Annotated in this window: 56 protein-coding genes and 1 tRNA gene; 55 read left to right on the plus strand and 2 right to left on the minus strand. The window is 38.0% G+C overall.

Features of this window, described 5'->3' with window-relative positions; genetic code table 11:
* The 46 genes from AB1444_10045 to rplQ all read left to right on the plus strand — a co-directional run.
* Positions 1-540 (plus strand): DUF488 domain-containing protein (locus tag AB1444_10045; GenBank protein ID MEW6526996.1); only part of this gene is annotated, 540 nt, incomplete at its 5' end.
* Positions 537-1,376 carry a hypothetical protein gene (locus AB1444_10050; GenBank protein MEW6526997.1) on the plus strand — a complete coding sequence of 280 codons (840 nt, stop codon included), beginning with the start codon at positions 537-539 and terminating at the stop codon, positions 1,374-1,376. The genes AB1444_10045 and AB1444_10050, both read left to right, overlap by 4 nt.
* Before the next feature lie 42 nt (positions 1,377-1,418).
* A tRNA-Thr gene (locus AB1444_10055) sits at positions 1,419-1,491 on the plus strand.
* Between the two features lie 174 nt (positions 1,492-1,665).
* Entirely contained in the window at positions 1,666-1,818 is a 153-nt protein-coding gene (rpmG, locus tag AB1444_10060) for a 50S ribosomal protein L33 (GenBank protein ID MEW6526998.1), read from the plus strand.
* Between the two features lie 10 nt (positions 1,819-1,828).
* Positions 1,829-2,014 carry a preprotein translocase subunit SecE gene (gene secE, locus AB1444_10065; GenBank protein ID MEW6526999.1) on the plus strand — a complete coding sequence of 62 codons (186 nt, stop codon included), beginning with the start codon at positions 1,829-1,831 and terminating at the stop codon, positions 2,012-2,014.
* Between the two features lie 2 nt (positions 2,015-2,016).
* Positions 2,017-2,559 carry a transcription termination/antitermination protein NusG gene (gene nusG / locus AB1444_10070; protein ID MEW6527000.1) on the plus strand — a complete coding sequence of 181 codons (543 nt, stop codon included), beginning with the start codon at positions 2,017-2,019 and terminating at the stop codon, positions 2,557-2,559.
* 32 nt (positions 2,560-2,591) lie between these two features.
* Entirely contained in the window at positions 2,592-3,026 is a 435-nt protein-coding gene (gene rplK, locus AB1444_10075; GenBank protein MEW6527001.1) for a 50S ribosomal protein L11, read from the plus strand.
* 38 nt (positions 3,027-3,064) lie between these two features.
* Complete coding sequence (rplA, locus tag AB1444_10080) at positions 3,065-3,748, plus strand: 50S ribosomal protein L1 (GenBank protein MEW6527002.1); 684 nt, start codon at positions 3,065-3,067, stop codon at positions 3,746-3,748.
* Positions 3,748-4,263 carry a 50S ribosomal protein L10 gene (gene rplJ / locus AB1444_10085; GenBank protein MEW6527003.1) on the plus strand — a complete coding sequence of 172 codons (516 nt, stop codon included), beginning with the start codon at positions 3,748-3,750 and terminating at the stop codon, positions 4,261-4,263. The genes rplA and rplJ overlap by 1 nt, the downstream gene beginning before the upstream one ends.
* Positions 4,264-4,408: 145 nt before the next feature.
* Complete coding sequence (rplL, locus tag AB1444_10090) at positions 4,409-4,792, plus strand: 50S ribosomal protein L7/L12 (GenBank protein MEW6527004.1); 384 nt, start codon at positions 4,409-4,411, stop codon at positions 4,790-4,792.
* Between the two features lie 271 nt (positions 4,793-5,063).
* Positions 5,064-8,513, plus strand: a complete 3,450-nt coding sequence (gene rpoB / locus AB1444_10095; protein ID MEW6527005.1) for a DNA-directed RNA polymerase subunit beta — start codon at positions 5,064-5,066, stop codon at positions 8,511-8,513.
* 45 nt (positions 8,514-8,558) lie between these two features.
* Positions 8,559-12,764, plus strand: coding sequence for a DNA-directed RNA polymerase subunit beta' (rpoC, locus tag AB1444_10100; protein ID MEW6527006.1), 4,206 nt, complete (start codon positions 8,559-8,561; stop codon positions 12,762-12,764).
* A 117-nt stretch (positions 12,765-12,881) separates the two neighbouring features.
* A complete protein-coding gene (gene rpsL, locus AB1444_10105) occupies positions 12,882-13,256 on the plus strand; it encodes a 30S ribosomal protein S12 (GenBank protein ID MEW6527007.1) in 375 nt (124 codons plus the stop codon).
* A gap of 33 nt (positions 13,257-13,289) precedes the next feature.
* Positions 13,290-13,760: a 30S ribosomal protein S7 gene (gene rpsG / locus AB1444_10110; GenBank protein MEW6527008.1), complete on the plus strand. Its 471-nt coding sequence runs from the start codon at positions 13,290-13,292 to the stop codon at positions 13,758-13,760.
* 101 nt (positions 13,761-13,861) lie between these two features.
* Positions 13,862-15,940, plus strand: a complete 2,079-nt coding sequence (gene fusA, locus AB1444_10115; protein ID MEW6527009.1) for an elongation factor G — start codon at positions 13,862-13,864, stop codon at positions 15,938-15,940.
* 286 nt (positions 15,941-16,226) lie between these two features.
* Entirely contained in the window at positions 16,227-17,441 is a 1,215-nt protein-coding gene (gene tuf / locus AB1444_10120; protein ID MEW6527010.1) for an elongation factor Tu, read from the plus strand.
* Between the two features lie 184 nt (positions 17,442-17,625).
* Positions 17,626-17,943: a 30S ribosomal protein S10 gene (gene rpsJ, locus AB1444_10125; protein ID MEW6527011.1), complete on the plus strand. Its 318-nt coding sequence runs from the start codon at positions 17,626-17,628 to the stop codon at positions 17,941-17,943.
* 84 nt (positions 17,944-18,027) lie between these two features.
* A complete protein-coding gene (gene rplC, locus AB1444_10130) occupies positions 18,028-18,645 on the plus strand; it encodes a 50S ribosomal protein L3 (protein MEW6527012.1) in 618 nt (205 codons plus the stop codon).
* A gap of 11 nt (positions 18,646-18,656) precedes the next feature.
* Positions 18,657-19,283: a 50S ribosomal protein L4 gene (gene rplD / locus AB1444_10135; GenBank protein ID MEW6527013.1), complete on the plus strand. Its 627-nt coding sequence runs from the start codon at positions 18,657-18,659 to the stop codon at positions 19,281-19,283.
* 2 nt (positions 19,284-19,285) lie between these two features.
* Positions 19,286-19,570: a 50S ribosomal protein L23 gene (rplW, locus tag AB1444_10140; protein MEW6527014.1), complete on the plus strand. Its 285-nt coding sequence runs from the start codon at positions 19,286-19,288 to the stop codon at positions 19,568-19,570.
* Positions 19,571-19,604: 34 nt separating this feature from the next.
* Positions 19,605-20,429, plus strand: a complete 825-nt coding sequence (gene rplB, locus AB1444_10145) for a 50S ribosomal protein L2 (protein ID MEW6527015.1) — start codon at positions 19,605-19,607, stop codon at positions 20,427-20,429.
* A gap of 5 nt (positions 20,430-20,434) precedes the next feature.
* Complete coding sequence (rpsS, locus tag AB1444_10150; GenBank protein ID MEW6527016.1) at positions 20,435-20,722, plus strand: 30S ribosomal protein S19; 288 nt, start codon at positions 20,435-20,437, stop codon at positions 20,720-20,722.
* Complete coding sequence (rplV, locus tag AB1444_10155; GenBank protein ID MEW6527017.1) at positions 20,723-21,061, plus strand: 50S ribosomal protein L22; 339 nt, start codon at positions 20,723-20,725, stop codon at positions 21,059-21,061.
* An 18-nt stretch (positions 21,062-21,079) separates the two neighbouring features.
* Positions 21,080-21,760 carry a 30S ribosomal protein S3 gene (gene rpsC, locus AB1444_10160; protein ID MEW6527018.1) on the plus strand — a complete coding sequence of 227 codons (681 nt, stop codon included), beginning with the start codon at positions 21,080-21,082 and terminating at the stop codon, positions 21,758-21,760.
* Positions 21,761-21,780: 20 nt separating this feature from the next.
* Positions 21,781-22,197, plus strand: a complete 417-nt coding sequence (gene rplP / locus AB1444_10165) for a 50S ribosomal protein L16 (protein ID MEW6527019.1) — start codon at positions 21,781-21,783, stop codon at positions 22,195-22,197.
* Between the two features lie 15 nt (positions 22,198-22,212).
* A complete protein-coding gene (gene rpmC / locus AB1444_10170) occupies positions 22,213-22,422 on the plus strand; it encodes a 50S ribosomal protein L29 (protein ID MEW6527020.1) in 210 nt (69 codons plus the stop codon).
* A gap of 18 nt (positions 22,423-22,440) precedes the next feature.
* Positions 22,441-22,695 (plus strand): 30S ribosomal protein S17, encoded by a 255-nt coding sequence (rpsQ, locus tag AB1444_10175; GenBank protein ID MEW6527021.1) that lies wholly within the window; start codon positions 22,441-22,443, stop codon positions 22,693-22,695.
* A gap of 10 nt (positions 22,696-22,705) precedes the next feature.
* Positions 22,706-23,098 carry a 50S ribosomal protein L14 gene (gene rplN / locus AB1444_10180; protein MEW6527022.1) on the plus strand — a complete coding sequence of 131 codons (393 nt, stop codon included), beginning with the start codon at positions 22,706-22,708 and terminating at the stop codon, positions 23,096-23,098.
* A gap of 12 nt (positions 23,099-23,110) precedes the next feature.
* Positions 23,111-23,428, plus strand: a complete 318-nt coding sequence (gene rplX / locus AB1444_10185; GenBank protein MEW6527023.1) for a 50S ribosomal protein L24 — start codon at positions 23,111-23,113, stop codon at positions 23,426-23,428.
* A gap of 11 nt (positions 23,429-23,439) precedes the next feature.
* Positions 23,440-23,988 (plus strand): 50S ribosomal protein L5, encoded by a 549-nt coding sequence (rplE, locus tag AB1444_10190; protein ID MEW6527024.1) that lies wholly within the window; start codon positions 23,440-23,442, stop codon positions 23,986-23,988.
* 5 nt (positions 23,989-23,993) lie between these two features.
* Positions 23,994-24,179 carry a type Z 30S ribosomal protein S14 gene (locus AB1444_10195; protein ID MEW6527025.1) on the plus strand — a complete coding sequence of 62 codons (186 nt, stop codon included), beginning with the start codon at positions 23,994-23,996 and terminating at the stop codon, positions 24,177-24,179.
* A gap of 24 nt (positions 24,180-24,203) precedes the next feature.
* Positions 24,204-24,605 (plus strand): 30S ribosomal protein S8, encoded by a 402-nt coding sequence (rpsH, locus tag AB1444_10200; GenBank protein MEW6527026.1) that lies wholly within the window; start codon positions 24,204-24,206, stop codon positions 24,603-24,605.
* A 13-nt stretch (positions 24,606-24,618) separates the two neighbouring features.
* Positions 24,619-25,164 carry a 50S ribosomal protein L6 gene (gene rplF, locus AB1444_10205; protein MEW6527027.1) on the plus strand — a complete coding sequence of 182 codons (546 nt, stop codon included), beginning with the start codon at positions 24,619-24,621 and terminating at the stop codon, positions 25,162-25,164.
* Positions 25,165-25,192: 28 nt separating this feature from the next.
* Positions 25,193-25,558, plus strand: coding sequence for a 50S ribosomal protein L18 (gene rplR, locus AB1444_10210; protein ID MEW6527028.1), 366 nt, complete (start codon positions 25,193-25,195; stop codon positions 25,556-25,558).
* A gap of 11 nt (positions 25,559-25,569) precedes the next feature.
* The gene (gene rpsE / locus AB1444_10215) at positions 25,570-26,085 is read left to right on the plus strand and encodes a 30S ribosomal protein S5 (protein MEW6527029.1); all 516 of its coding nucleotides are present in this window, start codon (positions 25,570-25,572) and stop codon (positions 26,083-26,085) included.
* 9 nt (positions 26,086-26,094) lie between these two features.
* Positions 26,095-26,283, plus strand: coding sequence for a 50S ribosomal protein L30 (gene rpmD, locus AB1444_10220; protein MEW6527030.1), 189 nt, complete (start codon positions 26,095-26,097; stop codon positions 26,281-26,283).
* A gap of 20 nt (positions 26,284-26,303) precedes the next feature.
* Positions 26,304-26,741: a 50S ribosomal protein L15 gene (rplO, locus tag AB1444_10225; protein MEW6527031.1), complete on the plus strand. Its 438-nt coding sequence runs from the start codon at positions 26,304-26,306 to the stop codon at positions 26,739-26,741.
* A gap of 26 nt (positions 26,742-26,767) precedes the next feature.
* The gene (secY, locus tag AB1444_10230; protein ID MEW6527032.1) at positions 26,768-28,114 is read left to right on the plus strand and encodes a preprotein translocase subunit SecY; all 1,347 of its coding nucleotides are present in this window, start codon (positions 26,768-26,770) and stop codon (positions 28,112-28,114) included.
* Positions 28,115-28,161: 47 nt separating this feature from the next.
* Positions 28,162-28,914 carry a type I methionyl aminopeptidase gene (map, locus tag AB1444_10235; protein MEW6527033.1) on the plus strand — a complete coding sequence of 251 codons (753 nt, stop codon included), beginning with the start codon at positions 28,162-28,164 and terminating at the stop codon, positions 28,912-28,914.
* 28 nt (positions 28,915-28,942) lie between these two features.
* Positions 28,943-29,161, plus strand: a complete 219-nt coding sequence (gene infA / locus AB1444_10240; protein ID MEW6527034.1) for a translation initiation factor IF-1 — start codon at positions 28,943-28,945, stop codon at positions 29,159-29,161.
* Between the two features lie 23 nt (positions 29,162-29,184).
* A complete protein-coding gene (rpmJ, locus tag AB1444_10245; GenBank protein ID MEW6527035.1) occupies positions 29,185-29,313 on the plus strand; it encodes a 50S ribosomal protein L36 in 129 nt (42 codons plus the stop codon).
* An 18-nt stretch (positions 29,314-29,331) separates the two neighbouring features.
* Positions 29,332-29,706 (plus strand): 30S ribosomal protein S13, encoded by a 375-nt coding sequence (rpsM, locus tag AB1444_10250; protein ID MEW6527036.1) that lies wholly within the window; start codon positions 29,332-29,334, stop codon positions 29,704-29,706.
* Positions 29,707-29,729: 23 nt separating this feature from the next.
* Complete coding sequence (gene rpsK / locus AB1444_10255; protein MEW6527037.1) at positions 29,730-30,116, plus strand: 30S ribosomal protein S11; 387 nt, start codon at positions 29,730-29,732, stop codon at positions 30,114-30,116.
* A 16-nt stretch (positions 30,117-30,132) separates the two neighbouring features.
* Positions 30,133-30,762 (plus strand): 30S ribosomal protein S4, encoded by a 630-nt coding sequence (rpsD, locus tag AB1444_10260; protein ID MEW6527038.1) that lies wholly within the window; start codon positions 30,133-30,135, stop codon positions 30,760-30,762.
* A gap of 40 nt (positions 30,763-30,802) precedes the next feature.
* Positions 30,803-31,768 (plus strand): DNA-directed RNA polymerase subunit alpha, encoded by a 966-nt coding sequence (locus tag AB1444_10265; protein ID MEW6527039.1) that lies wholly within the window; start codon positions 30,803-30,805, stop codon positions 31,766-31,768.
* Positions 31,769-31,782: 14 nt separating this feature from the next.
* Positions 31,783-32,235 carry a 50S ribosomal protein L17 gene (gene rplQ / locus AB1444_10270; protein MEW6527040.1) on the plus strand — a complete coding sequence of 151 codons (453 nt, stop codon included), beginning with the start codon at positions 31,783-31,785 and terminating at the stop codon, positions 32,233-32,235.
* Between the two features lie 22 nt (positions 32,236-32,257).
* Here the strand turns inward: rplQ and AB1444_10275 are convergent, their stop codons facing one another.
* Positions 32,258-33,109 (minus strand): hypothetical protein, encoded by an 852-nt coding sequence (locus AB1444_10275; protein MEW6527041.1) that lies wholly within the window; start codon positions 33,107-33,109, stop codon positions 32,258-32,260.
* A 217-nt stretch (positions 33,110-33,326) separates the two neighbouring features.
* Between AB1444_10275 and AB1444_10280 the strand changes: the two genes are divergently transcribed.
* The 9 genes from AB1444_10280 (at position 33,327) to AB1444_10320 (ending at position 42,509) form a co-directional block, all read left to right on the plus strand.
* Positions 33,327-34,202: a DUF2225 domain-containing protein gene (locus tag AB1444_10280; protein ID MEW6527042.1), complete on the plus strand. Its 876-nt coding sequence runs from the start codon at positions 33,327-33,329 to the stop codon at positions 34,200-34,202.
* On the plus strand, positions 34,178-34,960 hold the full coding sequence (gene truA, locus AB1444_10285) for a tRNA pseudouridine(38-40) synthase TruA (GenBank protein ID MEW6527043.1): 783 nt from the start codon (positions 34,178-34,180) through the stop codon (positions 34,958-34,960). The genes AB1444_10280 and truA overlap by 25 nt, the downstream gene beginning before the upstream one ends.
* Before the next feature lie 132 nt (positions 34,961-35,092).
* The gene (locus tag AB1444_10290) at positions 35,093-35,662 is read left to right on the plus strand and encodes a hypothetical protein (protein MEW6527044.1); all 570 of its coding nucleotides are present in this window, start codon (positions 35,093-35,095) and stop codon (positions 35,660-35,662) included.
* A 6-nt stretch (positions 35,663-35,668) separates the two neighbouring features.
* Entirely contained in the window at positions 35,669-37,042 is a 1,374-nt protein-coding gene (locus tag AB1444_10295; GenBank protein ID MEW6527045.1) for a hypothetical protein, read from the plus strand.
* Between the two features lie 1,116 nt (positions 37,043-38,158).
* Complete coding sequence (locus AB1444_10300) at positions 38,159-38,851, plus strand: hypothetical protein (GenBank protein MEW6527046.1); 693 nt, start codon at positions 38,159-38,161, stop codon at positions 38,849-38,851.
* A gap of 141 nt (positions 38,852-38,992) precedes the next feature.
* Positions 38,993-39,799, plus strand: a complete 807-nt coding sequence (locus tag AB1444_10305) for an SDR family oxidoreductase (protein ID MEW6527047.1) — start codon at positions 38,993-38,995, stop codon at positions 39,797-39,799.
* On the plus strand, positions 39,796-40,620 hold the full coding sequence (locus tag AB1444_10310; protein ID MEW6527048.1) for a polysaccharide deacetylase family protein: 825 nt from the start codon (positions 39,796-39,798) through the stop codon (positions 40,618-40,620). Before AB1444_10305 ends, AB1444_10310 begins: the two co-directional genes overlap by 4 nt.
* 264 nt (positions 40,621-40,884) lie before the next feature.
* Positions 40,885-41,607 (plus strand): M23 family metallopeptidase, encoded by a 723-nt coding sequence (locus AB1444_10315; GenBank protein ID MEW6527049.1) that lies wholly within the window; start codon positions 40,885-40,887, stop codon positions 41,605-41,607.
* Positions 41,608-41,624: 17 nt separating this feature from the next.
* The gene (locus AB1444_10320; protein ID MEW6527050.1) at positions 41,625-42,509 is read left to right on the plus strand and encodes a PHP domain-containing protein; all 885 of its coding nucleotides are present in this window, start codon (positions 41,625-41,627) and stop codon (positions 42,507-42,509) included.
* A 246-nt stretch (positions 42,510-42,755) separates the two neighbouring features.
* Here the strand turns inward: AB1444_10320 and AB1444_10325 are convergent, their stop codons facing one another.
* Positions 42,756-43,634, minus strand: coding sequence for a hypothetical protein (locus AB1444_10325; GenBank protein MEW6527051.1), 879 nt, complete (start codon positions 43,632-43,634; stop codon positions 42,756-42,758).
* Positions 43,635-43,811 lie beyond the last annotated feature (177 nt).

Raw genomic sequence — 43,811 nt, forward strand, 5'->3', positions numbered from 1 at the left:
AAATTAAATGGGAAGAAATTAATTGAAAATATATATAAAAGATATCCTTATTTTACTTTAAAGAGTGAAATAGCCTGTGGAAAAGATAATATTAAATTAGAAAAATCCCCATGTTTTTTTACAATTGGTTATGAAGGGAAAACAATCGATGAATATTTAAATCAAATAATAAAAGAAAACATATATCTGATAATTGATGTAAGGAAAAATCCTGTGAGTATGAAATATGGGTTCAGTAAAAAATTTTTATTTAAAACTTTGCCGGAAAGCAACATTCAATATATTCACATGCCTGAACTTGGTATAGAAACAGAGAAACGCAAGAATTTAAATTCCGTTGAGGATTACAAAAAATTATTTGTTGAATATGAGAAAGAAATATCAAATAAACCAGTACTGATTGAAAAAATAATAAAATTATATCAAAACAAAAAAAGAATTGGGCTTACTTGTTTTGAGAAAGAATATATACAATGTCATAGATCAATAATATCAAAAAAAATTGAATATAATTATGGGATTAAAGTATCTCATATATGATTGTAAAAGATGTCAAAATACTCATACTTGTAAAAACATATCCTTCTCTTTCAAAAAAATATGGTGAATTAGTATGTACTGCTGGGATTGATGAAGATGGTAAATGGATTAGGCTTTACCCTATACCGTTTCGTCTACTTGAGTATGAAAAACGCTATAAAAAATATCAATGGATTAAAGCAAAAATAGGAAAAAATAAATCAGATCCGCGTCCCGAAAGTCATATAATCATTGATAATAATTCTATTAAACTTCTTGATGTTGTGGATACAGAAGATAAATGGGCAAAGCGGAAAGCATTATTAAAAAAAACGCCTATCTATAATGATATTTCACAATTAATTGAGAAAGCAAATAAAAATATTCTTTCTTTGGCTATCTTTAAACCTGAAGAAATTATAGATTTAAAAATAGAAGAGACTGATAGAGAATGGGACAAAGAAAAAATTAAACAGATTGAACAAAATAATAAACAACTTGAACTTTTTTCTTCTGAAGAAGAAATTTATTTTAAGGAAACATTCGAATTAGTTAAAAAAATTCCGTATATCTTTTCTTATACTTTTACTGATATAAAAGGGAAAAAATCGACTTTAATGATTGAGGATTGGGAAATAGGTCAATTATACTGGAATTGTTTAAAAAGATCGAATAATAACGAAAAAAAAGCTCTGGAATTGGTAAAAAATAAATATTTAAAAGAATTTCAGAAAAAAGATATATTATTTTTTCTCGGCACAACCCGGCAACATCATGGACGGGCAAAAAATCCTTTTGTTATTATTGGGGTATTCTATCCTCCGAAAAAAATCTTGACAAATAACACCTTTTTTTAGGAATATTTTATTTAAAATGTATATATTGTATATTTCAGACATGCCCACGTAGCTCAGTCGGCAGAGCATTTGCATGGTAAGCAAAAGGTCACCAGTTCGATTCTGGTCGTGGGCTCATTATTAATTTTATAAAAATTTTTATTTTTTTTTGATTCAGGTAATTAATTACTTGACGTGGTGTGCTATATTTATAGCGTGCTTTCGTATCTATAAAATTGCATACAAACGCTAAAAAACTGTAAAAATTCAATACACTTATACAAACTATTATTAATAATAGGATATCATTATGCGTGAAGTAGTTCTATTATCATGTAAAGATTGTAAAAATCGCAATTATGCAACCAAAAAGGACAAGAAAAAGCAAACTGGAAAGCTTGAAGTAATGAAATACTGTAAGCATTGCAATAAGCATACATTGCATAAAGAAACTAAAGCATAAGGTGCGTACCGTGTTTAATAAAACAGTACAGTTTGTTAAGGAATCCAGAGACGAGCTTAAAAAAGTTTCCTGGCCCGAACGTGATGAGGTAAGTGCTTTGACTATGGTTGTTGTTATAACGGTTATAATCACTGCGTTGTTTCTATGGTTGGTTGATGCTGCGTTGATGAAAATAGTATCTCTGGTGATGCAATAGCTATGACAAAAGGGTGGTATGTAATACATACATATTCCGGCCATGAGAATAAAGTCAAACTGGCGCTGGAAAAAAAAGTCCAGAATCTTAACCTGGGGGATAAGATATTTCAGGTGAAGATTCCAACTGTTGAGGAACATTCAGTTAAAGATGGAAAGAAGGTTGTAAAACCAAAGAAGATATTTCCCGGATATGTTCTGGTTGAAATGGTTCTTGATGATGAAACGTGGATGGCAATCAAGAGTATACCGGGGGTTACGAACTTTGTAGGTTCTTTTGGTACTGAAAAACCAAGGCCGCTTTCTGAAAAGGAAGTTGATAGCCTTTTCAATAAAATGGGTGAAGTCACAACCAAAGACAAAGTTGCCGTGGTCATGGATTTTTCTGTGGGCGAACATGTTAAGGTAATTGACGGCCCGTTTAAAGAATTCACCGGCGTTATTGAAGAGGTGTATCCCGATAAAGGGCGCTTGCGTGTTAAAGTTGAGATATTTGGCAGGGGAACTCCTGTTGAATTAGATTTTGTTCAGGTTGGTAAGATTTAATTTAAAAATATTGTTTTATAGGGTTGATTACGATGGCTCCAAAGAAGAAAAAAATAGTCACTCAAATTAAGTTACAAATCCCAGGCGGCCAGGCTAATCCTGCGCCACCGGTTGGTCCTGCTTTAGGTCAGCATGGCCTTAATATCATGGAGTTTTGTAAAGCATTCAATGAAAGAACAAAGGATCAACAGGGCACCATATTGCCTGTTATTATAACAGTGTATGAAGATAGGACGTATACATTTATCATTAAAACTCCACCTGCTGCTGTTCTCATTAAAAAGGCGTTGAAACTTGAAAAAGGCTCCAGTGAGCCTAACAAAAAAAAGGTTGGTAAAATTACTCAGGCTCAGCTTGAAGAGATAGCAAAATTAAAAATGCCGGATCTCAATGCGCATGATGTTGAAGCTGCTAAACGCATTATTGCAGGCACAGCTCGCTCTATGGGAGTAGAGGTGGTTGACTGATTTTTCACATTGAAATTTAGGATTTTTTGGGGTTGTATATGAAGAGAGGAAAAAGAATAACAGACGCACGAGCAAAAATAGATAAAAGCAAACTCTATCCACTAGAAGAAGCATTGGCTATGATGAAAGAGTTGGCTTTTGCAAAATTTGATGAGACTGTTGAAGTATCGGTAAAAGTCATTCATAAAAGTTATCAAAATGTACGTGGTTCGGTAGTGTTGCCGCATGGCACGGGTAAGGATATCAAGGTGCTTGTTATTTGCAAAGGCGATAAGCAGAAAGAAGCTTTAGAAGCAGGGGCTGATTTTGTTGGAGCTGAAGATGCTATCGAAAAAATTAAAAATGGATGGCTTGATTTTCAGGCTGTTATTGCTACACCCGATATGATGAAAGAAGTTGGAAAATTAGGCCCCATACTTGGAAAAAGAGGGCTTATGCCTAAACCAAAGTCGGGTACAGTGACTGATGATGTGAAAACTGCTGTTAAGGAATTAAAAGGCGGAAGAGTGGAATATAAGGCTGATAAAACAGGAGTTATTCATTTAGGAGTTGGAAAACTTTCTTTTGAACCGCAAAAATTAGCTGAAAATATTAAAGCATTTTATAGCCAGGTTGTTAAAGACAAGCCTTCGGATGCAAAAGGTAACTATATACGTTCTTTTCATGTATGCTCTACAATGGGGCCAGGAATCAAAATTAATTATAAGGGGATTGAACGGTAATGGTTAAGCAATATAAGGTGGATTTTGTTAATGAGCTAAAGGAAAAATTAGCTTCAAAAAAGAATGTTATATTAACTAATTACTCAGGCATTAAAGTTAAGGATATGTATCAGCTCCGCAAGATTTTGCGTGAAAAGGGAGCTGAGTATAAGGTTGTCAAAAATACGTTGTTCAGGAAAGCTCTTAAAGATTGTGGTTATCCTGAAATAGATCAATATCTTGTGGGGCCTATTGGCGTTGTCTTTGTAGATAAAGAAGTTAGTGAAGTTGCCAAGGTTTTAAAGGATTTTCAGAAAGAGCAGGATAAGTTCCAGTATAGCGTGGCGATAATGGATAACGTTGTATATTCGCCAAAAGATGTGCAGCGTATTGCAGATCTACCGTCAAAAGAAGTATTGCTGGCACAGGTGATGTCACTTATAAATGGTCCGGCATCAGGTACGGCTATAGCTATTAATCAGATTATGGCATCGTTGGCACGTGGTATTAAGCTGGTTGCAGAAAAAAACGCATAAACAATTAATTACAGCATATAATCAAGGGTAAATGATACTGAGTAAAGATGTGATTAACAGCTTTTTAGTATTGGTTACCCTTATAGGTTTTTACGACTAAAGTTCGTATTAACTTCAAGATTCACTAAGTATAAGGAGTAACATAATGGCAAAGTTATCAGTACAGGAATTGTTGGAAGCAATTGGTAGTTTAACACTTGTTGAAGCGGCTGAACTTGTAAAAGCTATGGAAGAAAAGTTTGGCATTTCAGCAGCAGCACCAGTTGCAGTAGCAGCAGCACCAGCAGCAGGTGCAGCAGCTGCAGAAGTTGAGGAAAAAACAGAATTTGATGTTATCCTCACTGGTTTTGGTGATAACAAGATTAATGTTATCAAGGAAGTCAGAGCCATTACCGGTTTAGGTTTAAAAGAAGCCAAAGACCTGGTAGAAGCTGGTGGCAAGCCAGTCAAGGAAAAGGTTTCCAAGGAAGAAGCCGAGAAGATTAAAAAACAGCTTGAAGAAGCTGGAGCTACTGTCGAGATTAAGTAACGTTTTAAACGTAAAATATCTTGAAAAGATTTTGGTAATACTGTATATTGAAAACAGTAGTAGGTTTGGTTGCGATGCAATCAAACCTACTGTTGTTGATATTTGTAGAATTTACTATCATTTTCAGTCTTTTGTATACAATAACAGTGCCCCAAACAGTATGAATAAAACAATAAACGAACAATATATTTTTACAATAATTTTTAATCGATTGTCCGATTTTCTTCATATTTTGGCTTATTGTGAATAAATTTTATTTTAGGTGTAAACTATGCAAAAACAACAAAAAGTTATCCGTTTTGGTAAAATAAAACCCGGCATTGGATTGCCAAATTTGATCGAAAATCAAACCGAATCGTTTAAATGGTTTTTACAGAAGGATGTAGCCCCTTCCAAAAGGAAAAACCAGGGTCTTCAGGCAGTGTTTCTTGAAACATTTCCAATAATAAGTCCCAATGATGATATAGAACTGGAATTTGTTGAATATGAGTTGGGTGAGCCAAAATATAATGTGCAGGAATGTAAGGAAAGAGATGTTACGTATGCAGCTCCGCTCAAAGCAACAATACGGCTCATTAAGAAGGATACCATGGAAGTCCGTGAGCAGTCTGTGTATATGGGCGATATACCATTAATGACAGAAAGTGGCACCTTCATTATAAATGGTGCAGAACGTGTTGTGGTAAATCAGTTGCACAGGTCACCGGGAATCTTCTTTTTCTGGGATGAAGTTGAAAGAATGTACAGTGCCCGGGTAATCCCTGACAGGGGATCATGGCTGGAATTTGAAATGGATGCTAAAGGCCTGATAGTTGCTCGTATTGACAGGAAGAAAAAATTCCCTGCAACTATCATTCTTAAAGCATTAGGGTATAATACTAACGAAGAGATAATTAAGCTTTTCTATAATACAAAAAAGATAACCCTTACTGAGGAAAAAGATTACGAATCTCTGAAAAATAAACGAGTTGCTTCTGATGTTATTAATCCAGAAACAGGAGAAGTACTATTAGAGGCTGGTGAACGAATAACTATTGACTATGTTGATATATTGCGGGATGAGAAGATAAAAGCTGTAGAAGTTATAGAATTCCCAAAGAATAAAGACGATGCATATCTCATTACTTCCTTAGAAAAAGACGATTGCAAAAGCTCTGAAGAAGCATTATTGAAATTGCATCAGATGCTTAGACCTGGTGAGCCAACCAATATTGACAATGCACGTGAGATATTTAACCGATTATTCTTTGATCCCAGAACATACAGTTTGGGGGGTGTTGGACGCTATAAGATAAATAAGAAGTTTGGCTTTGATATGAAAGAGGTAAAGGAAGATTACCTCAGAAAAGAAGATATAGTACATACGGTTAAATATTTAATTAACCTTATTGCTGAAGTCGATGGATATATCGTTGATGATATAGACCATTTAGGAAACAGGAGAATACGGCCCGTTGGCGAGCTTATTCAGAATCAGATAAAAATTGGCTTCCAACGAATGGAACGTGTTATTAAGGAACGTATGACCATACAGGATGTTGATGTGGTCACACCACAGGCGCTCATTAGCATCAAGCCAATTACTGCTGTCATCAATGAATTTTTTGGTTCCAGCCAGCTATCGCAGTTTATGGACCAGACAAACCCATTGGCAGAGCTAACCCATAAACGGCGGCTTAATGCATTAGGGCCAGGTGGTTTAACTCGTGAGCGCGCTGGTTTTGAAGTGCGTGATGTTCACCCATCACACTATGGAAGAATGTGTCCAATAGAGACTCCTGAAGGCCCCAATATTGGATTGATCATATCGATGAGTACGTATGCACGCATTAATGACTATGGTTTTCTGGAAACTCCCTATAAGGTTGTTGAAAATGGCAGGGTTACTGATAAGGTTGTATATCTTACTGCTGATGAAGAGGATAAATATTTTATAGCCCAGGCCAACGCCAAAATAGATGAAAGCGGCAAGTTTGTTGATAACCTCATTCCTTGCCGTCACCGGGGTGATTTCCCCTATAAACGCCCTGAAGAAATTCAGTATATGGACGTATCACCGGATCAGGTATTTTCAGTTTCAACATGCCTCATTCCGTTCCTGGAACATGATGATGCAAACCGTGCACTTATGGGTTCAAATATGCAAAGGCAAGCAGTGCCACTGTTAACGGAAGAAGTTCCGCTGGTAGGTACAGGTATGGAAGGCCCTGCGGCTATGGATTCAGGTGTTGTGATTAAGGCAAAACGCGCCGGCGAAGTAATATATGCAGATGCAAAAGTTATCAGGGTAAAAACATCAAGCGGCGAGATAGATGAATATACTCTCCTGAAGTTTAAACGAACCAATCAGGGCACCTGTTTCAACCAGAAACCAATTGTACGTAAAGGTCAAAAAATAAAAGCAGGTGACATCCTGGCTGATGGGCCTGCCACAGACAATGGGAAATTAGCGTTAGGGAAAAACATCCTGGTAGCATTCATGCCATGGATGGGATATAACTTTGAGGATGCTATTCTGCTTTCTGAACGCCTGGTATATGATGATATATATACATCATTACATATTGAGCAGTTTGAGATAGAAGCCAGAGAGACAAAGCTTGGAAGGGAAGTGATAACCCGTGATATTCCCAACCTGAGTGAAAAAGCGTTCAGAGATCTTGATGAAAATGGTATCGTTAGGATGGGTGCTTATGTTGCTCCGGGCGATATACTTGTGGGCAAGGTAACTCCTAAGGGAGAGCAGGACCTTACACCTGAATACAAACTGCTGCATTCCATATTTGGTGAAAAAGCGCGTGAGGTGCGCGATACATCGCTCAGAGTGCCTAATGGTGTTGAGGGTATAGTGATTGATGTGAAGCGTTTTTCGCGTGAGAATGGAGATGAGTTGTCTGCGGGTGTAGAAGAGCTTGTCAAAGTGTACATTGCTTCAAAAAGGAAGATATCAGTTGGCGACAAGATGGCGGGACGCCACGGTAACAAGGGTGTTATATCAAGGATAGTTCCTGTATATGATATGCCGTATTTACCTGACGGAACACCGGTTGATATTGTTTTAAATCCACTATCGGTACCATCCCGAATGAATTTGGGACAGCTTCTGGAAACTGAATTGGGCTGGGCGGCAAAGGAATTAGGATTTATAGCTGAATGCCCTATCTTTGATAGCCCAGAAGAGCAGGAGATACGCGAACTTTTGAAAAAAGCAGGTTTGCCAGAATCATCAAAGACTGTCCTGTATAATGGCCAGACAGGTGAGCCTTTTGAAAGTGAGGTTATGGTTGGTTACATTTACATGCTGAAATTAGCTCACATGGTTGATGATAAGATTCATGCGCGTTCAACAGGCCCCTATTCACTGGTAACACAGCAGCCATTGGGTGGTAAGGCACAGTTTGGCGGGCAGCGATTGGGTGAGATGGAAGTATGGGCACTTGAAGCATATGGTGCTGCATACACACTGCAGGAGCTTCTTACGGTGAAATCCGACGATATGTTAGGGCGAGCACGGATTTATGAAGCGATAGTTAAAGGTATTAACACTACCTCGCCTGGGATTCCGGAGTCATTCAATGTACTGGTTCAGGAATTGCGCGGCCTTGCACTGGATGTCAGAATTTATGATGACAATGGTAATGAGATAAATCTCTCTGAATGGAGCGAAGGCTTAAGCAAGCCAAAGAGAAAAATCAAGCTTGAAACGCTTGAAAATGAGTAATTGGTAAATTTTAAAAAATTTAATGTAAGGTAAGAAGGTAATATGATGAGAGATTTTAATGATTTCAATTCTATTCAAATAAAATTAGCTTCTCCTGATATGATCCGCGAGTGGTCATATGGTGAAGTGAAAAAACCTGAAACAATTAACTATCGTACCTTAAAACCTGAAAGGGATGGCCTCTTTTGCGAAAGAATATTTGGTACAACAAAAGAATGGGAATGCTATTGCGGCAAGTTCAAATCAATACGATATAAAGGTGTCGTGTGCGATCGTTGTGGTGTAGAGGTCACACATTATAAAGTCAGGCGTGAGCGTGGCGGTCATATTGAATTAGCATGCCCGGTGGCTCATATATGGTATTATCGCTCAGTACCATCACGAATAGGGTTGTTGCTTAATTTAACAGTGAATGAGTTAAAATCTATACTGTATTATGAAAAATACGTTGTTATTGATCCTTCTGATTCTGATTTGAAATATGGCGATGTTATAGATGAAGATACATTCAACCATTATTATGAAACCTATGGTGATGAGTTTGTAGCAGATATGGGAGCAGCTGCAATCAAGGAAATGCTAAGAAGGATAGACCTTGACGGCGAAGCACGTGAATTGCGAAGCAAAATTGCAGGCCAGGATAAACTGAAAGTAGATAAAAAAGATATTAAACGACTTGAACTCATAGAAGCTTTCAGAGATTCAGGCAACCGGCCTGAGTGGATGATACTTGATGTTGTACCGGTTATTCCTCCGGAACTAAGACCAATGGTTCAGCTTGATGGTGGAAGGTTTGCAACATCTGACCTTAATGACCTTTACAGGCGTGTTATCAATAGAAATAACCGGTTAAAACGATTACTTCTTCTGAGAGCACCTGATATTATTGTAAGAAATGAAAAACGCATGCTTCAGGAAGCTGTGGATGCACTGTTTGATAATAGCAAGCGCAAACGTGCAGTGAAAGGAAAAGCCAACAGGCCTCTTAAGTCGCTTAGTGACATGTTAAAAGGCAAACAGGGCAGGTTTAGACAGAACCTTCTGGGTAAGCGAGTTGATTATTCAGGTCGTTCAGTTATAGTTATTGGCCCTGAGCTTAAACTGCATCAGTGTGGATTGCCAAAGAAGATGGCTGTTGAGTTGTTCAAGCCTTTTATCATGAAGAGGCTGGTAGATAAAGGTTTTGTGCAGAATATAAAGTCTGCTAAAAAGATGGTGGAAAACGAAAGGCCTGAAGTGTGGGAAGTTTTAGAAGAGGTTATTGCCGAACATCCCGTGCTGTTAAACCGTGCTCCTACACTACACCGGTTAGGAATACAGGCGTTTGAACCAGTACTTGTAGAGGGGAAAGCTATCAAGCTGCATCCATTAGTATGCCATGCATACAATGCTGACTTTGATGGCGACCAGATGGCTGTTCACGTTCCCCTATCACCCCGGGCCCAGATAGAATGCTGGACATTAATGCTTTCGGCTAATAATTTACTTAACCCTGCCAATGGGCAGCCTATTGTAACTCCAACCCAGGATATTGTTCTTGGGATATATTATTTAACATCTGAACTCCGAAGCGAAACTGAATATCTTCCATATTTTGGCTCGATGGATGAAGTATTATATGCACTGGAATTCAGGCAAATTAAGTACAGGACAAAGATTAAATATCTGATGGATGGTGAATTTATTGAAACAACACCAGGTAGGTTAATCTTTAACGAGAAACTTCCGGCAGGATACCCTTTTGTTAACTATACTGTCAATGATAAGGAACTTTCAAAAATTATTTCTAAAATCTTCAGAGAGTTTGGTCCAACTGCAACAGTAAAGGTGCTTGATGACATCAAGGAATTGGGCTATAAATATGCAACATATTTTGGGCCAACTATCTCAACAAGTGATGTAAAAGTACCTCCATTGAAGGACGAATTAATTAAAAAATCTAATGAGATGCTGGAAAAGATTGAGAATGAATATCGTAACGGTTATATAACCAATGAAGAGCGGTATAATCGTGTTATTGACCTCTGGACAAAAACCAATGAAGATGTTACCGATGTTATGTTTAATACAATGTCACAGGATGCTGATGGATTTAATCCAATTTATATTATGGCACAGTCCGGAGCACGAGGAAGTAAACAGCAGATACGCCAGCTTGCAGGTATGCGTGGCCTTATGGCAAAACCAAGCGGTGAAATCATTGATGTACCCATCAAGTCAAATTTTAAAGAAGGACTGACAGTACTTGAGTATTTTATCTCCACTAACGGTGCACGAAAAGGTCTGGCAGATACTGCATTAAAAACTGCTGATGCCGGGTATTTAACACGAAGACTTGTTGATATCGCCCAGGATGTAGTTATAACAATGGATGATTGCGGTACCTCGGTAGGAATTGATGTAGGCGCATTGAAAGAAGGGGATGAGGTGGTGGAATCTATTGGTTCCAGGGTATTGGGCAGAACCCTGCTTTATGATCTGTATCATCCGGTTACCAATGAAATTATTTGCAAGAGTGGTGAATTAATTACTGAAGAGATTGCAGAAAAGATTGATGAATTAGGCCTTGACCGCATAACAATCAGATCGGTATTAACATGTGAAGCTCGACATGGTGTTTGTGCACGCTGTTATGGTAGAAATTTAGCTACTGCACGTATGGTTGATATTGGTGAGGCTGTGGGAATTATTGCGGCACAGTCTATTGGTCAGCCAGGTACTCAGCTTACCATGCGTACCTTCCACATCGGAGGTACTGCATCTCACGTTGTTGAAGAAAGTGAAATCAGTTTTAATTACCCTGTCTACATAAAGGAAACTACCTTCAAAACAGTAAAAACTGAGGACGAACAGGGTGAGAAGAAAACCATATCTGTACGGCGTGGTTATATCGTTTTACAGCGATTACTGGAAGAGATACCGGTAAAAAGTGGTGAACTGGTGGTACATGATGGTGACAGAGTATATAGTGGAACTCCAATAGTAAAAAAATCTGACGGTTCATTTACTGTTACAACAAAATCAGGTGTGGTCAAACTTGATAAATCCAGGGCATATATTCTTGGTGAGCCCAATATGATTCCTGTTAATATAGGTTCTACAATTTATTTAAAAACTGATAAATTTTATAATGTAAACCCACAGACGGGGAAAACTGATGTGCTGGTGAAATTTGATCCCTGGTTTGAGCCAATATTAACAGAAATAAATGGTAAGGTAAAATTTATTGATATTGAAATCAATAAGAGTATGAGGGAGGAGATAGATCCTCAGACACATCAGCTTAAGCGTATTATCGTTGAGGCAAAAACTGAAAAGTTACAGCCAGCTATCGAAGTTTCATCTGCTGATGAAACATTCAACTATCTATTACCAAAAGGCGCACACCTGTTTGTTGATGATGGACAGACAGTAAAGGCAGGCATGGTTCTTGCAAAAATACCAAAAGAAGTGGAAAAGACAAAAGATATTACAGGTGGCTTGCCACGAGTAGCTGAACTGTTTGAAGCACGCACCCCCAAGGATAAGGCAACCATATCCGAAATTGACGGACGTGTTAAAATTGGCGATACCGTTAAGAATAAACGTAAGATAATTGTTACCGGTGATTATGGCGAAGAAAGAGAATATCAGATACCTGCTTCCAAGTATTTACGGGTTCAGGATGGCGACTGGATCAATAAAGGTGATAAAATAGATGATGGCCCAATTGATCCCCATGATATCCTTGATATTAAGGGACCGCGTGAACTTGAAAAATTCCTTGTAAACGAAATTCAGGAAGTGTATCGTTTACAGGGTGTTCAGATAAATGATAAGCACATTGAGATAATTGTGCGACAGATGTTAAGAAAAGTCATCATAGAAGATCCTGGTGATACAAGCTTTGTGGTAGACCAGATAGTTGATAAGTTTGAGTTTGATGATGAAAATATGCGTGTTGAAAAAGAAGGTGGTAAAGCAGCATCTGCAAAACCGGTACTGATGGGTATAACAAAATCTGCTCTTAATACAGAATCGTTTATATCTGCTGCATCGTTCCAGGAAACAACACGCGTGTTAACCGAAGCAGCAATTAAAGGAAAGATTGATAGATTACGTGGATTAAAGGAAAATGTAATCATTGGTCATCTAATCCCAGCAGGTACGGGTGTGCGCGAATACAATAAGGTTACCGTATATCAAAAAGTTAAGGGCGATTTAGATGGCGTTGCAAAAGAAGTAGAGGAAGAAATCCCTGCTGAGAAGTAAAATTTCTTGACAATTCTACAGGTAAAATTGATTAATCACTTTCAATTAAAATTTTGAAAGTGGTTAATCTGCATAATATAATGATATAATATTTAATAAATGTAGTGAGGAGACAGGATGCCTACAATTAATCAGTTAATACGGAAAGGGAGATCTGAAAAGGTTAAGAAATCAAAATCCCCGGCACTGAAGAGTTGCCCTCAGAAAAGAGGAGTATGTACACGAGTAATGACTGTTACTCCAAAAAAACCTAATTCAGCATTACGGAAGGTTGCCCGTGTGAGGCTGACCAATGGAATAGAAGTAACTGCATATATTCCAGGTATAGGCCATAATCTTCAGGAACACTCTGCTGTGCTTGTAAGAGGTGGAAGGGTAAAGGACCTGCCTGGTGTCAGGTACCATATAGTACGTGGAACATTGGATTCTTTAGGTGTTAATGACCGCAAAAAAGGCAGATCAAAATACGGCACTAAGCGGCCAAAAGCATAATGTAATAATTATTTGGTATAGTGAGGTTTAATAATGGCACGAAGGCGTAGACCAGCAAAGCGGACAATTTTACCGGACCCAAAATATGGCAATATAGTAGTTTCAAAATTTATTAATTGCATGATGTTGAAAGGCAAAAAAGGGGTTGCTGAGCAGGCTTTTTATAAAGCATTGGAACTCATTGGTGAGCGTACTCAGAAAGACCCCATTGAAGTGTTTATCACTTCGCTTGAAAATGTAAAGCCTCTTGTTGAGGTTAAATCACGGCGTGTTGGTGGTGCAACGTATCAGGTTCCTGTTGAAATACGCCCTGAAAGGCGACAGGCACTTGCTATCAGGTGGCTAATAAATAATGCCCGCAGCAGAAATGAAAAGACCATGTTTCAGAAGCTGGCGGGTGAGCTACTGGATGCATACAACAACACCGGTGCTTCAATAAAGAAAAAGGAAGATACTCACAAGATGGCAGAAGCTAACAAGGCATTTTCACATTATAAGTGGTAATTATATTATTTGCTGTTGAAAAGTTTGATATATAAAATACCAGGGCATCCCCCTGGTATTTGATGCTTTGTCATAAATAATTATATTTGTCATCAGGAATTATGGGAAGAGAGTTACCATTACACAGAACGCGAAATATTGGGATAATGGCTCATATTGATGCAGGTAAAACCACATTAACCGAGCGTATCCTCTATTATACTGGCAAGACGTATAAAATTGGTGAAGTCCATGATGGCACTGCAGAGATGGACTGGATGATTCAGGAAAAGGAACGAGGAATTACCATAACTGCTGCTGCTACCACAACCTACTGGAAAAATACACGCATCAATATCATTGACACTCCAGGGCATGTTGATTTCACCGTTGAGGTGGAACGAAGCCTGAGAGTTTTAGACGGAGCTATCGCCGTATTTGATGCCGTTGCCGGAGTGGAGCCTCAGAGTGAAACAGTGTGGAGACAGGCTACACACTACAATGTCCCCCGAATATGTTTTGTAAATAAAATGGATAGAGTGGGTGCAGATTTTGAGAATTGTCTCACCATGATAAAGGAACGTTTGTATTCCGTACCGTTGCCCCTACAAATTCCCTATGGAAAAGAGGATAGCTTTAAGGGTGTTATAGATATAGTCCAGATGAAAGCATTGGTGTGGGCTGACCAGTTGGGTGAGCATTATGACATTGTTCCAATACCTGACCAATACCAGGATGAAGCTTTGTATTATCGCGAACACCTGATTGAACTTGTTGCAGAATACGATGAAGAAATGCTGGAAAAATATTTGGAAGGTGTGGAAATAACCGAAACTGAGCTGAAACGTGCTATTCGCAATGCAACGTTGAAAACTGCATTGTTCCCGGTATTTTGTGGCAGTGCACTGAAAAATAAAGGTGTCCAGCCATTGATTGATGCCATTATTGACTATCTGCCCTCGCCTAAGGATATCCCGGCTGTAAAGGGGCATGATGTACATCATGATGATAAAATCATAGAGCGCCATCCTGATGACAGGGAACCTTTTTGTGCACTGGTCTTTAAGATAGCAAGTGACTCGTATGTGGGGAAGCTCTGTTATATCAGAGTGTACTCGGGGCATCTGGCAGCGGGTGATACTGTTTATAATGTCAATAAGCAGAAAAAAGAACGTATTGGACGGATATTGCGGATGCATGCCAATGACCGGGAAGACATCAAAGAAATATATACGGGGGATATTGCTGCACTTGTGGGTTTGAGGTTTGCCCAGACAGGCGATACCATCACATCGATTGATGCGCCACTACTTCTAGAAAAGATGGAATTTCCGGAGCCTGTAATATCGCGGGCAGTAGAGCCCAAAACAAGGGCAGATCTTGAAAAATTGCATACAGTTCTAAAGCGTTTGGAAGAAGAGGATCCAACGTTTTTTGTCAAAATTGATGAAGAAAGCGGGCAAACGATCATTTCGGGGATGGGTGAACTGCATCTGGAAATCATTGTTGACAGGTTACAGCGTGAGTTCAATGTGCTTGTCAATGTTGGCAAGCCACAGGTTGCCTATAAAGAAACAGTCACAGCAGCAGCCAGGGCTGAAGGAGTATTTGAAAAAGACATTGCCGGAAAATTGCAATATGGCCATGTACTGCTTGAGGTAAGTTCGTGCGATAGTTCCTTTGAGTTTGTTTCAAAGGTGGATACATCATTGTTACCCGAAAATTGCCTAAAAGCCGTGGAGATGGGTTGCCGTGATGCACTCAGTTCCGGGGTAATAGCTGGATATGAGATGACAAAGATACGGGTTGTACTTGAAGATGCAAAATACCGCGAAGATGCTTCAGTTGACCATGCATACCGTATTGCTGCAACAATGGCTTTCAGAGATGCAGCACGGAAAGCTTCACCAATGTTGCTTGAGCCTGTTATGAAGCTGGAAGTGGTGGTGCCTGATGAATATATGGGTGACATAATCAATGATATTAATTCACGACGTGGAAAAATTGAACATATTGATATTCGTGGTATGCTAAAGGTTATAGATGCGTATGTGCCACTGGCTGAAGCATTTGGCTATACAACTGCTATACGTTCACTGAGCCAGGGGAGAGCATCGCATACGTTGCAATTCAGCCATTATGAAGTTGTCCCCCAGGCTGTGATGGAAAAGGTTCTTGGCAGTTACTATCGCCCTGTTTAGTATAAAATAATGATAAAAAATTAATTTTAATTTTTATAAAAAAATATTTGATATTTTATAAATTACGCAATAAATTAGTTGACAGATAAAGCATATATTTTTTTAATTCACACACTTCCACCGTTATGCACTAAAATAGATGATGTGGAAGTTTGTGTTATCTGAACGTAATACTTTCTAACGATCATAGAGTGATAAAATCTTTAGCGTTGGTGCTACGTTTGTATTGTATTATTGTGTTTATGTGATATAATGAAATTTATTATTTTTATAAAGGAGATAACAAATGGCAAAGGCAAAATTTGACAGAACCAAACCACATGTTAATGTTGGAACAATCGGCCATATTGACCATGGCAAGACTACATTAACATCTGCAATAACAAAAGTTCTTGCGGCTGCGTATGGTGGCAATAATAAACCTGTAGAATTTGATCAGATAGATAATGCACCAGAAGAAAAAGCACGAGGTATAACGATTGCTACTTCACATCAGGAATATGAAACACCAAACAGGCATTATGCACATGTTGATTGTCCTGGCCATGCTGACTATATTAAAAACATGATTACCGGTGCTGCACAGATGGACGCTGCTATTCTTGTTGTTGCAGCAACTGACGGCCCAATGCCTCAGACAAAAGAGCACGTTCTTTTAGCTCGCCAGGTTAACGTACCTTATATCATTGTTTTTCTTAATAAAGTTGATATGCTTGATCCGGCTGACAGGGATGAGCTGGTTGAGCTGGTTGAAATGGAAATCAGAGATCTTCTCAACAAGTATGAGTTCCCTGGTGACACAATTCCAATTATACCTGGTTCTGCATTGAAAGCCATGCAGTGTGGTTGCGGAAAGAAAGAATGTGAAGCATGTGGACCAATTATAAAATTGGCTGAAACCCTTGATACCTATGTTCCTGAACCAAAGCGTGATAGGGATAAACCATTCCTTATGCCTATTGAAGACGTATTTTCAATTACTGGCCGTGGAACAGTTGTAACCGGAAGGATTGAGCGTGGTATTGTAAGGACTGGTGATGAAGTTGAGATTGTTGGTTTTGGTGAAACCAAAAAGACAGTTGTTACCGGTGTTGAAATGTTCCGAAAGATTCTTGATGAAGGTATTGCTGGTGACAACGTAGGATGTCTCCTCCGTGGTACAGGCAAGGATGAAGTTGAGCGTGGACAGGTTTTGGCAAAACCGGGTTCAATTACTCCTCATAAAAAATTTGAAGCTGAAGTTTACGTACTATCAAAAGAAGAAGGTGGTCGTCATACTCCATTCTTCAGTAACTATCGCCCACAGTTCTATTTTAGAACTACTGACGTAACCGGCATCATTCAGTTGCCTGAGGGTGTAGAGATGGTTATGCCAGGTGACAATATTAAGATGACGGTAGAGCTTATTACACCTGTTGCAATGGAAGAAACCCTTCGATTTGCAATACGAGAAGGTGGAAGGACTGTTGGAGCTGGTGTAGTTTCCAAGATATTAGAATAAATAATTTATTGATTTAAAATTAGTAATGTTCATAGTTGTCAGGCTGGTGTACAATCAACCTGACAACTATTTACAATATAACGGGAATATTATCCATTGAAGAAGATTGTTATAGACGATCTTGATGTGGGTGAACAGCGTAAGAAATTATAATTTGATATTTGGATGAAAGAAAGGTGTTACAGTGGCAAAGCTTACGGGACAACGAATTAGGGTGAAATTGAGATCATTTGATCCATATTTATTAGATCAATCGGCAGCTAAAATAGTTGCGACAACGAACAGGAGTGGTGCAAAAGTAGCAGGTCCTATACCGCTACCTACACGAATTGAAAAATTTTGTGTATTGCGTTCCCCTCATGTTAACAAGAAGTCGCGTGAGCAGTTTGAGATACGAACTCATAAGCGTCTGATCGATATCATCGATCCTAACTCCGATACAGTTGAAGCGCTTATGAAGTTGGAATTGCCTGCTGGTGTTTCTGTAGATATAAAATCATAATTATTTCATCTTTCATGAAAATTTGGTAGATAGCTCTTTAAGAAAGAGTGTGATAGTCTTATAATCGATGCATGGGATAGGAAAATGAAAAAGGCTTTAATTGGCAAAAAGATAGGGATGAGTCAGATGTTTTTAGACGATGGGACAGTGGTTCCGGTTACTGTGTGTGAACTTGGTCCGTGCGTTGTTGTACAGAAGAAGACTGTTGAAAAGGACGGATATAATGCATTGAAACTGGGATATGGTGAAACAAAAGCTCATCGTCTTACAAAACCGATATTGCAAGATTTAAAGAAGAAAAATCTTCCTTTACTGAAGGTATTCAGGGAAGTTGAAAACTTTGATGAAAATCTTCAGGAAGGAAGTGTTATTACCTGTGAGATATTTACTGAAAACCAGATGGTTGATGTTACCGGTATTTCTAAGGGAAAAGGGTTTGCTGGTGTTATTAAAAGGCATGGATTCCATGGTGGTAGAGAAACCCATGGGTCAAACTTCCACAGAGCTCCTGGCTCCATTGGTGCAAACACATTCCCTGCTGAAGTCTGGAAGGGGAAAAAATTGCCAGGAAGACATGGTGGAAAAACTGTTACTGTTAAAAATTTAAAGATAGTTAAGATAATCAAAGACAAGAATTTAGTATTAATATCTGGTGCTGTCCCTGGTACCGTTAATTCAATTATTACAGTACAAAGCAAATAGGCAGGGTTATTATGGTTGTTGATGTTTATACAGTTGATGGAAAAGTTAAAGGACAGATTGAGTTGAATGAAACCATCTTTAATGCAAAGATTAATGATGTTCTGATATATGAATTGATTAAGGCTGCAAATGCCAATTTGCGTCAGGGAACTCATGATACCAAAGAGCGTTCTTTAGTATCAGGTGGTGGGGCAAAACCATGGAGGCAGAAAGGTACAGGTAGAGCACGCCAGGGATCTATTCGTGCTCCTCAGTGGAAGGGTGGTGGCGTGGTTTTTGGTCCACATCCACGTGACTATCGTATTGAATTACCTAAAGGTATCAGGCAGGAAGCCTATCGTTCATTATTATCTCTGAAGTTCAAGGAAGGCGCAGTTAAAGTTGTTGAGGACTTTTCAGTGGAAAGTGGTAAAACTAAGGATATAGCTTCAATAGCCAAAAAGCTTAATGTTAAAAAAGGTGTACTGATTACTGATAGTGAAGATACCATGTTGAAAAGAGCAATACGAAATATTCCATGGTTTGTGTATAATAATGTAAAACGGCTATCAAGCAGGGATATATTTTATACTCAGACAGTTTTAATAACCGAAAGTGCTGCAAAAATTATTAATTCGAAGTATGCAAAAGGTGAGTAATTATGGATGTTAATGATATAATCATACGCCCTGTTATTACAGAAAAGGCAACTGAACTTGCAAAACAAAACAAATACGTGTTTAGAGTACATAAAAAAGCAAATAAAGATATGATAGAGAAGGCTATAAGCAGTATTTTTGGCGTTACACCCGTAAAGGTGAATGTTATGATTGTACGGGGCAAGCGTAAAAGAGTGCGGTATAATTACGGATATACAGCATCATGGAAAAAAGCGATAGTTACGTTAAAAGAAGGCGATAAAATAGAAGTTTTTGAATCAAAATAAGAAATTTTTACTATAAGCAATAAAGGTAACGACAATGGGTTTGAAAAAGTATCGGCCATTAACACCAACATTACGATATCAGACAGTGCTGGATTTCAGTGAGATTACCACTGATGAACCGTTGAAGTCGCTTACAAAGGGCAAGAAAAGTTATGCGGGTAGAGGCTTCAAGGGGCAGGTTTCTGTCAGAAGAAAAGGTGGTGGGCATAAGCGCCGCTATAGAATTATTGATTTCAAGCGCAATAAATATAATATTGAAGGTAAGGTTGCTACATTAGAATATGATCCAAACCGAAGTGCAAATATTGCTTTAATCGTTTATAAAGACGGTGAAAAAAGATACATTATTGCACCTGCTTCGGTTAAGGTTGGTGATACGATAGTTTCTGGCGAAAATGTTGAAGTTAAACCAGGTAATGCAATGCCTTTAAAAAACATACCGGATGGTACCAATATTTATAATATTGAGTTGCATAAAGGTAAAGGTGGTCAGTTAGTGCGTTCAGCAGGTACCAGTGCCGTTATAACTGCAAAAGAAGGTGATTATTGCCTGATCAAATTACCCTCGGGCGAAATCAGGAAGATACATTGTGAATGCTATGCAACAATTGGTGAAGTTTGCAATAAGGATCATATAAATGTAGATATAGGAAAGGCTGGTAGAAGCAGATGGTTGGGGAGAAGGCCAAAGGTAAGAGGTGTCGCAATGAATCCGGTTGACCATCCACTTGGTGGTGGCGAAGGGAAATCATCTGGAGGAAGACACCCCTGTTCGCCAACTGGCAAACCTACAAAAGGGTATAAGACCAGGAAGAAGAAGAAATACAGCGACAAAATGATTATTAAACGAAGGAAGTAATTGCTATGGCTCGTTCATTGAAAAAAGGACCGTATGTTGATATAAAGTTATTTAAGAAAATTGAGGAAATGAACTCAACAAACACCAAAAAAGCCATTAAAACATGGTCACGAAGGTCTACTATATTCCCTGAGATGATTGGCCATACGATTATGGTCCACAATGGGAAGAATTTTATTCCGGTATATGTAACTGAGAATATGGTTGGACATAAATTGGGTGAGTTTGCACCTACCAGAACTTTCAGAGGTCATGCAGGCAAAGATGATAAGGTAGCAAAGAGGGGCAAGTAAATGGAAACAAGGGCATTGTCACGATATAACAGAATTTCTGCCAGTAAGGCACGTCTGGTTGCAAATGAAATACGGGGTTTTTCCTTTCCTGAAGCCATTGATATTCTGAAAGCAATACCCCGTAAAGCATCAAAGGTTATCATGAAAACGCTGTATTCAGCAGCGGCAAATGCTAAATATAGCAATCCTGAAGTACGGGAAAATAATTTATATATCAAGAAGGTTGTTGTGGACGAGGGCCCAACAATGAAACGGTTCAGACCTCGTGCACGTGGACGAGCTTCACGTATACGAAAAAGAACCAGCACAATTGAAATAATTTTATCTGATGAAAATTAATCAGTAAAAGGTGTAATAATGGGACAGAAAGTTAATCCAACAGGACTGAGAGTAGGAATAATACGAACATGGGATTCGGTATGGTTTGCTGAAAAGGATGAGTATCGGAAAAATCTCCATGAAGACATTAAAATACGAAAGTATATTATGAATAAATTTAAGACAGCAGGGATTGCAAAGGTTGGCATTGAGCGATTTCCTGACAGAATTAATGTTTATATTCATACTGCAAGGCCGGGATTGCTTATTGGCCGCAAGGGTGTTGATATAGAAAATTTAAAAGAGGAATTACAAAAGAAAGTCCAGAAAAATGTGAATATATATGTTCAGGAAGTGAAAAAACCTGAACGTGTTGCTAAGCTTGTAGCAGAACAGATTGCAGCACAGATTGAAAATCGTTTCCCATACCGGAGAGCCATTAAGCAAGCTATTACTGCGGCAATGAGAAGCGGTGCGCTGGGGATTAAGGTTAATATTTCTGGGCGCTTGAATGGGGCTGAAATGGCCAGGGAAGAAGCCTATAAAGAGGGCAGAATCCCTCTGCATACATTACGTGCAGATATTGATTATGGATTTGCTGAAGCTCTCACCACATTTGGGCTTATAGGGGTTAAGGTGTGGATTTATAATGGTGATGTTCTTTCAAATGCTGAGGAACAGGAAGAAGAAAAATTTGCATTACGGAAAAAATCACAATAATTGAATAAAGGTGCACAACAATGTTAATGCCCAACAGAACAAGGTATAGAAAAGTTCATCGTGGACGAATGAAGGGAAAGGCAGTACGTGGTTCTACTATCCATTTTGGCGAGTATGCGTTAAAATCACTAGAATGCGGTGAGATCAACTCCCGTCAGATTGAAGCAGCACGTATTGCTATCAGCCGTAAGGTTAAGCGTGGTGGCAAGCTGTGGATTAGAATTTTCCCTGACAGGCCGTTTACCAAAAAGCCAGCTGAAACACGAATGGGTAAAGGAAAAGGTAACCCTGAAGGATTTGTTGCACGTATTAAACCGGGAAGAATATTATTTGAACTGGCCGGTATTGATGATGCAGTTGCTCGTGAAGCATTATCACTTGCAGCCCATAAATTACCAGTTAAAACCAAGATAATATCAATACATGATAATAATTAGTTCTGGAGTTGTTCAATGAAGGGTAAATTAGATGAATTGACAATAGATGAATTGCAAAGAACGTTACAGGAAGCAAAAGAAGAATTACGAAAAGAGCGATTCAAAAGGACAGTGAGCAGGGTTGAAAATCCCAAAAAGGCAATGCAGCTTAAAAAGCAGATTGCAAGAATTTTAACATTGCTCAGAGAGTATGAGTTGGGCAAAAGGACTTTACGAAGTAAATAATTGTGGTGGTAGATAGTTATGGAAGGTAAAAACCGAAAACAGATCGTTGGTAAAGTAATTAGCAATAAAATGGATAAGACAGTTGTAGTTGAGATTGAAAGGATGATGATGCATCCTAAATATCATAAGTTTGTCCGTAAAACCAAAAAAGTAAAAAGCCATGATGAACGCAATGAGTGTTCAATTGGTGATATTGTTCTTATAGAAGAAACAAGGCCTTTGTCCAAGGAAAAGCGTTACCGTTTGGTGAAGATAGTTGAAAAGGTAAAATAGGGTTAGAGCTATGATTCAGGTTCAAACAATGTTAGATGTTGCTGATAACAGTGGTGTAAAAAGAGTGCAGTGTATAAAAATATTAGGTGGAACCAAGAGGCGATACGCTTCGGTTGGTGATGTCATAATTGTTGCGGTAAAAGATGCACATCCATCGTATGGATTGAAAGATTCAACAGGAAAGAAAGTTCATGGCAAAGCAGTGTTACGAGCTGTAGTTGTGCGAACAACCAAGCCTGTACGGCGACCTGATGGTTCATATATACGGTTTGATGATAATGCAGTTGCAATTATCGATACTAAAGGTGAACCCAGGGGTTCCCGTATATTTGGTCCGGTAGCTCGTGAATTACGTGATAGAAACTTTTTGAAAATAGTTTCTTTAGCTCCAGAGGTTTTATAAAAAGGTGTTACTATGGTACAAACTCGATTAAAAAAAGATGATCTTGTAATGGTGACTACAGGCGCTGATAAAGGCAAACGTGGCAAAGTGTTGTTTGTTGACAAAAAGCGCGGTAGGGTAATTATAGAAGGTGTTAATTTGCGGAAGAAATATGTGAGGCCTTCACAGGAGAACCCCAAAGGTGGGCAGATAGAATTGCCATACCCAATTAATATTTCAAATGTAATGGTATTTTGCGAAAAATGCAAAAAGGCTGTGAGGGTTGGCATCAAGATAGACGGTGATGCAAAATATCGCGTATGCAAAAAATGTGGCAAACGAATTGATTAGTGAGGAAAATGATGGCAGCACGATTGCGTATATTATATGAAAAGGATATTAAAAAGCGGTTGATGGATAAATTTAAATATTCATCAGTTATGCAGATCCCTAAAATTGAGAAAATTGTTCTCAATGTTGGCGAAGGTGAAGCTCATTCCAATCCCAACCTGCTTAAATCAATAATTGATGAGCTATCACTTATTACCGGTCAGAGAGCGGTTAAAACTGTTGCACGAAAATCAATTGCGGCGTTTAAAATTCGTGAGGGGTATGATGTAGGTGCTCGTGTCACGTTGCGTGGTGACAAGATGTATGAGTTTTTAGACAGGCTGGTTAATGTTGCTCTACCACGAGTGCGTGACTTCAGGGGACTATCGCCCAATTCATTTGATAATGCGGGTAATTATAATTTTTCAGTAAAAGAGCAGATAATTTTCCCGGAGATAAACCTGGATAAAGTTGAGAAAATCTATGGGATTAATATAACAATTAAAACAACAGCAAAAAATGCCAGTGAGGCACGTGCGTTGCTTGAAGAATTCAGATTTCCATTCCAAGAAGCGAGGTAAGTCAGGTGGCTAGCGAAAGAATGTTTGCAAAGGCCCGAAGAGAGCCTAAGTTTAAGATACGTCAAAGAAATAGATGTAAGGTATGTGGAAGGCCAAGGGGCTACTACAGACGGTTTGAACTTTGCAGGGTTTGTTTGCGGAAGTTGGCCGGTGAAGGCTTAATCCCGGGTGTTAAAAAATCATCCTGGTAAAATTTAATAGGGAGTATAAGCGTTATGAGTTGTATTTCTGATCCAATTGCAGATATGTTGACCCGAATGCGAAATGCAATTAATGCAGGACACGTTAAAGTTGATATACCCTCATCAAAAATGAAAATGGCAATTGCAAAGATTTTAAAAGATGAAGGTTTTATTAAAAACTATAAACTTATTGATGATAATAAGCAAAAAACATTACGAATTTACCTTAAATATAGTGCAGATAATCAGTCAGCAATTATTCAAATGAAACGGATAAGCACTCCCGGAAGAAGAGTATATATTAAAGCCGAGGATCTGAAGCCGGTATACAACAATATGGGTATTATGATTCTTTCTACATCAAAAGGTATTATTACTAATAAAGCCGCCAAACAGCTGAATATTGGCGGAGAAGCTTTATGTGAGATTCTATAAGGGGCAGCCGGATATGTCTAGAATAGGGAAAAAACCGATAGTGATACCAAATGGTGTATCAGTTGATCTGAGTGGTGAAATGATTACTGTTAAAGGGCCTTTAGGAACTCTGCAGTATACGTTGCAGGATGCCATTAATGTAGTTATTGATAACAATGTTATTAATATAGCAAAAAAAGATGAGCAGTCCAAAGACAAGAAAGTCAATGCTTTATGGGGATTAACACGGGCGTTGATACATAATATGGTTGTTGGCGTATCAAGTGGATTTGAAAAAAATTTGGAGATAGTTGGTGTTGGATACAGAGCAACCCAGAAAAGCAACGATGTTGAGTTCCAGTTGGGTTATTCGCACAGCATACTGTTTTCACCACCTGCTGGTATAAAGGTTGAAGTCGTTGAGCCAACAAAATTAAAAGTAAAAGGTATTGACAAACAGTTAGTTGGCCAGGTGGCAGCAAATATTCGCAAATTACGCCCACCAGAACCATATAAAGGCAAGGGTATCCGCTATAAGGATGAGCAGATTAGAAGAAAAGCTGGCAAGACCGGCAAGTAAGATTATTTGGGTGTAAAGGATAGTAATTATGAATAGATTGAAATTGAAAAAAGTAAGATACTTGCGCAGGCGCATGCGCGTAAAATCTAAAATAAGAGCCAATACCCAGCGGCCGCGTATGTGTATTTCGCGAAGCAATAAAAATTTCTATGTGCAGATTATCGATGACAGCAAGGGTCATACACTGGTGAGTGCTTCAACTTTGGAAAAAGATTTCCCAATAACCAAGAACCGAAGTAATAAGGCAGCAGCCAAAGAATTAGGCAAAATCATTGCCCAGAGAGCTGTGGCTAAAAATATAAAGCAGGTGGTCTTTGACAGAAACGGTTACCTTTATCATGGGAAGATAAAGGAATTTGCTGATGCTGCCCGCGAAAATGGATTAGAATTTTAGGGGAGATGGTAATGAAGATTTTGAAAAAACGTGTAAAGCCTGAAGGACTGGAGTTATCCGAAAAGATAATTATCATCAACCGTGTTGCAAAGGTTGTAAAAGGTGGTAGAAGGTTTTCTTTCAATGCCATGTCTGTTGTTGGTGATAATAAAGGGCATGTTGGTATAGGATTTGGGAAAGCCAATGAAGTGCCTGATGCTATTAGGAAAAGCGTTGAGGATGCCAAAAAGAATTTATATAAAATAAATGTTAATAAAAACACTATACCGCATGAGGTTATAGGAAGATTTAAATCAACGCGTGTTATCCTGAAGCCTGCTGCACCAGGTACAGGACTTATTGCCGGTGATTCAGTTAGAGCAGTTGTGGAAAAGGCAGGAATAGTGGATATATTATCAAAGACTTTAGGATCACGAAACCCGGTTAATGTTACCAAAGCAACGATAAATGGCTTGTTGCAGTTGCGAAGCCTGAAAGAAGCGGCCGATTTACGTGAAGTTCCGTTACCAAAGTTATGGCAACCATAAGAGGTGTATATGGCTAAGAAATTACGTGTAAAACAGATACGAAGTTATATAAGTGCAAAACCAAAGCAGAAAGCAACGCTGAGGGCTTTGGGATTGCGGAAAATAAATGCAGAAAGAGTACATGATGATACTCCTGTAATCAGAGGGATGCTTCAGGTTGTCAAACATATGGTTGAAGTTTCAGAGATTAAAGAATAAAAGTAGTAGGTGTGAATGGTATGCAATATACATTGAAAAAACCTGAATATATAAAAAAGAAAAAACGCATTGGTTGTGGCCCCGGAAGTGGCCATGGAAAAACAAGCTGCAAGGGACATAAAGGGCAAAAAGCCAGGTCGGGCGCTCATTTTAAGCCGGGTTTTGAAGGCGGACAGATGCCCTTACAAAGAAGGGTCCCCAAACGTGGATTTAACAATGCACAATTTAAGGAAGAAGTGCAAATTATTAATATTAATGATATAGTACGATTAGGGATTCAGGAAGTTACTCCTGAAGTATTGTATCAGAAAGGTTTGATTATATCACAGTTGTTACCGGTAAAACTGCTTGGAAATGGGGATATTACTTCGGCAGTTAAAGTAACTGTTGATGCAGTTTCAACTTCTGCAAAAGAGAAAATTGAAAAGGCCGGTGGAAGTGTTGCGCTTAGATCATAATTATAAAAAGAGGTCATAAAGAAATAATGCCAAATGTAATTGCAAATATATTTAAAATTCCAGAACTGCGGAAAAGGGTGTTATTTACCCTTTTTATTTTGGTAGTATACCGTATTGGGGCACATATACCAATACCAGGGGTGAACATTGAGGCATTAAGTTCATATTTTGAGATGGCTGCAAAAAGCCATGGTGGGGGATTTGTTGATTTTTTTGACCTTTTTGCAGGTGGTGCGCTAAAACGCTTTACCATATTTGCCTTAGGGATTATGCCCTATATTTCGGCATCTATTATAATGCAGCTATTAACAGTGGTTATTCCAGCTATAGAAAAGTTATCCAAGGAAGGACCTGAAGGATATAAGAAGATAAACCAGTATACCCGTTATGGGACCGTACTTTTGTGTGCACTGCAGGGCTTTGGCCTCACCATGTGGATGAAATCCATGACATCCCCCAAAGGTACAGTTGTGCCTCAGGATGCAGGCATTGGCTTCATTATAGTTGCAGTACTTGCCATTACTACCGGGACCATGATACTTATGTGGCTTGGCGAAATGATAACAGAACGGGGTATTGGTAATGGGATATCGCTCATTATTTATGCTGGAATTGTTGTTCGTGCTCCTTCAGCGTTCCTTGATACCATGAATAGAATAATCAGCAGAAGTGATCCCATCATTGCGCTTATACTGATTGCGTTATTTATAGGGGTAGTGGCCGCATCAATACTATTAACGCTGGGTGTACGAAAGATTCCTGTACAATATGGCAAACGTGTTGTTGGAAGGCGTATGGTACAGATGGCATCACAGGCTATCCCACTGCGGGTTAATGCGGCAGGTGTTATTCCAATCATTTTTGCTTCATCAGTTATTTTGTTCCCGGCTCAGATAAGTAACATGCTGGGTGCAACTAAATATGCAATTTTTACCAAGATACAATACTGGCTGTCACCAGGGCATACAGCATATATGATTATATACAGCTTGTTAATTATATTTTTCTGCTATTTTTATACGGCAATACAATTTAATCCCAATGATCTGGCCGAAAATTTGAAGAAATACGGTGGATTTATACCAGGGATACGGCCGGGTCAAAACACTGCGGATTATATTATGCATATTTTAAACAGGATTACTTTACCAGGTTCTATCTTTTTAGCATTGATAGCGATAGTTCCTGATTTTATTATACGTGTATGGCCTGAAGAGGTATCACCGGGAATGGCATACCTTTTTGGTGGTACATCATTACTGATTATAGTTGGTGTGGCACTGGATACATTGAAGCAGATAGAGTCACAACTTTTGATGAGACATTATGATGGCTTCTTTAAAAAAGGGCGTATAAAAGGTAGAAGATATTAAATTTAAAAGCTATATTTATTCTTTATACAATTATATTTTGAGGCGTTTTGGCTATATTTATTTACAGTGAAGAGGAGATTAAGCGGGTTGAGGATGCATGCAGGATAACTGCTGCTGTTCTGGATGAGATTGGAAAGCATGTTGTTGCAGGTATCAGCACTTTTGAGCTGGATAGGATTGCAAGGGATTTAATAAAAAACTTTAAGGCAATCCCTGCATTTTTAGGGTATAAGGGGTATCCAGCAGCTATCTGTACTTCAATTAATGAAGTTGTTGTCCATGGGATACCCAGTAAAGGGCAAATCTTAAAAAAAGGCGATATCGTTGGTATTGATATAGGCGTTCAGTATAATGGATATTTTGGTGATGCAGCAAAAACATTTGTTGTTGGTAAGGTAAACAATACCGTAAAAAAATTGCTTGAAGTTACAAGAGAAGCACTTGAACGTGGTATTTTACAGTGTAAAGATGGGAATCATCTGACTGATATATCGCATGCAATTGAATCACATGTAGTTCAGTATGGTTTTCAACCTGTTCATGAGTTTGTTGGCCATGGTATAGGAAGGAATTTACATGAAGAACCTTCTATACCCAACTTTGGCAAGCCTGGCAAAGGTCCTGTAATAAAAACAGGGATGATCTTTGCAATAGAGCCAATGATTAATGAAGGAACATATCAGGTTGAAATTTTGCAGGATGGATGGACAGCAGTAACAAAGGATAGAAAGTTTTCAGCACATTTTGAACATACTGTGGCTGTTGTTAATGGAAATCCAAAAATATTAACACACAATTAATTTTTTATTACAAGGAGTTAAAAACTGGATGGCCAAAGAAGAACCAATTGAAGTTGAAGGTGAAGTGGTTGAAGCACTTCCCAATGCCATGTTCAGGGTTAAATTGGATAATGGTCATGTGGTATTAGCTCACATATCAGGCAAAATGAGGATGCACTATATACGAATTTTACCCGGTGACAGAGTAACAGTTGAGCTGTCGCCGTATGATTTAAGCAGAGGAAGGATAACCTATCGGTCCAAATGATAGTTAATGTTTGAGGTATAGATATGAAAGTCAGAGTTTCAGTAAAAAAGATTTGCAGTGATTGTAAAGTTATAAAGCGTCATGGTGTTGTACGTGTGATTTGTAAAAATCCACGGCATAAACAACGACAGAAGAAAAGAACAGTGAAATAATGTGAGGTAGAGGTATATATGGCACGAATTGCAGGTGTTGATTTACCAAACAATAAGCGTGTTGAAGTTGCGCTTACCTATATTTTTGGTATTGGGCCTTCATCATCAAAGAAAATTTTACAGGATGCACAGGTTAATCCTGACACTCGCGTAAAAGACCTGACTGATGAAGAGATTAATCAGTTACGAAAGATCATTGAAAAAAGCTATAAGGTTGAAGGTGATTTGCGAACCCAGATAGCAATGGATATTAAAAGGCTTATGGATATTGGTTGCTATAGGGGTATACGACACAGGCGAGGATTGCCGGTGCGGGGACAGAATACCAAGAACAACGCGCGAACCCGCAAAGGAAACAGAAAAGTATCCGTTGGAAGCAAAAAGAAGAAATAGTAAGTCAATGATAGAGGTGTACAGTGAAGCAGAAACGAACTAAGAAGCAGGAAAAGAAGAATATACCAGTAGGTAAAGCGTTCATTCAGGCTACGTATAATAATACTATTATTACAATAACTGATATGCAGGGTAATGTTGTATCATGGGCAACAGCAGGCGGAGAAGGATTCCGTGGTTCAAGAAAATCCACACCGTTTGCAGCACAGATGGCTGCAAAAGCTGCTGCACAGAAAGCAATGGATAATGCAAACATGCGGACAGTTGAGGTATATGTAAAAGGTCCTGGTATTGGACGTGAAGCAGCAATCCGTTCATTATATCAGGCTGGTTTAAATATCTCAAAGATTAAAGATATTACACCCATACCACATAATGGGTGCCGACCACGCAAACGAAGAAGAGTATAATGTGAGGTTTTAGTTTATGGCAAAGTACACAGGGCCTTTATGTAAATTATGTAGACGAGAAATGACTCCTTTAATGCTTAAAGGGAGGCGTTGTTTAACCGATAAATGTGCCATCAAGCATAAAAAGTATCCTCCAGGACCTCCCCGAAAGAGGAGAACCAAATTATCTGACTATGGTGTACAGATGCGTGAAAAGCAGAAGATTAAGCGCAGCTATATGCTTTTAGAAAATCAGTTTAAGCGTACGTTTGATGAAGCTACACGCCTTAAAGGTGTTACCGGCGAGAATATGCTTGTTCTGCTGGAACGAAGGCTTGATAATGTTGTGTATAGATTGGGCTTTGCATCTTCCCGGTTACAGGCACGACAGTTTGTACAGCATGGGCATGTAACTATTAATGGCAAGCGTGTTGATATCCCTTCTTATCAGGTTAAGGTAAATGACATTGTTGAGATCAAGGAGGATTTTAAAACCAACACAATGCTGGAAGATGCTATCAAATTGTCAAAGGCAGTGGGATCAGTTCCTCAATGGCTGGAAGTTGACTATGACAAAAGAAGTGGTAAAATAATACGGTTACCTGAACGCAAAGATATTGAGCCGATATTTAATGAACAGGTGGTTGTTGAGTTATATTCTAAGTAAGTCATGTGGTTAAGTATGTGTTTATTTATTGGAGGTAATAATGTCCCATAAAAACCTATTGAAGGGTTTTCGAAGACCATCGAAAATTGTGTTTGAACATGATGAAGTTAATCAAAATTACGGAAGATTTATTGCTGAACCTTTTGAACGAGGATATGGTTTAACTATAGGGAATTCTTTACGACGAGTTTTATTATCATCGATTGAAGGTGCTGCTATTACTGCAGTAAAAATTCAGGGCGTGCCTCATGAATTTACTGCTATCGATGGTGTAGTAGAGGATGTAACCCGTATCATATTAAATTTAAAAAAACTACGGTTTAAGTACGATAGTGAGCTGCCAAAGGTACTGCATATAGTCAAAGATGGTGAAGCAGAGCTGACAGGTGCAGATTTTGCAATAGATAGTGATGTGGAAGTGATGAATCCTGAAACTCATATTGCAACTATTGAGCGTGGTGGCAGGATTGATATGGAAGTACAGATTGAACGTGGCAGAGGCTATTTACCTGGTGAAATTAGCAAGTCAAGTGTAGAAACCATTGGCGTTATACCTATTGATGCAATTTTTTCACCTATTCGAAAAGTTAATATAAAGGTAGAAGATACGCGAGTTGGACAACGAACTGACTATGATAAATTGATTATAGAAATATGGACAGATGGTTCGGTTAAGCCTGAAGATGCACTGGCGCAGGCAGCAAAGATTATAAAAGATCATATGACCATATTTATTAACTTTGAAGAAGAAGTTGAAGAAGAGGAAGTAGCTGTTGATGAAAGCCACGATAAGCTGAAAGTAATACTGGCTAAATCAATTGATGAGCTTGAATTTTCAGTCCGTGCATATAATACATTGAAGAGCTTAGAATTGAATACACTGGAAGATGTTGTACGGAAAACTGAAGATGAACTTAAAAAATCAAAACATTTCAGCGATCAGGTATTAGCTGAAATTAAAAAGAAATTAGAAGAGCATCATTTGAGCTTAGGAATAAAGGAATAAGAGGTAGTGACATTATGAGACACCGTAATAGTGTTAGAACATTAGGGCGCTCCCATGAGCATAGAAGAGCAATGTTTGCCAATATGGTGACATCGTTGTTTCAGCATGAAAGAATAATTACGACAAAGCAGAAGGGCAAAGAATTAAAACGGATTGCTGAGCGATTGATAACAAGGGCCAAGGAAAACTTAAGCCTTACGGAAAATGAAGGTGCACGGAAACTCCATAACAAGCGTGAAGTCATGCGCCTTATTAAGAATGAAGATGTTGTAAAGAAGCTTTTTGATGATATTGCACCACGCTTTGTGACACGCCCGGGTGGTTATACCCGTATGTACTTACTTGATAGGCGTGAAGGTGATGCTGCTCAGATGGCAATTGTAGAACTGGTAGTTAAGCCAGAAACAAAGAAAAAAGATAAAAAAGAAGATAAAAAAGATGAAAATAGCAAAAAAACCACAGCATAAGCTGTGGTTTTTAATGTGATATTTATTTTAGTTTTTTCTCCAGGCGAGCTTTCTCAATTGAATGTACTAAGCTCATATTGTCATTAGCATCAACTTTAAATTCCTCGGGTATACGGTCATCATAAATAGGATCCAGCTTATTGCTTTCAAGGCCGTATTTACGCTGTATGGTGTCTAATTGATGTACTTTAACCATTTTGTGAATTTCAATCCCATATTGTTTTGCAAGACGACAAAAATCAATAACTGCAAGATATTGTTTTATGATAAATTCAAGCTCATCGTGCTTGATATTTTTTTTGCTTTTTAAGTATATTATATCCTGATTATTATAGATGTTTTTTGCTTCCTGAAGTTTTTTATAGCCATTTTTGAGATAGCGTTCAATTGTTTCCCTGTCAAAAAAAAGGTGGTATTCTTCAGGGTTATATGGTTTAATTTCTTCAACAGGATTATAGGGTTTTTGAAAATATTTTTTTAAGGTACTGTTTTTGTCATACTTTATCATAATGTCAAAGGATTGCTTTGAGGTTGAGTCCAGAATCTGCTGAGCCCTGTTAATATACAGGGTGGCAAGTGCATCGGTGAGAGTAACCAGTTCCTGTTTTACCTTATAATACTTCTGGTGTGAGCTGTCAAAATTTTGCCCGTAATATTCTTCAGAAGCATTTTGAAAAAGCGTTTGTATTTCCTGATACTTGTTTTTTGTAGTCTCATCACCAAAGTTTTCAACCATGATGCGAATCTGCCGCAGCAGTGAAAGAGTAAGGAAATAGTCATTCTGTGCTTTCACGGCAGTAGAAACAGCAAATGATGAAGCCGTGATGATAAGCACTATAATTGTGGAACACAGTATAATTAGATGCTTATGCATATCATTAACCTTCATATGATAGTCTTTTTTATTGTATCGGTAACATATGAAAACTGCTTTATGTATATTTTTATAATAGTAAATGATTTGTTTATCAGTTACTATCGCCAAAAATTTTAAGCGATAATAATTAATAAAGTAAATATTTGATTGCAAAGATACAGGTGATACTGTTACATGAAAACAATAACTGTATTTTTGTTGTGGGGATGAACGTATGGAAAATGAGGATACCAAAAAGAAGATATCATTCAGGCAGAAAAATCCCACCATATGTCCGGTATGTGGGTATGAATTTTATCGCGAGGAGATGCTGACGGGTGGTGGCAGGCTTATAGCGGGCAAATTAACCGATGAATTGCGCAGAACCTATGAAAAAAATGAAAAATGGGGAGTGATATATCCGCTTGCATACGTGGTAACGGTTTGCCCGAGGTGTCTGTATGCAGCGTATCCAAAGGATTTTCCAACACTACAGGCTGATGAAATGCAGAAGATAAACGCAACTACCAATGCACGAAAACAGTCCATTGATAAGTTTTTTGGCGGGCTTGATTTTAATCAGGATAGGGGATTGTATCATGGGGCTGCATCGTATTTGCTGGCAATGGATTGCTATTCGTTCAGGAATAAAAATGTGGCGCCGACGTTTAAAATGGCTGTCAGTGCTATACGGGCAGCATGGCTTTTTGGGGATCTGGCTAAGTTAGAGCCGGATAAGCCGTATAAAAAGATTTCGGACTTTTTTTACAAAAAGGCGTATGATTATTATTTTAAGGTGGTTGACATCATTCAAACTGGTGCTGAACCTGCTGATGCAGCAGGCAACATGGGGCCGGATATTGATAAAAATTGGGGTTATGATGGCATACTGTATATGTGTGCAATACTTACGTTGAAGGTGGGTGCAAAAGAACCTGATATAAATAAGCGGATTGAAAATTTTGAGCGCACAAAGCGCTATTTAAGCAAACTGTTTGGCAGCGGTAAGGCGTCAAAAAGTAAGCCGGGCCCGCTTCTTGACATGACCCGTGATTTATATGACAAGATGAACGAGATGCTTGACCAATGGAAAGTCGGGGAACAAGAGTGAGGTATGCGCTTATTGTACAGTATGATGGTACTGCCTACAGTGGTTTTCAAATACAGGACAATGCCAATTCCATTCAACATGAAATAGAAAAAGCATTGAAAATTTTTACACGCCAGAATGTACGGATTGTTGCAGCAGGAAGGACTGATGCTGGCGTTCATGCATTGGGGCAGGTTGTACACTTTGATCTTGATACTCACGTGCCTGCTGACAGGTTATGCATAAGCCTTAATGGGATATTGCCGGCTGATATTGCAGTAAAGAAGGCGTTTGTAGTTGATAACCTTTTCCATGCACGTTACAGTGCCATTGCGCGAGAATATCTGTATGTCATTTATAATCATCCGTACAAAAGCCCGTTTATGCGCTATCGTGCAATGTGGGTGCGTGAACCTATTGATATTGAGTTTTGCCGTAAGGCTGCAACATACTGTATAGGTGAAAAGGATTTTGCTTCATTCTGTAAAAAAACATCAGCCGAAGAAAGCACTGTGCGGTATATAGAATATATTACTGTAGAACGTATGTTTGATGATGTAGTGGTTTTTACTATCAAGGGCAATGCCTTTTTACATAATATGGTACGGATTATTGTAGGGACCATACTGTACCTGCAACACAAGGGCAAAAGCCCGGAAACAATGAAAGATATTATTGAAAGCTGCGATAGAAACTGCAGTGGACCAACTGCACCTGCATATGGATTATATTTTAAAAAGGTGTATTATTCAGAAGCGTACAATTTTTTAAACGTGTAACAAAAATAATTACATTGGTTCGTATTAGATATGAGCATTTGCCAGGTACTCTATACTGATGCTATAAAAAATAATAATTGACACATTACTACACAAAAACAATGGTAATTGAAAAAAAGAAGGATGAATACCGTGAAGTTGAAACTATATTATGCCTTCATTGCCTGTATCATGCTTTGTGTGTGCACAGATGTTTTTGCGCAGCGTAAAAAGGCTGATTATTTTTTAAAACCACAATTGGGGATATGGTTTGGTCCTGTAACACCGGTTTTTTCCACGGGTGATGATGTTGATACTGCACTGTGGGGTGGTGGATTTTTACGCTTTAATGTATTCTCACTTCCATTGAAAGTTGGTTTTGATTCTTCGTATGAGCATTTTAAATCTGAAGGTGTCAAGGAGCTTACGGTAATACCGGTATATGGCAATATATTGTGGCGACTGCCCATTGATATGCCTATTGCCTTTCAGCTTAAAGCAGGAGCAGGTAGTGCTAAGGTAACCATACAACCTGAAAATGCAAGCCAGTGGGATCCGTTAGGGATGCTTGGATTTGAACTGTCGTTTCCTGCGGGCAAATGGATTAATATAGGCCTGCGCATTGATTATCTTTTTATATATGAAGGTTACATTGAAGGTGCACGCAAAAACGGGCATATCATTAATACTGGTTTAACACTTTATCTGAATATTGGGATATAAATGAGTATGAAGAAATGGTTTTATTACATAGCATTTTTTATGGCGATAGTTCTTGTGAATGGTTGCACCGGCAACAAGCCACTGTTTGATGAATTATCCGGAAGCCGACTGACGGTGTTGTTAAAGGGAACATTTGAATCAACAAGCGATAGTAACTGTGTAAAAAGCTGGGATACTACTCTTCCTGGAACAAAAATTGATAATTCCGTCAATGATTTTATAACCGATAGCCAGGAAAGCTTTCCCACTACATTTATGGTAGATATTGCCGAGATGCGACTTGATGATGACAAAGTGGCAAATTACCGACAGGTGTTTACCGCCAGCGTGGATGACAGTGACCCGTTTTTTAACGGGCAGGGTGTGCGCCTGAAATGTGATGATGTAAAGCCTGGCAAAAGGTATAATTCAGTAAAATTATATATACGAAAGCTTGTCTTTGATAATGCAACGCAGTGGCATATTGATGCAAGTAATACAGTAGTGCAGGATGATGCTCCTGAAGTAATATTCCATGAAAAAACAGTGAAAGGCTTTGATTTTAACCAGCTTATGGTTAATACCTACTATGATTATTTAAAAGAAAATTATCAGGATATTATACGGGTATTTCCGCTGGTTATCCCCATTGATGGTGGACTTGTAGTAAATGAGGATGAAGAGGTGGTGCTTGAAATACGGCTGGTAATTAAAAATTTTATCAAGCTATACGAATATGATTTTACCAATGATGACGGATATGGAGCAGCATACCATTACTGGGCACCAAGTGATTGGTTAAGAGACGTACAACCGGATGATGTATATATTGGGGGCAATCTATTGGGTGTGGCACGGGTATACCGCAAAGATAAAGTGGCAACGGTAAGTGGGAATACTGGTGGAAATAGTGGCTATGTGATTGCCATACCTGCAAATGATGTTTATGGCAATCCGCAAACAATTGCTGATTATTTTCTTGATGATGACAATGCAGCATGGACACGGCCCACAGTTTATCCACCTGCAACACCTTCGGTGAAAGTTGGAACCGTTGAAGGCTTGTTAGATTACTATTTGCGCTATGAGCAGTATAAAATTGAATATAATACATTTGTTGATGCAGTAAATGATGGCAGTTATGAAACTTTATGGAATAATTATAATGATTATAAATGGTCACTGCTTCTCCCACCACTGGTGGCACACACAGGCACCGGGAATAATTATATTTTAACAAATGTGCCATATGGCGAGTATTTGTTTTATTTTGTGGCAGACCAAAATATTCCATATACAGGGGAAAATAATCCTTATGGCAATATGCCACAGGAGTTAGATGATTTAGATTCTATAGGTAACCTTATTGTTAATGGGGATCTTACAAACATTAATTTCTAATTATTATATATAATCATATGTTTGATATGTTCAAGGCAATACCGTTTATAAACTTCACTTAATGCCTGTTGCTATCCTGAATTGTCAAAAAAATAACATACAATAATTTTTTTCAACTTTTGGATATCTTAAATAGGTTGCATAATTTAAAATCATCATTCTGATTCACAACAAAGTCAGAACTTGCAACTTTGGGATTGCTTCGTCGCTGGGGCTCCTCGCAATGACGGGGAAAGGGATTGCCACGCACCTGCGGTGCTCGCAATGACGGAAGGGTAAGAGTCATTGCGAGTATAGCGCTTGTCCTGAGTGCTTCGACGAGCTCAGCAACCACTTGTCGAAGGGAAGCAATCCCAGTGCCACGAAAGGAGAGATTGCTTCGTCGCTGGGGCTCCTTGCAATAACGGGGAAAGAGATTGCCACGCACCTGTGGTACTCGCAATGACGGGAGGGTAAGAGTCATTGCGAGTATAGCGCTTGTCCTGAGTGCTTCGACATGCTCAGCAACCACTTGTCGAAGGGAAGCAATCCCAGTGCCACGAAAGGAGAGATTGCTTCGTCGCTGGGGCTCCTTGCAATGACGGGAGGGGTAAAAGTCATTGCAAGCCATAGGCGAAGCAGTCTTGCTGGTTTATTATACAAGACTGTCACACGTGGATAGACACAATATAAGACTTTAAAAATTAGAACAGTGCATTGGCATAAAGGGTTACAGTTAAATGTAACTGTCAAATTAACCACAGGGTAGTTGCAACACAATAAAAATGCAATACAATATTTTTTGTTGTTAATCTTTTACGCTGTTTGGATAGTTGTAATTTTTAGAAGAGCAATGACATACGCATATTCCATACTATAACCCCTTTTTTTATCATGATAAAGATAAAGAATAACTTGTTACCTATCTATTTTATGTGGCAAAAGTGCGTAGTAATTTTCTTCACCGGTGGCATATGATAGTCGACTCAATAGATGACATAAGTATTTTAGATAATAAAGGCTTGACTTATTATTATGTATGCTGGTAGAAATTTAAAGCATTGAATAATAACAAATTAGTTATTATAATTGTTTTTGTTTTAAATGTCGTTACATTACTATACCTGGAGGAATGCCGTGAAAAAGATTAGATTACTGTTTGGCTTACTGTTTATTATTTCCTGTGGCGCTTCAGTGAACCCACAATTAAAGGCAAAGGTTGATAATCAATTTGCCCAATCCGGACAAACAACGTATGCTGGCACACAAAAATTTATGAAACCAAAACCATATGCAGTTGGACAGTATGTTGTTATGGGGCAAAATTCCGATGGTAAAAAAAGTATCACGCGAATGGCAATTGTTGGAAAACAGCAAGGTGGTTGGGTTATTGAAAGTTATACAGTGTCAGAAAGTCAGGAAGGCATCATGCAGATGCTTATAGTTGGGTTGGAAAAAGTTGCAACAACGGGCAATATTGATGATCTGGATATTATATGGGTCAAAGTCAAAGATGAAAATGGACAGATCCAGACCATAGAAGGACCTATGCTTTCAATGATGAAAGGATTGTACAAAAAAGGGCTGGCAAGTGTTAGTATGAAGATTAACACGTATAAAGACGGTGGAGTAATTCAGGTGCCTGCTGGAATATTTAAAGGAACCAATGTTGTTGATACCGAATCAACCATTTTTGGCAAAAAAACTAAATCAAAAGGGTGGTATCATTATTCAGTTCCCATTAATGGAATTGTAAAAGCTGTTGATGATGATGGCAATACACTGGTATTATTACAGTTTGGATTTGATGCAAAGCCCATGTTGAAATAATAATCAGCTACATTCATTTAAACTATTATTATAGCTTATATGCTGGATAATTGATTTTGTTGCAGCATTTAGGATTTGGTGGAAATGCTATTGTAACATTTTGTGTGAAGTGTTGAAAAAAATTTTTCTGGAGGGAGCAAAATGAAATCATTAGATGGTACACATATCTATATTACCGGTGGTTCAAGTGGTATTGGATTGGCATTTGCTAAGTTAGCTGCTTCAAAGGGTGCAAACATTGCAATTATTGCACGCGATAAAAAGAAATTGGAACAGGCAAAAAAGGAAATTCACTCTTTATGTATGCACAGCAGTCAAAAAGTTGAAGCTTATTCCATAGATGTGTGTGATCCAAAAAAGCTGTATAAAGCACTTCCTGCCATGATAAAACAATCTGGCAGTCCTGATGTTTTAGTATGTGCGGCTGGTGTGGGTTTATCAAATTATTTTGAAAAGATAACAGATGATGATTTTAAAAAGATCATGGATATTAATGTCTTTGGTATATGGTATACATTGAAAGCATTTTATCCCTATCTTAAAAATAGAAATACTCACTGCGTGCTGTTATCTTCACTTGCCGGACTCATTGGCGTGTACACCTATTCGGCATATGGAACTTCAAAATTTGCAGTGTTTGGTCTGGCAGATTGTCTTAGAAGCGAGTTTAAGGAAAATGGAATTGCCCTTTCAGTAATTTGTCCCCCTGAAGTGGATACACCATTTTTGCAGGAGGAACTAAAAACTATACCGGTAAAAGCAAAACGAATTAAAAAAATTACAGGTGTTCTTTCAGCAGATACTATCGCCCAATCAATTATGAAAGCAATACTAAAAAAGAAATTCATTGTTGTTCCTGGTTTTATGAGTAAAACAACATGGTTGCTACACCGATTATTAAATGGATATGGAACACGGTTGCTTACTGATATATTGATTAAACTATGATAAAAATTGATAATCTGCTTATTGGTATAAGTTTTATAAGCGTCCTTGTGGTATCTTTATATATAGGTGTAGTCTATAAAACTGATACGTATATAGAAATTGAAAAAGAAGTTTACAGGGCGATAGTTCATAGTAATATAACCAGACTTCATAAAGTTCCAATACTGTTATACCATAACATTGATGGGAAAGGCCCCTATTCTCTTCCTTTTGATAAACTAAAAAACCAGTTTATACAATTGCAGAACAATGGTATTAAGGTAATATCCCTGCAACAATTGGAATCGCATATTGATGAACATAATCCGTTTGGTGAAAAGGTTATATCAATAACCTTTGATGATGGATATTACTCCATGTATACCATGTTAATGCCATTGGCCCGTTCTATGAACTATCCAATAACTCTATTTGTATATATAGACACCATTACGCAGGGTGGGTCAAAAAGTTTGACGTGGAAAATGTTACATATACTGCAGAAAAATAATATTGATATACAATGCCATTCTCATAGTCATGCAGATTTAGTAAAACTATATAACCAGGGAACAATTGATAGCAGATATGCATTGTACAGGGAAATTTACCTTTCCAGAAAGGTTTTGGAATTATATCTCAATAAAAAAATTGTTTATTTTGCATTTCCGTATGGTAGGTATTCGGCTGAATTAACGGAGTTATGCAAAGATGCAGGCTATAAACGGGTTTTCTCTACTGATTATGGCCCCAATATAGTTACAAGAGATAATTTTTGTTTACGAAGGCACCATGTTAAAAGCAGTTATTCAGATGAAAAAGTTTTATCGTTAGCATGGTAAAAAAATTGTTGACAATTATTTATTAAAATTAAAGCTATAATAAGGTTACTGTTTGCTTATAAATAAGAAAACTTCTAAAACTTTTTTTGAATGTTTCCTTGTGGGCACAATGTAATAGAATAAAACTGCTTTCTATTATATGAATAATTGTGGAAGAAAGCATTATTGAGAGGTGCCCATAATTTTCTATACATATAATCTCTATAGTAAGCCAACCCCACGAGTGGTTGTTATAAAAAATGATATGTACAGGATTGATCTGTTATGGGTACAAAGAAATTACTACTTGTTTTTTTTGTTATTATTACCACATTAACATTTGCCAATGAGCTTTATTTCATAGATAATGAACATATACAGCGTTATAATGGTAAAAGTGGAAAATGGGTGGAAGTTAGCACTGTAAAACAGCTGAAGGTTTATGCTGAGCAGTTTGGTACAAGTATTGATGAAGTATATGCAATAAATACTATTAATGAAAAAAAGTTTAAAAGATCGTATGTTTTTATCCCTTATTCTGATGCCTATATTCAAATGTTGATGGAAAAAGGCATTTCCCTGCAGTCTGTAAATATTTCATATAATGAATTTATATGGCCAATTGGCGATCCTGAAAAAATAACTTCTGGACTTGGAAGACGCTGGGGAAGATTTCATCCTGGTGTGGATATCCCTGCGCCAAAAGGCACTCTGGTACGTGCTGCTATGGAAGGCAAAGTAATTTATGCAGGATATTGTGGAAATTACGGCAATGCCATTACACTTGAACACCGAGATAATTATATCACCCGCTATGCCCATAATTCAGTGTTACTGGTAAAAGTTGGTGATTATGTACAAAAAGGCCAGGTTATTGCTCTAGTAGGAAGTACAGGTCGCTCTACCGGCAATCATTTGCATTTTGAGATTCGTTGTGCTGATATACCGCTAAATCCACTTGATATGTTGCCTGAAAAAAATCTCATTATCATGAAAAACCCAAAGTAATGTGATACATTTTTTCTATGGCTCACCGTATTGATCTACATATCCATTCTTGCTATAGTGAGGATGGTGATTATACTGTTGATTTTATCTTTGAACTTGCAAAAAATGCAGGTTTATCCACAATCAGTATTACCGACCATGATTCAATAGAATCCATACCCGATGCGTTGAATGCTTCAAAAATATATGGAGTGGAGTACATCCCTGGAGTTGAATTAACAACAATTTATGAAGATGGCTCGCAGCAGCATATTCTGGGTTATTATATACATGATAATCCACACTTGAACGCGACACTAAAAAGAATAGGACAGTTCAGGTGGGAGATAGCAAAAAGAAGAATTAACAAATTGCGTGAAATTGGCTTTACAATGAATGAAGATAATGTGTGGAAAAAGGCAAATAATCGTCCACCAACAGGTACTGCTATCATGCTTGAGGTGTTTGATAATCCTGAAAACAGAAATGATGAGCGCTTACAGGAATATTTTGAAGGGAAAAAATCTGATAATAGATTAATGTTTTTTTATAGAGAATATTTAGCTGAAAATATGCCTGCCTACGTACCATTTGTATCTATTCCTACAAAAGAAGGTATTGATGTAATTAAGGCCTCAGGTGGTATACCGGTACTTGCTCATCCAAAGTTTGTTAATGGGCAAGAGCACCTGCAAAAAATTGCTTCTATGGGCATCATGGGTATAGAAGCTATCTCCTCATATCACACTAAACAGGAAATTGCATATTTTCAGGAATTTGCTGTGAAACATAACCTTGTTATAACTGCAGGATCTGATTTTCATGGTCCAACATCAAAGCCTAAGGTTTTATTAGGTGGCATAGAGGGGAATGAGTATTATTTATTGGAAGAGTTGAAAAAATTGCATAACAAACATAAATGAACATGTATACCATGTATGGGGCTGTCTCAAAACAAACCGTGGTGCTCGCAAAAATGTGAGTGCAATGTCATTGCGAGCGTAGCGCCTGTGCTGAGTGCATCTACAAGCTTGGTAACCACTTGCCGAAGGGAAGCAATTCCAGTGTTATGAAAGACGAGATTGCTTCGTCACTTCGTTCCTCGCAATGACGCAGGTGTACAGTAATTACAATGAGGTGTCTTTTGGGACACCCTCATACATATTTAATTATTTTGTTGTTTGTGGTACCTCTAATTTGAATTCATTTATAATATCACTGTCTTTGGGGAAATTTTGTAAAATTTCTTTTTCTTCTTCCGGTGTGCCATAATATGCCCAGTTACATAACTGGCCAATTAAGCCCTTAATTTCTTCATCAAGATTATTATATATAAAGATTATATTGGCACCTGATTTATATCCCCAGTTAAAACCATCAGCACTGTTGACCATAAATATTTCAGTAATGCCATCACCATCACTATCTTCTGCATAGTAATGCTTTTCATCAATAGTCTTGCCACTTACCGTTATCTTGTATTTAGTAGGTGTTTCAGGTGCGTTAAGGTATGCAGGTATGGGGAGTGGTGTACGGGTTACAATAAGGCCTGATTCCTTGCGATCTACCATAAGCTTTTTAAATATTTCTACGTGTTTTTTGATAAAAGCATTGCGGACATTTAAAAAGAATGTACCAAAGTTTTTGGATACAAAATCTTCGCTGAAATTTTTCAAAAGCTCAACTTTGCGATCAGTAATCCGTACATAATCGGGTTTATTATTGATTTTATTTTCCCATAAATCGCCTACTAATTTTGTTTCCATTTCTAAACGTAGACGATTGTTGGCAACTATGTCAGGGTTGTCGTATCCATCCTGTATAAGATAAATTTTTCTTTCTTTAACTATTAAGAGAGCAGAAAAAGAATTGTCCAGGTTTGGCGATATCTGTTTCTGAACATGTTGATATGCTATTCTATCTTCGTTATATCGTGATATATCTTCGATTATTATAGGTTTAAAATTGAAGTCGATTGCAATACTTGCAGTTGCACATAGCAGTATAAACACCAATACAAAAAAATTCCTTTTTTGTAAAATTAACATATATTCCTCCATCCCTGTAAGTAATAAAATTATACTATTTGCTCAGGCTGAACGCTTACGCAATATTGCTAGATAACAATTGGGATATAAAATATCTGAATAAAATATTTTTGTCAAACACTAATTATTCCTAAATGTGGAAATTTGAATAAAATATAAAAATAGTGTACACCCCCG

It is taken from the genome of Spirochaetota bacterium, from assembly GCA_040756435.1.
Taxonomy (GTDB): Bacteria; Spirochaetota; UBA4802; order UBA4802; family UB4802; genus UBA4802.

Bases quoted from the DNA above. Each gene is read 5' to 3' on its own strand.
- rpsD (MEW6527038.1), top strand. From the start codon at position 30,133: ATGGCAAAGTACACAGGGCCTTTATGTAAATTATGTAGACGAGAAATG.
- fusA (MEW6527009.1), top strand. From the start codon at position 13,862: ATGGGAAGAGAGTTACCATTACACAGAACGCGAAATATTGGGATAATG.
- rplD (MEW6527013.1), top strand. From the start codon at position 18,657: ATGGTTGTTGATGTTTATACAGTTGATGGAAAAGTTAAAGGACAGATT.
- rpoB (MEW6527005.1), top strand. From the start codon at position 5,064: ATGCAAAAACAACAAAAAGTTATCCGTTTTGGTAAAATAAAACCCGGC.
- rplP (MEW6527019.1), top strand. From the start codon at position 21,781: ATGTTAATGCCCAACAGAACAAGGTATAGAAAAGTTCATCGTGGACGA.
- AB1444_10310 (MEW6527048.1), top strand. From the start codon at position 39,796: ATGATAAAAATTGATAATCTGCTTATTGGTATAAGTTTTATAAGCGTC.
- secY (MEW6527032.1), top strand. From the start codon at position 26,768: ATGCCAAATGTAATTGCAAATATATTTAAAATTCCAGAACTGCGGAAA.
- rpmC (MEW6527020.1), top strand. From the start codon at position 22,213: ATGAAGGGTAAATTAGATGAATTGACAATAGATGAATTGCAAAGAACG.
- rplC (MEW6527012.1), top strand. From the start codon at position 18,028: ATGAAAAAGGCTTTAATTGGCAAAAAGATAGGGATGAGTCAGATGTTT.
- rplR (MEW6527028.1), top strand. From the start codon at position 25,193: ATGAATAGATTGAAATTGAAAAAAGTAAGATACTTGCGCAGGCGCATG.
- rplK (MEW6527001.1), top strand. From the start codon at position 2,592: ATGGCTCCAAAGAAGAAAAAAATAGTCACTCAAATTAAGTTACAAATC.
- AB1444_10295 (MEW6527045.1), top strand. From the start codon at position 35,669: ATGAAGAAATGGTTTTATTACATAGCATTTTTTATGGCGATAGTTCTT.
- rplW (MEW6527014.1), top strand. From the start codon at position 19,286: ATGGATGTTAATGATATAATCATACGCCCTGTTATTACAGAAAAGGCA.
- AB1444_10305 (MEW6527047.1), top strand. From the start codon at position 38,993: ATGAAATCATTAGATGGTACACATATCTATATTACCGGTGGTTCAAGT.
- rplB (MEW6527015.1), top strand. From the start codon at position 19,605: ATGGGTTTGAAAAAGTATCGGCCATTAACACCAACATTACGATATCAG.
- rpsL (MEW6527007.1), top strand. From the start codon at position 12,882: ATGCCTACAATTAATCAGTTAATACGGAAAGGGAGATCTGAAAAGGTT.
- rpsH (MEW6527026.1), top strand. From the start codon at position 24,204: ATGAGTTGTATTTCTGATCCAATTGCAGATATGTTGACCCGAATGCGA.
- AB1444_10315 (MEW6527049.1), top strand. From the start codon at position 40,885: ATGGGTACAAAGAAATTACTACTTGTTTTTTTTGTTATTATTACCACA.
- infA (MEW6527034.1), top strand. From the start codon at position 28,943: ATGGCCAAAGAAGAACCAATTGAAGTTGAAGGTGAAGTGGTTGAAGCA.
- rplA (MEW6527002.1), top strand. From the start codon at position 3,065: ATGAAGAGAGGAAAAAGAATAACAGACGCACGAGCAAAAATAGATAAA.
- rplQ (MEW6527040.1), top strand. From the start codon at position 31,783: ATGAGACACCGTAATAGTGTTAGAACATTAGGGCGCTCCCATGAGCAT.
- AB1444_10320 (MEW6527050.1), top strand. From the start codon at position 41,625: ATGGCTCACCGTATTGATCTACATATCCATTCTTGCTATAGTGAGGAT.
- AB1444_10280 (MEW6527042.1), top strand. From the start codon at position 33,327: ATGGAAAATGAGGATACCAAAAAGAAGATATCATTCAGGCAGAAAAAT.
- rplE (MEW6527024.1), top strand. From the start codon at position 23,440: ATGGCAGCACGATTGCGTATATTATATGAAAAGGATATTAAAAAGCGG.
- rpsG (MEW6527008.1), top strand. From the start codon at position 13,290: ATGGCACGAAGGCGTAGACCAGCAAAGCGGACAATTTTACCGGACCCA.
- rplX (MEW6527023.1), top strand. From the start codon at position 23,111: ATGGTACAAACTCGATTAAAAAAAGATGATCTTGTAATGGTGACTACA.
- rpmG (MEW6526998.1), top strand. From the start codon at position 1,666: ATGCGTGAAGTAGTTCTATTATCATGTAAAGATTGTAAAAATCGCAAT.
- truA (MEW6527043.1), top strand. From the start codon at position 34,178: ATGGAAAGTCGGGGAACAAGAGTGAGGTATGCGCTTATTGTACAGTAT.
- rplF (MEW6527027.1), top strand. From the start codon at position 24,619: ATGTCTAGAATAGGGAAAAAACCGATAGTGATACCAAATGGTGTATCA.
- tuf (MEW6527010.1), top strand. From the start codon at position 16,227: ATGGCAAAGGCAAAATTTGACAGAACCAAACCACATGTTAATGTTGGA.
- AB1444_10050 (MEW6526997.1), top strand. From the start codon at position 537: ATGATTGTAAAAGATGTCAAAATACTCATACTTGTAAAAACATATCCT.
- rpsQ (MEW6527021.1), top strand. From the start codon at position 22,441: ATGGAAGGTAAAAACCGAAAACAGATCGTTGGTAAAGTAATTAGCAAT.
- rpmJ (MEW6527035.1), top strand. From the start codon at position 29,185: ATGAAAGTCAGAGTTTCAGTAAAAAAGATTTGCAGTGATTGTAAAGTT.
- rpsC (MEW6527018.1), top strand. From the start codon at position 21,080: ATGGGACAGAAAGTTAATCCAACAGGACTGAGAGTAGGAATAATACGA.
- rpsM (MEW6527036.1), top strand. From the start codon at position 29,332: ATGGCACGAATTGCAGGTGTTGATTTACCAAACAATAAGCGTGTTGAA.
- AB1444_10265 (MEW6527039.1), top strand. From the start codon at position 30,803: ATGTCCCATAAAAACCTATTGAAGGGTTTTCGAAGACCATCGAAAATT.
- nusG (MEW6527000.1), top strand. From the start codon at position 2,017: ATGACAAAAGGGTGGTATGTAATACATACATATTCCGGCCATGAGAAT.
- AB1444_10325 (MEW6527051.1), bottom strand. From the start codon at position 43,634: ATGTTAATTTTACAAAAAAGGAATTTTTTTGTATTGGTGTTTATACTG.
- rplV (MEW6527017.1), top strand. From the start codon at position 20,723: ATGGAAACAAGGGCATTGTCACGATATAACAGAATTTCTGCCAGTAAG.
- rpoC (MEW6527006.1), top strand. From the start codon at position 8,559: ATGAGAGATTTTAATGATTTCAATTCTATTCAAATAAAATTAGCTTCT.
- rplO (MEW6527031.1), top strand. From the start codon at position 26,304: ATGCAATATACATTGAAAAAACCTGAATATATAAAAAAGAAAAAACGC.
- rplN (MEW6527022.1), top strand. From the start codon at position 22,706: ATGATTCAGGTTCAAACAATGTTAGATGTTGCTGATAACAGTGGTGTA.
- rplJ (MEW6527003.1), top strand. From the start codon at position 3,748: ATGGTTAAGCAATATAAGGTGGATTTTGTTAATGAGCTAAAGGAAAAA.
- rpsS (MEW6527016.1), top strand. From the start codon at position 20,435: ATGGCTCGTTCATTGAAAAAAGGACCGTATGTTGATATAAAGTTATTT.
- rplL (MEW6527004.1), top strand. From the start codon at position 4,409: ATGGCAAAGTTATCAGTACAGGAATTGTTGGAAGCAATTGGTAGTTTA.
- rpmD (MEW6527030.1), top strand. From the start codon at position 26,095: ATGGCTAAGAAATTACGTGTAAAACAGATACGAAGTTATATAAGTGCA.
- rpsE (MEW6527029.1), top strand. From the start codon at position 25,570: ATGAAGATTTTGAAAAAACGTGTAAAGCCTGAAGGACTGGAGTTATCC.
- AB1444_10275 (MEW6527041.1), bottom strand. From the start codon at position 33,109: ATGCATAAGCATCTAATTATACTGTGTTCCACAATTATAGTGCTTATC.